General features: G+C 71.5%; 57 protein-coding genes, 2 tRNA genes and 2 pseudogenes (1 of these 61 running past the window's edge). 29 read left to right on the top strand and 32 right to left on the bottom strand.

The annotated features are described in order from the left end of the window. From CRT23_RS13750 to folK, 5 genes are all read left to right on the top strand, one after another. Positions 1–657: hypothetical protein (locus tag CRT23_RS13750; protein WP_103710176.1), on the top strand; the 657-nt coding region annotated here is incomplete at its 5' end. After that, complete coding sequence (locus CRT23_RS13755; RefSeq protein ID WP_181017351.1) at positions 638–1,018, top strand: hypothetical protein; 381 nt, start codon at positions 638–640, stop codon at positions 1,016–1,018. The genes CRT23_RS13750 and CRT23_RS13755, both read left to right, overlap by 20 nt. Before the next feature lie 241 nt (positions 1,019–1,259). After that, positions 1,260–2,033 (top strand): dihydropteroate synthase, encoded by a 774-nt coding sequence (gene folP, locus CRT23_RS13760; RefSeq protein ID WP_245436232.1) that lies wholly within the window; start codon positions 1,260–1,262, stop codon positions 2,031–2,033. Next, positions 2,030–2,404 carry a dihydroneopterin aldolase gene (gene folB / locus CRT23_RS13765; RefSeq protein ID WP_103710178.1) on the top strand — a complete coding sequence of 125 codons (375 nt, stop codon included), beginning with the start codon at positions 2,030–2,032 and terminating at the stop codon, positions 2,402–2,404. The genes folP and folB overlap by 4 nt, the downstream gene beginning before the upstream one ends. After that, on the top strand, positions 2,401–2,892 hold the full coding sequence (gene folK, locus CRT23_RS13770) for a 2-amino-4-hydroxy-6-hydroxymethyldihydropteridine diphosphokinase (RefSeq protein ID WP_103710179.1): 492 nt from the start codon (positions 2,401–2,403) through the stop codon (positions 2,890–2,892). The genes folB and folK overlap by 4 nt, the downstream gene beginning before the upstream one ends. Before the next feature lie 211 nt (positions 2,893–3,103). On the opposite strand, the gene xoxJ is transcribed toward folK, so the two are convergent. The 6 genes from xoxJ to CRT23_RS13800 form a co-directional block, all read right to left on the bottom strand. Beyond that, complete coding sequence (gene xoxJ, locus CRT23_RS13775; RefSeq protein ID WP_103710180.1) at positions 3,104–3,958, bottom strand: rare earth element methanol dehydrogenase accessory protein XoxJ; 855 nt, start codon at positions 3,956–3,958, stop codon at positions 3,104–3,106. Beyond that, positions 3,958–4,563 carry a c-type cytochrome, methanol metabolism-related gene (locus CRT23_RS13780; RefSeq protein ID WP_103710181.1) on the bottom strand — a complete coding sequence of 202 codons (606 nt, stop codon included), beginning with the start codon at positions 4,561–4,563 and terminating at the stop codon, positions 3,958–3,960. The genes xoxJ and CRT23_RS13780 overlap by 1 nt, the downstream gene beginning before the upstream one ends. Before the next feature lie 135 nt (positions 4,564–4,698). Further along, complete coding sequence (gene xoxF1 / locus CRT23_RS13785) at positions 4,699–6,501, bottom strand: lanthanide-dependent methanol dehydrogenase XoxF1 (RefSeq protein ID WP_103710182.1); 1,803 nt, start codon at positions 6,499–6,501, stop codon at positions 4,699–4,701. A 672-nt stretch (positions 6,502–7,173) separates the two neighbouring features. Then, positions 7,174–7,950 carry an ATP-binding cassette domain-containing protein gene (locus CRT23_RS13790; protein WP_103710183.1) on the bottom strand — a complete coding sequence of 259 codons (777 nt, stop codon included), beginning with the start codon at positions 7,948–7,950 and terminating at the stop codon, positions 7,174–7,176. Continuing rightward, the gene (locus CRT23_RS13795) at positions 7,931–8,668 is read right to left on the bottom strand and encodes an ABC transporter permease subunit (RefSeq protein ID WP_055949571.1); all 738 of its coding nucleotides are present in this window, start codon (positions 8,666–8,668) and stop codon (positions 7,931–7,933) included. Before CRT23_RS13795 ends, CRT23_RS13790 begins: the two co-directional genes overlap by 20 nt. Positions 8,669–8,712: 44 nt before the next feature. Continuing rightward, complete coding sequence (locus CRT23_RS13800; RefSeq protein ID WP_055949568.1) at positions 8,713–9,705, bottom strand: ABC transporter substrate-binding protein; 993 nt, start codon at positions 9,703–9,705, stop codon at positions 8,713–8,715. 282 nt (positions 9,706–9,987) lie between these two features. On the opposite strand from CRT23_RS13800, the gene CRT23_RS13805 reads away from it, so the two are divergent. Beyond that, positions 9,988–10,365, top strand: a complete 378-nt coding sequence (locus CRT23_RS13805) for a 4a-hydroxytetrahydrobiopterin dehydratase (RefSeq protein WP_056382738.1) — start codon at positions 9,988–9,990, stop codon at positions 10,363–10,365. 33 nt (positions 10,366–10,398) lie between these two features. On the opposite strand, the gene CRT23_RS13810 is transcribed toward CRT23_RS13805, so the two are convergent. The 3 genes from CRT23_RS13810 to CRT23_RS13820 are packed head-to-tail and all read right to left on the bottom strand — an operon-like array spanning position 10,399 to position 12,244. Beyond that, on the bottom strand, positions 10,399–10,620 hold the full coding sequence (locus CRT23_RS13810) for a hypothetical protein (RefSeq protein ID WP_055949561.1): 222 nt from the start codon (positions 10,618–10,620) through the stop codon (positions 10,399–10,401). Between the two features lie 56 nt (positions 10,621–10,676). Then, positions 10,677–11,522 (bottom strand): metallophosphoesterase, encoded by an 846-nt coding sequence (locus tag CRT23_RS13815; protein WP_103710184.1) that lies wholly within the window; start codon positions 11,520–11,522, stop codon positions 10,677–10,679. 17 nt (positions 11,523–11,539) lie between these two features. After that, positions 11,540–12,244: a cation transporter gene (locus CRT23_RS13820; protein ID WP_103710185.1), complete on the bottom strand. Its 705-nt coding sequence runs from the start codon at positions 12,242–12,244 to the stop codon at positions 11,540–11,542. Positions 12,245–12,394: 150 nt separating this feature from the next. Between CRT23_RS13820 and croR the strand changes: the two genes are divergently transcribed. From croR to CRT23_RS13865, 9 genes are all read left to right on the top strand, one after another. Next, positions 12,395–12,874, top strand: coding sequence for a 3-hydroxybutyryl-CoA dehydratase (croR, locus tag CRT23_RS13825; protein ID WP_055949554.1), 480 nt, complete (start codon positions 12,395–12,397; stop codon positions 12,872–12,874). A gap of 82 nt (positions 12,875–12,956) precedes the next feature. Then, positions 12,957–13,709: an RNA methyltransferase gene (locus tag CRT23_RS13830; protein WP_103710258.1), complete on the top strand. Its 753-nt coding sequence runs from the start codon at positions 12,957–12,959 to the stop codon at positions 13,707–13,709. Between the two features lie 169 nt (positions 13,710–13,878). Next, the gene (crtI, locus tag CRT23_RS13835) at positions 13,879–15,459 is read left to right on the top strand and encodes a phytoene desaturase family protein (RefSeq protein WP_055949551.1); all 1,581 of its coding nucleotides are present in this window, start codon (positions 13,879–13,881) and stop codon (positions 15,457–15,459) included. Positions 15,460–15,464: 5 nt separating this feature from the next. Continuing rightward, positions 15,465–15,887: a DUF2141 domain-containing protein gene (locus tag CRT23_RS13840; RefSeq protein WP_055949606.1), complete on the top strand. Its 423-nt coding sequence runs from the start codon at positions 15,465–15,467 to the stop codon at positions 15,885–15,887. A 7-nt stretch (positions 15,888–15,894) separates the two neighbouring features. Then, on the top strand, positions 15,895–16,881 hold the full coding sequence (locus CRT23_RS13845) for an ABC transporter ATP-binding protein (protein ID WP_103710186.1): 987 nt from the start codon (positions 15,895–15,897) through the stop codon (positions 16,879–16,881). After that, a complete protein-coding gene (locus CRT23_RS13850; RefSeq protein ID WP_055949546.1) occupies positions 16,878–18,071 on the top strand; it encodes an ABC transporter permease in 1,194 nt (397 codons plus the stop codon). Before CRT23_RS13845 ends, CRT23_RS13850 begins: the two co-directional genes overlap by 4 nt. 123 nt (positions 18,072–18,194) lie before the next feature. Continuing rightward, positions 18,195–19,736: a phytoene desaturase family protein gene (gene crtI / locus CRT23_RS13855; RefSeq protein WP_103710187.1), complete on the top strand. Its 1,542-nt coding sequence runs from the start codon at positions 18,195–18,197 to the stop codon at positions 19,734–19,736. A gap of 59 nt (positions 19,737–19,795) precedes the next feature. Then, positions 19,796–20,548 (top strand): lysophospholipid acyltransferase family protein, encoded by a 753-nt coding sequence (locus CRT23_RS13860; RefSeq protein WP_103710259.1) that lies wholly within the window; start codon positions 19,796–19,798, stop codon positions 20,546–20,548. Continuing rightward, positions 20,548–21,678: a glycosyltransferase family 2 protein gene (locus CRT23_RS13865; protein WP_103710188.1), complete on the top strand. Its 1,131-nt coding sequence runs from the start codon at positions 20,548–20,550 to the stop codon at positions 21,676–21,678. The genes CRT23_RS13860 and CRT23_RS13865 overlap by 1 nt, the downstream gene beginning before the upstream one ends. Here CRT23_RS13865 and cutA read toward each other — a convergent pair. Continuing rightward, a complete protein-coding gene (gene cutA, locus CRT23_RS13870; protein WP_055949535.1) occupies positions 21,657–21,989 on the bottom strand; it encodes a divalent-cation tolerance protein CutA in 333 nt (110 codons plus the stop codon). The genes CRT23_RS13865 and cutA overlap by 22 nt on opposite strands. 148 nt (positions 21,990–22,137) lie before the next feature. Here cutA and CRT23_RS13875 point away from each other — a divergent pair, with 148 nt between their 5' ends. After that, on the top strand, positions 22,138–22,908 hold the full coding sequence (locus CRT23_RS13875) for an NAD kinase (protein ID WP_055949532.1): 771 nt from the start codon (positions 22,138–22,140) through the stop codon (positions 22,906–22,908). A 7-nt stretch (positions 22,909–22,915) separates the two neighbouring features. Here the strand turns inward: CRT23_RS13875 and CRT23_RS13880 are convergent, their stop codons facing one another. The 3 genes and pseudogenes from CRT23_RS13880 to CRT23_RS13890 form a co-directional block, all read right to left on the bottom strand. Further along, complete coding sequence (locus CRT23_RS13880) at positions 22,916–24,634, bottom strand: DUF2336 domain-containing protein (RefSeq protein ID WP_103710189.1); 1,719 nt, start codon at positions 24,632–24,634, stop codon at positions 22,916–22,918. Then, positions 24,631–25,740, bottom strand: coding sequence for a lytic transglycosylase (locus CRT23_RS13885; protein ID WP_103710190.1), 1,110 nt, complete (start codon positions 25,738–25,740; stop codon positions 24,631–24,633). The genes CRT23_RS13880 and CRT23_RS13885 overlap by 4 nt, the downstream gene beginning before the upstream one ends. Before the next feature lie 229 nt (positions 25,741–25,969). Next, positions 25,970–26,353 (bottom strand): annotated as a pseudogene (locus CRT23_RS13890) (rhodanese-like domain-containing protein); the annotation flags it as partial. 86 nt (positions 26,354–26,439) lie between these two features. On the opposite strand from CRT23_RS13890, the gene ftrA reads away from it, so the two are divergent. Continuing rightward, entirely contained in the window at positions 26,440–27,426 is a 987-nt protein-coding gene (ftrA, locus tag CRT23_RS13895; protein ID WP_103710192.1) for a transcriptional regulator FtrA, read from the top strand. A gap of 81 nt (positions 27,427–27,507) precedes the next feature. Here the strand turns inward: ftrA and CRT23_RS13900 are convergent. From CRT23_RS13900 to CRT23_RS13915, 4 genes are all read right to left on the bottom strand, one after another. Further along, positions 27,508–27,582: transfer RNA gene (locus tag CRT23_RS13900), tRNA-Gly, on the bottom strand. A gap of 109 nt (positions 27,583–27,691) precedes the next feature. Next, positions 27,692–27,766: transfer RNA gene (locus CRT23_RS13905), tRNA-Gly, on the bottom strand. 135 nt (positions 27,767–27,901) lie between these two features. Next, on the bottom strand, positions 27,902–28,378 hold the full coding sequence (locus CRT23_RS13910) for an NUDIX domain-containing protein (RefSeq protein ID WP_103710193.1): 477 nt from the start codon (positions 28,376–28,378) through the stop codon (positions 27,902–27,904). A gap of 5 nt (positions 28,379–28,383) precedes the next feature. Then, positions 28,384–29,082, bottom strand: coding sequence for a fumarylacetoacetate hydrolase family protein (locus tag CRT23_RS13915; protein WP_055949517.1), 699 nt, complete (start codon positions 29,080–29,082; stop codon positions 28,384–28,386). Between the two features lie 145 nt (positions 29,083–29,227). Between CRT23_RS13915 and CRT23_RS13920 the strand changes: the two genes are divergently transcribed. The 4 genes from CRT23_RS13920 to CRT23_RS13935 all read left to right on the top strand — a co-directional run bounded on the left by CRT23_RS13920 (position 29,228) and on the right by CRT23_RS13935 (position 33,942). Then, a complete protein-coding gene (locus CRT23_RS13920; protein ID WP_245436217.1) occupies positions 29,228–30,712 on the top strand; it encodes an FAD-binding oxidoreductase in 1,485 nt (494 codons plus the stop codon). A 237-nt stretch (positions 30,713–30,949) separates the two neighbouring features. After that, complete coding sequence (locus CRT23_RS13925) at positions 30,950–31,243, top strand: DUF2218 domain-containing protein (RefSeq protein ID WP_103710195.1); 294 nt, start codon at positions 30,950–30,952, stop codon at positions 31,241–31,243. Positions 31,244–31,435: 192 nt separating this feature from the next. After that, positions 31,436–32,647, top strand: coding sequence for an aminopeptidase (locus tag CRT23_RS13930; protein WP_245436233.1), 1,212 nt, complete (start codon positions 31,436–31,438; stop codon positions 32,645–32,647). A 419-nt stretch (positions 32,648–33,066) separates the two neighbouring features. Further along, a complete protein-coding gene (locus CRT23_RS13935) occupies positions 33,067–33,942 on the top strand; it encodes an outer membrane beta-barrel protein (RefSeq protein WP_103710197.1) in 876 nt (291 codons plus the stop codon). A 148-nt stretch (positions 33,943–34,090) separates the two neighbouring features. Here the strand turns inward: CRT23_RS13935 and CRT23_RS13940 are convergent, their stop codons facing one another. The 11 genes from CRT23_RS13940 to CRT23_RS13990 form a co-directional block, all read right to left on the bottom strand. Continuing rightward, on the bottom strand, positions 34,091–34,864 hold the full coding sequence (locus CRT23_RS13940) for a DUF1223 domain-containing protein (RefSeq protein WP_103710198.1): 774 nt from the start codon (positions 34,862–34,864) through the stop codon (positions 34,091–34,093). A 4-nt stretch (positions 34,865–34,868) separates the two neighbouring features. After that, complete coding sequence (locus CRT23_RS13945) at positions 34,869–35,912, bottom strand: lipid A biosynthesis lauroyl acyltransferase (protein ID WP_103710199.1); 1,044 nt, start codon at positions 35,910–35,912, stop codon at positions 34,869–34,871. A 92-nt stretch (positions 35,913–36,004) separates the two neighbouring features. Next, the gene (locus CRT23_RS13950; protein WP_103710200.1) at positions 36,005–37,027 is read right to left on the bottom strand and encodes a zinc-binding dehydrogenase; all 1,023 of its coding nucleotides are present in this window, start codon (positions 37,025–37,027) and stop codon (positions 36,005–36,007) included. A 38-nt stretch (positions 37,028–37,065) separates the two neighbouring features. Then, on the bottom strand, positions 37,066–37,410 hold the full coding sequence (locus CRT23_RS13955) for a type II toxin-antitoxin system PemK/MazF family toxin (RefSeq protein WP_103710201.1): 345 nt from the start codon (positions 37,408–37,410) through the stop codon (positions 37,066–37,068). Then, a complete protein-coding gene (locus CRT23_RS13960; RefSeq protein WP_103710202.1) occupies positions 37,400–37,750 on the bottom strand; it encodes a hypothetical protein in 351 nt (116 codons plus the stop codon). Before CRT23_RS13960 ends, CRT23_RS13955 begins: the two co-directional genes overlap by 11 nt. Before the next feature lie 76 nt (positions 37,751–37,826). Then, on the bottom strand, positions 37,827–38,105 hold the full coding sequence (locus CRT23_RS13965) for an SH3 domain-containing protein (protein WP_103710203.1): 279 nt from the start codon (positions 38,103–38,105) through the stop codon (positions 37,827–37,829). Positions 38,106–38,118: 13 nt separating this feature from the next. Beyond that, positions 38,119–38,898, bottom strand: a complete 780-nt coding sequence (locus CRT23_RS13970) for an SDR family NAD(P)-dependent oxidoreductase (protein ID WP_103710204.1) — start codon at positions 38,896–38,898, stop codon at positions 38,119–38,121. Continuing rightward, entirely contained in the window at positions 38,895–40,223 is a 1,329-nt protein-coding gene (locus CRT23_RS13975) for a beta-ketoacyl-ACP synthase (protein ID WP_103710205.1), read from the bottom strand. Before CRT23_RS13975 ends, CRT23_RS13970 begins: the two co-directional genes overlap by 4 nt. Before the next feature lie 52 nt (positions 40,224–40,275). After that, positions 40,276–41,415, bottom strand: coding sequence for a beta-ketoacyl-ACP synthase (locus CRT23_RS13980; RefSeq protein ID WP_103710206.1), 1,140 nt, complete (start codon positions 41,413–41,415; stop codon positions 40,276–40,278). Positions 41,416–41,492: 77 nt separating this feature from the next. Further along, positions 41,493–41,963: a 3-hydroxyacyl-ACP dehydratase FabZ family protein gene (locus CRT23_RS13985; RefSeq protein ID WP_103710207.1), complete on the bottom strand. Its 471-nt coding sequence runs from the start codon at positions 41,961–41,963 to the stop codon at positions 41,493–41,495. A 68-nt stretch (positions 41,964–42,031) separates the two neighbouring features. Continuing rightward, complete coding sequence (locus tag CRT23_RS13990) at positions 42,032–42,334, bottom strand: acyl carrier protein (RefSeq protein ID WP_103710208.1); 303 nt, start codon at positions 42,332–42,334, stop codon at positions 42,032–42,034. Between the two features lie 298 nt (positions 42,335–42,632). Between CRT23_RS13990 and CRT23_RS13995 the strand changes: the two genes are divergently transcribed. Continuing rightward, a complete protein-coding gene (locus tag CRT23_RS13995; RefSeq protein WP_082512880.1) occupies positions 42,633–43,796 on the top strand; it encodes an AI-2E family transporter in 1,164 nt (387 codons plus the stop codon). A 64-nt stretch (positions 43,797–43,860) separates the two neighbouring features. On the opposite strand, the gene CRT23_RS14000 is transcribed toward CRT23_RS13995, so the two are convergent. Further along, positions 43,861–44,517 (bottom strand): DUF1109 domain-containing protein, encoded by a 657-nt coding sequence (locus CRT23_RS14000; protein WP_103710209.1) that lies wholly within the window; start codon positions 44,515–44,517, stop codon positions 43,861–43,863. Next, positions 44,514–45,068 carry a sigma-70 family RNA polymerase sigma factor gene (locus CRT23_RS14005; RefSeq protein ID WP_103710210.1) on the bottom strand — a complete coding sequence of 185 codons (555 nt, stop codon included), beginning with the start codon at positions 45,066–45,068 and terminating at the stop codon, positions 44,514–44,516. The genes CRT23_RS14000 and CRT23_RS14005 overlap by 4 nt, the downstream gene beginning before the upstream one ends. A gap of 573 nt (positions 45,069–45,641) precedes the next feature. Between CRT23_RS14005 and CRT23_RS14010 the strand changes: the two genes are divergently transcribed. The 7 genes and pseudogenes from CRT23_RS14010 to CRT23_RS14040 all read left to right on the top strand — a co-directional run bounded on the left by CRT23_RS14010 (position 45,642) and on the right by CRT23_RS14040 (position 51,736). Continuing rightward, positions 45,642–46,352, top strand: a complete 711-nt coding sequence (locus CRT23_RS14010; protein ID WP_245436219.1) for a DUF2231 domain-containing protein — start codon at positions 45,642–45,644, stop codon at positions 46,350–46,352. Positions 46,353–46,519: 167 nt separating this feature from the next. After that, on the top strand, positions 46,520–47,017 hold the full coding sequence (locus CRT23_RS14015; protein WP_103710211.1) for a hypothetical protein: 498 nt from the start codon (positions 46,520–46,522) through the stop codon (positions 47,015–47,017). Between the two features lie 230 nt (positions 47,018–47,247). Beyond that, on the top strand, positions 47,248–47,466 hold the full coding sequence (locus tag CRT23_RS14020) for a hypothetical protein (protein WP_245436221.1): 219 nt from the start codon (positions 47,248–47,250) through the stop codon (positions 47,464–47,466). A gap of 47 nt (positions 47,467–47,513) precedes the next feature. After that, a pseudogene (locus CRT23_RS14025) lies at positions 47,514–49,043 on the top strand (TolC family protein). Positions 49,044–49,075: 32 nt separating this feature from the next. Next, the gene (locus CRT23_RS14030; RefSeq protein ID WP_245436223.1) at positions 49,076–50,641 is read left to right on the top strand and encodes a copper oxidase; all 1,566 of its coding nucleotides are present in this window, start codon (positions 49,076–49,078) and stop codon (positions 50,639–50,641) included. Positions 50,642–50,654: 13 nt separating this feature from the next. Continuing rightward, positions 50,655–50,975: a copper-binding protein gene (locus CRT23_RS14035; RefSeq protein WP_103710212.1), complete on the top strand. Its 321-nt coding sequence runs from the start codon at positions 50,655–50,657 to the stop codon at positions 50,973–50,975. 77 nt (positions 50,976–51,052) lie between these two features. Beyond that, a complete protein-coding gene (locus tag CRT23_RS14040) occupies positions 51,053–51,736 on the top strand; it encodes a copper-binding protein (RefSeq protein WP_103710213.1) in 684 nt (227 codons plus the stop codon). A gap of 154 nt (positions 51,737–51,890) precedes the next feature. On the opposite strand, the gene gyrB is transcribed toward CRT23_RS14040, so the two are convergent. Both gyrB and CRT23_RS14050 read right to left on the bottom strand, forming a co-directional pair. Further along, positions 51,891–54,338, bottom strand: a complete 2,448-nt coding sequence (gene gyrB / locus CRT23_RS14045; protein WP_103710214.1) for a DNA topoisomerase (ATP-hydrolyzing) subunit B — start codon at positions 54,336–54,338, stop codon at positions 51,891–51,893. 239 nt (positions 54,339–54,577) lie between these two features. Further along, positions 54,578–54,635 carry the end of an MBL fold metallo-hydrolase gene (locus CRT23_RS14050; RefSeq protein ID WP_103710215.1) on the bottom strand. The gene runs 587 nt beyond the window's last position, so the window shows 58 of its 645 coding nt (coding positions 588–645); its start codon lies off the right edge, out of view — the gene reads right to left on this strand; the stop codon is at positions 54,578–54,580.

Here is a 54,635-nt window from a genome sequence, read left to right on the forward strand (position 1 = left end):
ACCGCGCCCCCGGCGCCCGAGACGCCCGCCGTCACCAAGGCCAACACCGCGACCGCGCCCAATGCCGCGGACCTGCTCTTCGAGCAGCCGCAGATGAAGAACGTCCCGCCCGGGTCGAAACTGACCTACGATTACCTGCGCCGCAGCGGCATCTCGAAGGGTCCGTTCGGGCCGCCCCTGAACGACACGATCAAGCTCGGGGTCGAGCCCGGCAACGCCGCGGACAACCGCAACATCCGGGTGGAGATGTTCTCCGGCGCCAACCGCTTCCCGGCCGGCCCGTTCGAGGACATGCCCGGCAACCCGGTGATGACGCTCTTTCTCGAGCATCACCTCATGGACCTCGCCCGCGTCCTGATGGCGAACCCGCGCTACATCAAGAACGCCATCCGCAAGGGCCTGCGCGACAACGCCACCGTGACGGCGACGCAGATCGACTACAAGGGCCGGAAGGTCGACGCCTGGCGCATCGAGACCCAACCCTTCGTCGACGACAAGATGAAGGAGCGCATGCGCGGCTTCGAGAACCTGAAATACACCTTCGTCACGTCCGCGGCGGTACCCGGCGAACTCGTCTCGATCGAGGCCCAGTCCAAGAACACCGACGGTGGCGAACTCCTGCAGGAGAACCTGACCTATGATCCGAACGCTGGTTAAGCGTCTTCCGCGCCTCGCCGTCGGCGCCTGCGCCACGGCTCTCCTGGCGGGTGCGGCGGCCGCGGCCGAGCCCGAGAACGACTATCCCACCGAGGCCCGGGCCGATTACATCTTCGGCTGCATGGCGGCGAACGGCCAGTCGCGCGAATCCCTGTCGCGCTGCTCCTGCTCCCTGGACGCGCTCGCCTCGCTCCTGCCCTACGACAAGTACGTCCAGGCCAGCACCGTGCTCTCGCTGCGCCAGGGCATCGGCCAGCGCACCACCGCGTTCAAGTCGACCAAGGTCTTCGACGACCAGGTGGCCGAACTCCGCCGGGCTCAGGCCGAGGCCGAGATCCGCTGCTACCGCGGCGGGACCTGAGCGGGCTTCCCGGAGGTCGCAGCGTCGCCGCCCCGAGGCGGCGGCGCAGGACCGGTCTCCGTTCGTCGCCGGCCCCGGCATGGGCGTTGCTCCGATCCGGCAATGCGTTCAAAGACAGCGGCATCCCGGCCGCGGACGCGCCCCGGACGCGCCCGCCTTCGAACCCGAGCATCCCGTGCCCCCAGACCTGCCGGCTCCGCTGACGACGCTCCTGCCCGATCTCGGTCGGCGCGTGCTCGTGATGGGCATTCTCAACGTCACACCCGATTCCTTCTCCGATGGCGGCCGCTTCGCCGATGTCGCCGCCGCCCGCATGCAGGCCGAGGCCCTGGTGGCGGAAGGCGCGGCCCTGGTGGATATCGGCGGTGAATCCACCCGCCCCGGCCACGTGCCGGTCTCGGCCGAGGAGGAGCAGGCCCGGATCCTGCCGGTGATCCGCGACCTCGCGCCCCGCCTGCCCGTCCCGATCTCGGTGGACACCTACAAGGCCTCCACCGCCCGGGTGGCGCTGGCGGCCGGCGCCCGCATCGTCAACGACGTCTGGGGCCTGCAGCGGGAACCAGATATCGCCCGGGTGGCCGCCGACCACGGCGCGCCCGTGATGATCATGCACAACCGCGAGACCGTCGATCCCGCCATCGACATCGTTGCCGACATGCTGCGCTTCTTCGAGCGCTCGCTGGCCATCGCGCGGACCGCCGGCCTGCGCGACGGCGACATCGTGCTCGATCCCGGCATCGGCTTCGGCAAGAGCTGGGCGCAGCACCTCGAGGCCCTGCGGCGCCTGCCCGAGATCGTGGCCCTCGGCTTTCCGGTCCTCGTCGGCGTCTCCCGCAAATCCCTGCTCGGGCGCCTGCACGACGCCGAGACCAAACCGGTGGACCGGCTCTTCGGCTCGATCGGCAGCCACGTTCTCGCCGCCACCCTCGGGGCGCAGATCGTGCGCGTCCATGATGTCCGGCCGCATGTCGATGCCCTGCGGGTGATCGACGCCGTGATGGGACGATCCGCATGAGCGACCGTATCCTGGTCGACCGGATCGCGGTCTTCGCCTTCCACGGGCTCCTGCCGGAGGAGGCCCGCCTCGGTCAGCGCTTCTATGTCTCCCTCGATGTGCGCCTCGACCTCGGGGCGGCCGGGCGCTCCGACGACGTCGCGCACACCGTGAGCTACGCCGACCTGACCGAGATCGTGACCCGGATCGCCACGCAGCGGCGCTTCGCTCTGATCGAGGCCCTGGCCGAGGCCATCGCCGGCGAGATCCTCCACCGGCACCCGCCCATCACCGAGATCCGGGTGCGCGTGGACAAGCCGAGCGCGCCGGTCCCGGCGGTGATCGACGGCGTCGCCATCGAGATCGTGCGCCGCCGCGAGGCCGCCCGATGAGCGGCGCATCGGCCTGGCACGCCGCTTATCTCGGCCTTGGCAGCAATATCGGCGACAAGGCGGCGACCCTGGCCGATGCGGTGGCGCGGCTGGCCGCCACGCCGGGCATCCGCGTCACCGCGCGCTCGTCGGACTACCGCACCCCGCCCTGGGGCGACACCGATCAGGACTGGTTCCTCAACGCCGCGATCGGGATCGAGACCAGCCTGACCCCGCACGAACTCCTGGAGGCGGGCCTCGCCATCGAGGCGGCCATGGGCCGCGTGCGCGAGCGCCGCTGGGGCCCGCGGGTGATCGACATTGACGTGCTCTCCTACGAGGGCGCGGCGATCTCGGATGCGCGTCTCGTGCTGCCGCACCGCTTCGTGCGCGAGCGTGCCTTCGTGCTGGTGCCCCTGGCCGAGATCGCCCCCGCCCTGCGCATCGGGCCGGAGACGGTCACCGAAGCGCTGGCCAAGCTCGACGCCAGCGGCATCGAGCGGGTCTGATCAGGGCCGGATCTCCCCTCGCGTGCGGATGTCGACGGGGTGCCTCGCGTGCCGCCATCGCGTCATCGGTGACGCGCACGGGCTTTCGGTGCTGGTGGATGCCGCCGAGCATGAGCACGCATGGAACGACGATGGCGGCGGTGGATCCGATCCGCCGCCGCCATCGTGGTTTCCTCAGCCCTGATCTTGCCCGCAAGCGTCGCGGGCAAGATCAGGGGCTGGGTGCGTCGAGGAGCTTGTTGCCCTCTTCCTCCAGCAACGGCACGTCGAAGTCGCGCAGCACCTTCTCGATGTCCGCGCGGCGCTTGCGCAGGATCGTGTTGAGGGTGCGCTTCCAGTCGTTCTCTTCCAGGCGGACCCCGAGGGCGATCCGGAAGGTGAGCGGCGGCCGGTCGGGCTCCTGCAGCAGCGGCACCACCGTCATCGGCACGCCGCTCTGCTTGGCGAGCCAGCCGGCGGCCGGTCCCCAGAGGATGGCGGCATCGATGCGCTTCTCGGCGAGGTCGGCGATGACTTCGGCCGAGACGGTCTGGTGCTTGCGCGCCGGATCGAGCTGGTAGGGTGCGTAGGCCTTCATCGCGCTGACGAGACCGACCTCGCCCATGCGGTTGACCGGGGGCGTACCGCCGATGACGCCGATGGCCTTGCCCTTCAGCTTGGGGTCGTCGAGGCGGGTCACCCCGTCGAACTCACCCGTGCGGGTGACCAGCGTATAGGCGGAGCGGTAATAGGGGTTCGAGTGCTGGACGAGTTCCCCACCGGCAGCCGAGCCGATGATGATGTCGCAGAGGCCCGTTCCGAGGGTGTTGCGGACGAAGCCCGGACCCTGCGTCAGCCAGTAGTACCGGATCTTGACCTTAAGCTCGTCGGCGATGATCGCCGCGATCTTGTTCTCGAACCCGTCTTCCTTGCGCTCGGAGAACGGCATGTTGCCGGGATCTCCGCAGACCCGCAGGGTGTCCGTGGTCACGAGGTCGGGCAGCGACTGCGCCGCGGCCTCTCGCGCCCCTGCCGAGATCAGCAGGAGCGCGAGGGCCAGACGTGTCCGGGTGCGTGAGCGCGCCATCAGCCGCCCAGGCACTCCTTCTCGGCCGCCTTGGCGGCCTCGGGCTTGTCTTCCTTGTCGCTCGGACGGACGCGCGGCATGGCGCCGGAGGCCCGGGCCTTGAGGTAGACGTACAGGTCGTCGGCGTAGCACATGACGTTCTTGTTATCGCCGAAGGCCGGCATGACCTTTTCCTGGCCCGCCTGCGTGTCGCGCTTTCCGCCGGCGAGGATGCCGATGAACTCCTCGTAGCCGATCGTCTTCAGCGAGTCCTTCAGCGCGGGGGCGTAGGTCGAACCCATGGCGTCGGGGCCGTGACAGACATGGCACTCGGCGTGATAGCGACGGTAACCGGAGTAGGCGTACCAGTCGAACTTCTTGCCATCGTTGGTGATGTGGAAGGTCGGGTGACCTTCGGCGTCCTGATACTTTCCGTCCTCAACCTTCACGGCTGCGAACTTGTCGATCAGCTTGGAGTCCTTCTCGGGCGCATTCGGATCCAGCTGATTGGCCAGGGCCGGATCAGCCTTCTTCGCATCCTGGGCCTGGACGGCGAGGGTCGAGACGGACGCAAGGGCGATGGCCGCCACGAGAGGACGGATGGCGGCTTTGCTAATGATATGCAACGACGTTTCTCCCAGGAACTCCACGTCGGCTGACGAGCCGCGTGTTTCACATCTTGTTCTTCCAACTCTAATCACAAAGGTGCCGGCGCGGAAACCCGCGCCGGCACCCCTGGCCTTACCGTAACGTGCGACCGATTAGTTCGGCAGCGAGAAGACGGTCAGCTGACCACCAAGGTTGGTGTAGTTCGACAGAGCAGCGTAGCCACCCACCGCGCCGAGACCGGCGTTCGGGTCGGTCAGGCCGGCCGCGAGGCCGATGCCAGCCCAGCCACCGACACCCGACAGGATGCCGACGAACTGCTTGCCCTTGTGGCTGTAGGTCATCACGTTGCCGATGATGCCCGACGGGGTCTTGAACTTGTAGAGTTCCTTACCCGTCTTGGAGTCGACAGCCTTCAGGTAGCCTTCCAGGGTGCCGTAGAACACCACGTCACCGGCGGTGGCGAGAGCGCCCGACCACACCGAGAACTGCTCCTGGTTCGACCACTTGATCTTACCGTTCACACCGTCCCAGGCGATGAAGTTACCCATGCCGCCGTGGCTGTTGGGGGCCGGGTACATGGCCAGCGTCGCGCCGACGTAGGGCTGACCCGGGGTGTAGGAGACCCGGAACGGCTCGTAGTCCATGCAGACGTGGTTGGTGGGCACGTAGAACAGGTTGGTCTTCGGCGAGTAGGCCGCAGGCTGCTGGTCCTTAGTGCCGAGAGCGGCGGGGCAGATACCCTTGGAGTTGGTATCCTCACCGTTCTGCTCGGTGGAGTACTTGGCCTGGACGAGCGGGCGACCGTAGGTCTTGGAGCCCTTGTCCATGTCGACCTTCGAGGCCCAGTTCACGACCGGATCGAACTTCTCGGCGACCAGGAGCTCGCCGGTGGCGCGATCGAGGGTGTAGCCGAATCCGTTACGGTCGAAGTGGGTCAGGAGCGGACGCTCCTTGCCGTCAACCTTCTGATCCGTGAGGATCATCTCGTTGATGCCGTCGTAGTCCCACTCGTCGTGCGGGGTCATCTGGTAGACCCACTTGGCGGCGCCCGTGTCGGGGTTACGCGCCCAGATGGTCATGGACCACTTGTTGTCGCCCGGACGCTGCTTGGGGTTCCAGGTCGAGGGGTTGCCCGAGCCGTAGTACATCAGGTCGAGCTTGGGATCGTAGGAGAACCAGCCCCAGGTGCAGCCGCCGCCGGTCTTCCACTGATCGCCTTCCCAGGTCTTCAGCGAGGAGTCCTTGCCGACCGGCTTGCCGAGCGACGTGGTCTTCTCGGGATCCATGATCATGTCGGCGTCGGGGCCCTGGGAGTGGCCGCGCCACACCTTCTTGCCCGTCTTGGCGTCGTAGGCGGTGACGTGGCAGTTCACGCCGAACTCGCCGCCGGAGATGCCGACGATGATCTTGTCCTTCACCGGGAGAACGGTGGCGGTGTTGGTCTCACCCTTCTTGGGGTCGCCGTTGACGACGGACCAGTTCACCTTGCCGGACTTGGCGTCGAGCGAAACGACCGTGGTGTCGGCCTGGTGCAGGATGATGGCGCCATCGGCGTAGGCGAGACCACGGTTGACCGTGTCACAGCACATCACCGGGATGACCGACGGGTCCTGCTTGGGCTCGTACTTCCAGACGATCACGCCGTCCTTGTCGAGGTCGAGGGCGTAGACGATGTTCGGGAAGGGAGTGTGGACGTACATCATGTTGCCGACGACGAGCGGGGAGCCCTCGTGGCCGCGCAGCACGCCGGTCGAGAAGGTCCAGGCCACCTGGAGCTGCTTGACGTTGCTGGCGTTGATCTGGTCGAGCTTCGAATAGCGCGTGTTGGCGTAGTCGACGGTCTGAAGGACCTGCTCGGCCGGGTTGGCCGTGCGCTTCAGGACGTCTTCGTTGGCGAACGCCGTGGTCGAAGCGACCATGCCGGCGCCGAGTGCGAGAAGATGTACCGCTCTCATGGATTCCTCCGACAGATCTTACAGCCGTCATCATGCGGAAAATCCGCAGGATCACGCCGTGATCTGACTGTTTGCGACAGGGATAGGTTCGCCTCGGTAGCGGACGCCAAACCCTTATGTCCAAACCGTGAAAGGCCGGGGCGGGGTCTGTGTAGTCAGGGGCCGCTATCCCTTTGCGGCGCCCCTCGAAACCGAAGCTTGAATGAACTCTAAGAAAAATTCCGGCGGCGTCAACACGCTTGCGCCCCGCGTTTCCAGGCTTCGCACAAGTCCTCGTGAGCCCTCACACGACATTTGGACAAACTCACGCTTCGCGGCACGAGATTGTGCGATGCAATATCTGAAATTGCTAAGACAAAGCGTTTTAAACACCTTGGCGGCATCATCATGCGTTCGGTGCATGTAGCCTGAGCTTGGCAAGGTGCGGCATGCGGGCGAAGGGGTGTTGATCGTAGATGAGGCGATACACTCACGCATCAGAGAGAAATAAAATTCATTTTCAGATTTATATTTCTAAGGGCTTCGTCGGTTCGGTTGCGGGCGTTGCCTGGATCCAGCCTTCGAGAAGCCCTGGGGCCAGCCCATCGGATGCGCGGTCTCGCCGCATCAGGCTCTGTGAGAAGTGGGGACATCGCCGGATGAGAGCGCGAGCGCCGTCCGATCCAGGGCGAATCAGCTCGCGATGACGCCGGGGAATCGCCCTGCGAGGGAGGCTCGGTTCGCCTCCACCCAGCCGCGGTCGCGCTGGCCCCGTGGCCGGTCGAGGGCGATCGTGCCCAGAAGGCTCGCCGGCCGTCCCGAGACCAAGAGCAGGCGATCGGCGATCTCGAGGGCTTCGGCGACGTTGTGGGTGACCATCAGGACGCCCATGCCGGAGCCCTCCACCGCCGCGACCACCAAACCCCGCAGGGACGCCGCGGCGTTGTCGTCGAGGGAGACGAAGGGCTCGTCGAGAATGAGGATGCGCGGCTTCTGCGCGAGCGCCCGGGCGAGCGAGACCCGCCGGGCCATGCCGAGCGAGAGGGCGCCCGGGTAGCGGCCGCGCCAGGGGGTCAGTCCGAGGGACTCGAACAGGGCGTCGAGGTTCTGCGCGCGCGCCGGACGCGGCAGGGCGAGGCGGACATTCTGCTCGACGGTGCGCCAGGGCAGCAGCCGCGGCTCCTGGAACGCCATGGCGATGCCGGCTTCGTCCGGCGGCGGCGTGACACGGCCCTCATAATCGGGATCGAGGCCGAGGAGGATGCGCAGGGTCGTGGTCTTGCCCGCCCCCGAGGGGCCGATCAGGCAGGTGATGGCGCCTGCCGTCACCGTGAAGGCGAGGTCGCGCACCGCCTCCACGGGCTCCGGGCCGCCGCCGCCATAGACCTTGCGGAGGATCTCGACCCGGAGGGCGGCATCCGCGGTGTCGGAAACGGGCATGGCCATCCCCTCAGCGCCAGCGTCGGACATAGGCTTCGAGCCGCTGGAGAATGAGGATGTCGATGGCGATCATCACGCTCATGAACACGATGCTGTAGCCGAGGATCGCCGCCACGTTCAGGCTCTGGACGAAGTAGTAGTTGATCGCGAAGCCGACGCCGTTGGGCCGGCCCAGCAGCTCGATCACCAGCACGATCTTCCAGGCGAGCGACAGGCCCGAGCGGGCCGCCGCCACCGCGAAGGGCTGGAGCTGCGGCACCAGCACGTGCGCGATCCAGGTCCGCCGGTCGAAGCGGTAGCTGCGCGCCATCTCCTCCAGCTGCGGATCGAGGCCGCGCGCCCCCTCGCGCAGGATCACGGCGACGTTCGGCAGCTTGTTCAGGACCACGGCGACGATCGCGGCCGCCTCGTTCAACCCGACCCAGATGTAGGCCAGCACCGTGATCACCAGGGCGGGCGTGTTGAGGAGGATGAGGAGGGGCGTGTCGAGGACGAGGTTGAGCCGGCGCGAGCGCCCCAGGGCGATCCCGAGGAGCACGCCCAGGGTCATCGCCAGGAAGAAGGAGATGCCGACCCGCGCCAGGGTGATGCCGACGTTCCACCACAGGTCGCCGGTGGCGGACTCGCGCGCGATGAAGTCCAGGATCGCCAGGGGTGCCGGCAGCAGCCGCGAGCCCGCGGCCGAAGCCGCGACCTGCCACCCCGCGAGGAGGACCAGCACGGAGGCGAGACGGGTGGCAAAGCCCATCGGGTCAGGGTGTCGGCGGTGCGGCGGGCGGGCGCGGGGCGGCCTCAGCCATTGCCGGTGCCGTCGAAGTACAGGCCCGCGGGGAGCGTCGAGCCGGCGCCGACCAGGCGCTCGCCGCCGAGTCGGGCCATCACGGTGAACAGCGTCTCGCCGTCGCGGCGTTCCGTGGCGAGGGGCCGGCGCGGGATGCCCGCGAGGAAGTCGCGCTTCAGGGCCTGGAAGGTGGCCTCGTCGTCGGCCGACATCAGGGGGCGCACCACGTCCCAGGCGGCGGGATCGGTGGCGAGGATGTCCTTGGCGGCCTTTGAGGCGCGGGCGAACCCGGTCACCGCCTCGCCCTTGTCCTTCACGGTGGCGTCGTCGAGGAGGTAGCCGATCAGGGCCATCGAGCCGGTGGCGCCGAAGGCGCGCATGATGTCGTCCGAACCGATCAGGCGGCGGAAGCCCTTGGGCTCCAGGCGGGCACAGTAGGTCCAGTACAGCAGCCCGGCATCGAGCTCGCCCTGCTCCAGCTTGAGCGCCAGGAGGGGGGGCGCACCGAACGCGATGGTGGCCTGGGTCTCGAGGTCGAGGCCCACGGTGTCCCGGGCCTGGGCCTTGAGCAGGAGCCAGTTCTTGTCGAGGGGGCCGCCGGCCACGCCGAGGCGCTTGCCCTTGAGGTCGGCCAGCGTCCGGATCGGGCTGTCGCCCGGCACCATCAGCGAACCCTCGGTGGTCGAGTAGGGGAAGAAGCGGATCGCGCGGCCCTCGTTGCCGAGCCGTGCGGCCCAGAGCAGGTCGCCCACGATGGTGTCGACCTGGCCCCCCAGGAAGGCGATCCGCGCCGCGTCGTTGCCGGCGAGCTTGACCACGTCGAGGGTGAAGCCGTTGGCGCTGTCGAGGCCCCGGGCCTTGATCACCGCCGCCTCCCACGAAACCGTGCCGAACGGCAGGCTGCCGACCCGGAAGGACGGCCCGGCCGCCCGCGCGGGCCGGACGAGGCTCCAGGGCAGGGGCAACAGTGCCGCCGTCGCGAGCAATCCGCGCCGTGACAGCATGAGGGACTCTCCCTGGATTCGAAGTCGAACGCTCGGGTTGTCCCGTGAAGGCCGGCGCTGGTTGGCAATCTTCATAGGAGGTCGGGCACAGGGCGTCCACAGGACGAATTGGCAAGTCGTCCGGGCGGATGGTCGCTTCCGGAGCGACAAGCCCTTCCACTTCGGGCGCGAGACCTTGCGGGCCGGGCACGATCTCTTCCGAACCCGGCACGATCCCTTGCGCGCCGCCGGGGCCGGGCGCAGACATTCGGCAACGATGCCTGTTCGAGGGAGAGTGAGACCATGGCCGGCACGCGGGACGACGTGATCGACGACGCCACCGTCACGGAGCGCCTCGCGCGCGAGTTGCCGGCCTGGCGCCTGGAGGAGGGCTGGATCCGGCGCACCTACAAGACGGCGGGCTGGAAGGGCACGCTGATGGTGATCAACACGGTGGGGCACCTCGCCGAGGCCGCCTGGCACCACCCGGACATCACCGCCTCCTACGCCTGGGTCGAGGTGCGGCTGACCAACCACGCCGCCAAGGGTATCACCGAGAAGGATTTCGCCCTGGCCGCCAAGATCGAGGAGGTGGTCGGCTGGCAGCCCGGCACGGAGGGCGGTGCGTTGGAGGGCACGCCCACCGATCCGCGCTTCGCCTACATCAAGTACGACAAGTAGCCGGTCGCCACCGGGTCAGCGGTCGCCACCGGGTCAGTCCGCCTGCTTCACCCGGCGGCACTCGGTCTTGAGGTAGCTCGTCTTGCCGACCTCGTCCCGCAGGTCGGTGCGGGCGATGATCTCCTGCCAGCCGTTGGTGCAGCCGAGCTCGTTGGCGACGCGGACCTTGCGGACCTCGCTTGCCTTGTCGTCCGTGCAGGCCTCGATCGGGATCCCGTTGGCGCAGACGAGGACCACGGCGATGAAGGCGTTCATGGGCGAGCTCCGGCGTTTCCTTGCCCGACAGGTACGCCACCGGCGCCCGTCCGGTCTCAGTCGATCGTGAGAATGTGATCGGCGGAGAAGTCCCGCCCCTCCACCGGGTTCGCCACCCAGCGGGTTCGGCCGATGCGCAGGTCGTGCCCCGCATGGAAGTGGCCCGAGACCCAGAGATCGGGCCGGTCCGCCTCGGGCAGGTCGTCGAGGACGGTGGTGGCGTAGAAGGCCGGGACCCACCAGGGCACGCCGGCCACGTGGCGGAACGCCTCGGCCGCGCGCGGGCTCGCCGGATGATGGGTGACGCAGACGGTCGGGCCGTCATGGGGCTGCGCCAGGGCGGCGGCCAGCAGGACGCGCTCCCGCCCATGCGCCGCCATCGCATCGGCGGGCGACCAGGCCGTGCCGTCGCCGTTGCGGATGGAGCCCCGGTATTCCCGCGAGCCGGTGACCGGATCGGTCATCCGCGCGGCCGCATAGGCGACCGGATCCTCCGGCGCGTCGGCCACGGTCCCGTCGAGCCAGAGGCCGGCCAGCGACCAGTCGCTCCACAGGGTCGTGCCGACGAAGCGGACGCCGTCGAGGACGACCGCCGCCCCGCGCTGCAGCAGGTGGATGCCGGCTCCCTCCCCGTTCAGGCGCAGCACCTCGGCCTCCAGGGCCGCGAGGAGTTCCGGGGCCGTGCGCCGGTCGCCGGTGGGGGCGTAGTGCTCGTGGTTGCCCGGCACCAGCACGATCGGGCGTCCCTGCGCCAGGGTCGTCAGGGCCGCGAGCCCCAGTTCGGGCCGGCCCTCGTGCAGGTCTCCGGGGCAGACCAGCACGTCGAAGGGCCGGGCCGGGCGCGGGATGACGTCGAGGCGCCGGCGCTCGAGGTGCAGGTCGGAGATGGGAAACAGGCGCATGGGGGGCTCGCAGCCTCTCAGGGAACCGGGGTCTCGGAGACGGCCTTGGCCGCGCGCCACTCCGCGCGGGCGGCCTTCAGGATGTCGCTGGCCGAATCCGCGTTCAGGACGGCGATGCCCGCCGCCGCGATGAGGTCCGGCCAGGCCGACAGGGTCAGGGCGGTGGCGAGGCCCGCGGCGATGATCGCCAGGTTGGCGAAGGCGTCGTTGCGGGCGGAGAGGTAGGCGGCCCGAGTCAGGCTGCCGCCCCCGGAGCGGTGGCGGGCCAGCATCATCGCGCAGGTGAGGTTGACCGCCAGCGCCCCCAGGCCCGTGAGCGTCAGGGGGATCGGTGCCGGCGGCGCCATCGTGGCGAACTTGATCCAGGCGGCATAGCCGGTGGCGAGCGCCGGCAGGAGCAGGATGACGGCGAGGACGGCCCCGAGCCGGGCCCGGTTGCGGACGCTCCAGCCGATCCCGGCGAAGATCAGCAGGTTGATCGCCGCGTCCTCGAGGAAGTCGAGGCTGTCGGCGATCAGTGCCAGCGAGCCGATCGCCAGGGCGACGGTGATCTCGATGCCGAAATACGCGAGGTTCAGCCCGGCGACGCGGGCGACCACCGGGCGCAGGGTGGCGGACGGGGTGGGCGTGGCGGACACGGGCGTCGGCTCGTCTCGTGAGGGTGCGGTCTTCAGGGTGAGGTCTCCGAACCTGCGCCCGTGCCGCGCGGCAAGGGCCTCCATGGCGCGAGTTGCCTCCGCCTGTCGAGGCTCAAGGCCCGGCGGGATGCTTTTCGGCTGCCGGATACTGGATTTGGTCCGCTGCCTGTGCGAGGCGAAAAGCCAAGCCGCACGAGACCTGCGTGCCACCCACCGAAGTCAGGGAAACTGCCGATGATGCCCGAACTGCGCGTCCTGTACTTCGAAGATCTCGAAGTCGGCCTGTCCGAGACGCTGAACAAGGTCATCGCCTCCTCCGACGTGGTGGGCTTCGCCGAGATCACCGGCGACCGCAATCCGATCCATCTGTCCGAGCACTTCGCGGCACGCACGCCCTTCGGCACCCGGATCGCCCACGGCCTCTACACCGCCGGCCTGATCTCGGCGGTGCTCGGCACCCGCCTGCCCGGCCCCGGCGCGGTCTACATCAGCCAGACCCTGAACTTCCGCGCACCCGTGCGCATCGGCGACACCGTCGAGGTCACGGTCGAGGTGGCCGAGCTCGTGCCGGAGCGCCGCCGCGCCCGCCTGAAATGCACCTGCTCGGTGGCCGGCGAGGTCGTCCTCGACGGGGAGGCCCTGGTGAAGGTGCCGACCAAGGCCGAGGCCGATCCCCTGGCGGTGCGCATGGGCGGGCGTCCGGCGAGCGCCTGACGCCGCCTTGGCCGCCCGCTCCCGACCCGCGCCGGTCGCCATCGACGATCCCGCCGACCCGCGCCTCGCGCCCTATGCGGCGATGCGCGAGCGCGACCTCGTCGGGCGCGCCGGCCGCTTCATCGTCGAGGGCGAGGTGACCCTGCGGGTCATGCTCTCGGACCGGGCCCGGTTCGGCCTCGAATCGGTCCTGCTGGCGCCCGAGCGCCTGGCTGGCCTGGAGGCGGCCCTGGCCCGTCTGCCCGAGCGCGTGCCCGTCTACACCGCGGCGAAGCCCGTGATGAGTGCGATCACCGGGTTCCCGATCCATCGCGGCGTCCTCGGCGTCGGCCTGCGCGGCGGGGAGGCCACCGATGACGCCCGGCCCGGCCTGCCGCCGGCCCCGGCGCCCGCCCTAGTGGTCGGCCTCGTCGGCCTGACCAACCACGACAATGTCGGCGGCCTGTTCCGCAACGCCGCCGCCTTCGGAGCCGACGCGGTGCTCCTCGATGCGGCCACCTGCGATCCGCTCTATCGCAAGGCGATCCGCGTCTCGGCGGGCGCCGCCCTGATCGTCCCCTTCCTGCAACTCGCCGATGCCGACGCGCTCCTGGCCTTCGCGGCGCGTCACGCCCTGGAGCCCCTGGCCCTGAGCCCCGGCGGGGCCGAGACCCTGGGGACCCTGACGCCCCCCGCCCGGACCCTGCTCCTGCTCGGGAGCGAGGGGCCGGGCCTGCCGCCGGACTTGATGGCGCGCCTGCGCACCGTCCGCATCGCGATGGCGCCGGAGTTCGATTCGCTCAACGTCGCCACGGCCGGCGCCATCGCGCTGCACCACCTGTCCCGGGCTACCTGACGGCGGATGGCGGACCGGCGCGGCCGGATCGGCCGGGGATGCGCGACACTGCGCCCCCATTGCCGCCCGCACCACTACGGTCAAGATTAGACCGCGAGCCCTGGACGGACCATGCTCACGCGCCACATGCATGAGGCACGTGGGCCTGTAGACGATGGAGTTGTGAGCGTTGTTGCAGTCACGGGACGGCTTGCGGACCTTGTCCGGACGCCGCGTCATCATCGTCGGTGCCGGTCCCGGCGGCCTCGCCACCGCGCTTCTTCTCGCTCGCGCCGGCGTCCACGTCACGTTGCTGGAGAAGGATCCGGCGGTGGGCGGACGCACGAAGACCGTCGAGGCGCCCGGCGGCTTCCGGTTCGACATCGGGCCGACCTTCTTCCTCTATCCGCAGATCCTCGCCGACATCTTCGAGACCTGCGGCGAGCGCCTGGAAGACCACGTCAAGCTCGAGCGCCTCGATCCGCAGTACCACCTCGTGTTCGAGGCGGGCGGCGAGATCCGCGCCACGAACGACATGGACCGGCTCGAGGCCGAGGTGGCGCGCATCGCGCCGGACGACGCCAAGAACGTGCGCAAGTTCTTCGCCGACAACCGGGTCAAGCTGAAGTTCTTCAAGCCCGTCCTGGAGCAGGCCTTCCACACCCTGCGGGCCATGGCCTCCCCGGCCATGATCGCCGCCCTGCCCCACCTCCATCCGGGGCGCAGCGTCGACAAGGATCTGCGGCGCTACTTCAAGGACCCGCGGGTCCGCCTCGCCTTCGCGTTCCAGACCAAGTACCTCGGCATGTCGCCGTTCCGGTGCCCGAGCCTGTTCACCATCCTGTCGTTCCTCGAGTACGAGCACGGCGTCTACCACCCGGTCGGCGGCTGCGGCGCCGTCTCGGAAGCGATGGCGGGCCTTGCCCGCCGGATGGGCGTGGATGTCCGCCTCGGGGCGGGCGTCGAGCGGGTGCTGTTCGAGGGCAAGCGCGCCAGCGGGGTCGTCTGCAACGGTGAGACCTTGCAGGCCGACGCGGTCGTCATCAACGGCGACTTCGCCAAGGTCATCCAGGACCTCGTGCCGCAGCAGCACCGGCCGCGCTGGCGCGACGCCAAGATCGAGAAGGCGCGCCTCTCCTGCTCGACCTTCATGCTCTACCTCGGCCTCGACGGGCCGATGCCGGAGGCCCTCGGCCACCACACCATCCTGTTGTCGGAGGATTACGCCCGCAACATCCGGGAGATCACCGACGGCATCCTGTCGATGCAGCCCTCGCTCTACGTGCAGCATGCGGGCTTCACCGACGGCGGCATGGCGCCGCCCGGCCAGACCAGCCTCTACGTGCTGGTGCCGGTGCCGAACCTGAAAGCGGGCATCGACTGGAAGGGCCTGCGGGAGACCTATCGCCGCCTCGTGCTCGACCGCCTGAAGCTGCTCGGCCTCGGCGATATCGAGTCGCGCATCCGCTACGAGCGCATCGTCGACCCGACCGAGTGGCGCGACGATTTCTTCGTGCACGAGGGCGCCACCTTCAATCTCGCCCACGACCTGATGCAGATGCTCTACTTCCGCCCGCACAACCGCTTCGGGCCGGGTCTCTACCTCGTCGGCGGCGGCACCCATCCGGGCTCCGGCCTGCCGGTGATCTACGAGGGTGCGCGCATCACCGCCCGCCTCCTCATCGAGGAGCTCTCCGCGGGGCGCGTCGGGGCCGCCAGCGCCGGCATCCCGGCCACCGCGCCCCTGGCCGCCTCGGGCGACGCCACTTGAGGGGGCTGTCGCGGCCCCTGGCCGGCCTCTGCGCCCTTCTGCTGGTTTCGGGCGCGGCCCGCGCCGCCTCCGTGGCGGTGGAGGTCGAGGGCATCGAGCCCGGGGGCCTGCTCTCCGTCGCCCTGTGCCAGGACGGCCTGTCGGAGGCCGATTGCCGGACGGGGCAGCAGGCCGAGCCCCGGGCCGCCGCCCAGCGCTTCGTCTTCTCGAACGTGACGCCCGGCATCTACGCGGCGGTGGCCTACCAGGACACCAACCGCAACGGCCGCCTCGACCGGACCGGCCTCGGCCTGCCCCTCGAGCCCTACGGCTTCTCCGGCGAATCCGCCCGCTCCGCCCGCCCGGATTTCGCGCGCGCGCGCTTCGTCGTGCGGGAGCCCGGGGTCGGCGTGCGGGTTCGCCTGTCGCGCGCGCTGCCGCCCCGCTGAGCGCCACGTGAGCCTCCGTACCGAGCCGCTCCTGCGGGTGGCCGGCGCCGCCCTCGCCTATCGCGGCACCCGGGTGCTGGAGGGCGTCGACCTCGCCCTCGGCGCCGGCGAGACCCTCGCGCTCCTCGGCCCCAACGGCGCCGGCAAGACCTCGCTGATGCGCCTCATCGCGGGCCGGCTCGCCCCCAACGCCGGCAGCGTCCGCGTGGCCGGCGACGACCCCCATCGGACGCCGGCGGCGCGCCGGGCGATCGGCTGGGTGCCCCAGGAGATCGCCCTCTATCCCCGCCTCTCGGTGGCCGAAAACCTGTCCGTCTTCGCCCAGCTCGCCGGCATCCCCCGGCGGGCGCGGGCGGAGGCCGTGGCGACGGGCCTCGCGCTCTGCGCCCTCGGGGAGGTCGCCCGGCGCCCGGTGGGGCTGCTCTCGGGCGGCTACCAGCGCCGGGTCAACATCGCCGCCAGCCTGATGGCGCGGCCCCGCCTCGTTCTCCTCGACGAGCCGACCCAGGGGGTGGACCTGCACGCCCGGGCGGCGATCCACGCGGTGCTCGGGCGCCTGCGCGAGGCCGGCACCGCCCTCCTGGTCGCCACCCACGATTTCGCCGAGGCCGAGCGCCTCGCCGACCGGGTCGCCATCCTGGCGCAGGGGCGGATCATCACCGACGGCCGCCTGTCCGAGCTCCTCGCCCGCATCCGCGCCGATGCCCCCGAACACGAGGCCGCCCTCGTCGCTCCCGCCGATGGGGCGGCGGAGGCGGTCCTGCGCCGGGCGGGCTTCGTGCCCGTCGACACCGGCTCGACCTGGCGGGCGCGCCACCTGAGCGGGACGCCCCGCGACGGGGCCGACCTGCTGGCGGACCTCCGGCACGCGGGCGTGCCCATCGCCGAGATCCGCATCCGCGCGCCCGGGCTGGAGGCGGTGTACCGCGATGCCGTGGCGGGATCGGCGACGCCGGACGAGGACGGGGTCGCCGAACGGGGGACCACCGCATGATCTCGGCCGCCTTCCGCGTCATGCTGCTCGGCCTGGTGCGCGACCGGGCCGCCCTGGTCATGGCCTTCGTGCTGCCCACGGTGATCTTCGTGATCTTCGCCGCGATCTTCTCCGGGGCGCTGGGCGACCGCATCCGCATCCATCTCGGCCTCCTCGACCTGGCCCGGACGCCGACGACGCAGCGCCTGATGCAGGCCCTGGAGGCGGACCCCTCCCTCCGGGTCGGGCCCCTCGCCGCCACCGACCTCGACGGCGCCGTCGCGGCAGTGCGCCGCGGCGAGGTCGACGTCGCCCTGGTGCTGCGCGGCGACCTCGACGCCGGCTCCACCCGCGCCGACCAGCCCGTGGTGCTGATCGAGAATCCCGCCAAGGCCCTGGCGACCCCGATCGCCCTCGGCCAGCTCCAGCGCGTCCTCAACGAGGCGCTGCCCGACGTGGTCCTGGCCCGGATCGTCGCCGACGTGGAGCGCTCGGGCAAGATCGGTCCGGACGAGCGCGCCTTCCTCAACCAGGCCTTCGCCGAGCAGCGCGCCCGCAAGGAGCCCTTCGCCTTCGCCTCCCTGGTGGAGCGGCGCAGCACCGCCTCGGGCGCCACCAACGACCGTGTGAGCTACTATGCCGGGGCGATCACGGCGGTGTTCCTGCTCTTCGCCGCCATGCAGGGGGCCCTCTCCCTCGTCGACGAGCGCCAGTCCGGCCTCGCCGACCGGCTGATGGCGGGGCCCGGCGGCCTCGCCGTGGTGGTACTGGGCAAGTTCCTGTTCCTGGTGGGCCAGGGCCTCGTCCAGGCCGGACTGATCTTCGCGGCCGCCGCCCTCCTGCACGGGGTCGACATCCTGCCCCATGCGGGCGCCTGGCTGGTGACCTCCCTCCTGGTCTCGGCGATGGCCGCCGGCCTCGCCCTGGCCGCCTGCGCGGCCTCAGCGACCCGGCAGCAGGCGCACCTGGCCGCCACCTTCGGCGTCCTCCTGCTGTCGGCGGTGGGCGGCAGCATGGTGCCCCGCTTCCTGATGCCGCCCTGGCTGCAGGAGGCCGGCTGGCTCACGCCCAACGCCTGGGCGATCGAGGCCTACCAGAACGCCCTCAGCGAGGGCTGGGCCGCCGCCTTCCCCGCCTGGGGCGTGATGGCCGCCGTCGCGGCGCTGGGGTTGGGGGTCGCGCTGGGGCTGGTGTCGCGGCGGACGACCTAGGACGGGACGGCAAAGACGGCGTTGGTCCGTGCCGCGACCGGTTAGCGCGTTGACCGCGCGGCCATCCGGTCTAGCTTCATGGCAGGGATGGGCGTTTGGACCGGCCCGGGGAGTGACACGAACATGCGGGCTGGGTCTTCGGTCGCCGTCGTCGGCGCAGGGTTGGGCGGCTTGGCGGCCGCCTGCGTGAGCGCCGCGCGCGGCCACAACGTCACGCTCTACGACAAGAACGACTGGCTCGGCGGCAAGGCCGCGGTCTTGCACGAGGGGGGCTTCCGCTTCGACATGGGGCCGACCATCCTCACGGTGCCGAAGGTGCTGGAGCGGATCTTCCAGGAGGCCGGGCGCAACATCCACGACTACCTGGACCTGCGCCGCCTCGATCCGCAATGGCGCTGCTTCTTCGACGACAACACCCATCTCGACCTGATGGCCGACGTGCCCACCATGGCCGCCGACATGGAGCGCTTCGCGCCCAATACCGGCGCCGGCGAAGGCTACAAGAAGTTCCTCGAGATTTCCGAGCACCTGCACGACGTCTCGAACAAGTTCTTCTTCTGGAAGCCGGTCGAGGACCTGTTCGACACGATCAACCTCCGCGCCAACATGAATCCCGGCACCCTGCGGGACGTGCTGTCCCTGCGCATGGGCTCGTCGGTGGCCGGCACGATCCGCTCGAAGGTGAAGGATGCGCGCCTCGCGCAGATGCTCGACCACTTCGTGCAATATGTCGGCTCCTCGCCCTACGGCGCCCCGGCCGTGCTCTGCGCCATCGCGCACATGCAGACGGCGGAGGGGGTCTGGTATCCGATGGGCGGCACCCGCGCGGTGGCCGAGGCCCTGACGAAGCTCGCCGGAGAACTCGGCGCCACCCTGCGGCCGGGCGACGAGGTCACCGGCCTCGCCATCGAGAAGGGGGCGGTCAAGGGCGTGCGGACCGCCTCCGGCGTCACCCCGTTCGACGCCGTCATCTCGAACATGGATTCGGTGCGCACCTACCGCGAGCTCGTCGGGGGCGACGTCGGCAAGTCCTACGAGAAGAAGAGCTTCGAGCCGGCCTGCTCCGGCGTGGTGCTCTATCTCGGGCTGAACAAGCGCTACGAGCACCTGAACCACCACGACTTCGTCTTCTCCCGCAACCCGGAGGAGGAATTCGACTACATCTACCACAAGGGCGAGCCGGCCCCGGACCCGACCGCCTACCTGGCGGCCCCCTCCTCCACCGACCCGTCGGTGGCGCCCGAGGGCGGCGAGGCGCTCTACGTCCTGGTTCACACCCCGTACCTGCGCCCGCACCACGACTGGTCGAAGATGTTCCCGGCCTACCGGCAGGTCATCCTCGACAAGCTCAAGCGCACGGCCAACATGCCTGACCTGGAGGAGCGCATCGTCGTCGAGCGCCACCTCACCCCGCAGGACATCCACAAGCGCTACAAGGTGCTCAACGGTGCGATCTACGGCCTCGCCTCCCACGGCAAGTTCATGGGCGCGTTCAAGCCGGGCAACCGCTCGCGGCAGGTGCGCGGCCTCTACCTCGCCGGCGGCGCGGCCCATCCGGGTCCCGGCATGCCGATGGTGATGATGTCGGGCTGGATCGCGGCGGATGCCCTCGACACCGATGCGCGGGGCGCCGAGGTCGGCGGGGAGGCGCGCGCCAGCGCCTGAAGGCCCGCCGCGTGTCCCGCGAGGACGGCCCCGCCCGATCGCCCGCCCTGTGGCGGTTCATGGTCGGGTACTTCGACCGCTACGTCCGACGCCACCTCAACGCCCTGCGGCTCGCCCGCTGGGGCGTGCCGGCCTGCGCCGACCATCCCGGTCCCGTGGTGGTCTACTGCAACCATCCGGCCTGGTGGGACGCCGCCGTGGTCATCCTCCTGGCCGGACGGCTGTTTCCGCGCCGCGAGAGCTACGCGCCCTTCGACGCGCGGATGCTGGAGAAGTACGCGGTCTTCGCCCGGATGGGCGCCTTCGCGGTGAACCTCGATTCGGCCCGCGGCGCGGCCCAGTTCCTCAGGGCGACGCGGCGCATCCTGGGGGCGCCGAACCGGATGATCTGGATCACCGCCCAGGGTCGCTTTCAGGACGTTCGCGCCCGGCCGCTGGGCCTGCGCGCCGGCGTCGGCCGCCTGCCCGAGATCGCGCCCGACGCGCTGTTCGTGCCGCTGGCTCTCGAATACGCCTTCTGGGAGGAGCGCGGCGGCGAGGCCTTCGCGGCCTTCGGAGCGCCGATCCCCGGCGCCGAGCTGCTGGCCCTGCCCCGGGCCGAGCGCCTCGCCCGGATGGAGGCGGACCTGACCGCCACCCTCGACCGGCTCAGTCTCGACGTGATCGCGCGCGCGGCCGACCGCTTCACGCCGCTCGCATCCGGTGCCAAGGGGATCGGCGGGATCTACGATCTCTGGCGGCGCCTCGGGGCCGTCGTCACGGGGCGGCGCTTCGAGCCGGCCCACCGCCAGAAGGGAGATCCGGTTCCGTGATGCTCGGTCTCGCGATCCTGGCCCTGGCCTGTGCGCTGCTGCCCGCCCTCGTCGCCTGGGTGAACCTCTCGATCCTGCGCACCCCCGAGCCGGACCTCGACGTCCGGGCCCGGGTCTCGGTGCTGATCCCGGCCCGCAACGAGGCCGCGGTGATCGCCACCACCGTGCGGGCCGCCCTGTCGAGCGCCGGCGTCGCCCTGGAGGTGCTCGTCGGCGACGACCATTCCACCGACGACACCGCCGCCATCGTGGCCGCCATCGCCGCCGAGGACCCGCGCCTGCGCCTCGTCCCGATCCCGCCCCTGCCCGAGGGCTGGACGGGCAAGAACCACGCCTGTGCGCGGCTGGCCGAGGCCGCGGCCGGAACGCATCTCCTCTTCGTCGACGCCGATGTCAGCCTGGCGCCCGCCGCGGCGGCGGCGCTCGCCGCCCATGCGCGCCGGACCGGGAGCGCCCTCGTCAGCGGCGTGCCGCGCCAGCGCATGGGGTCGCTGGGCGAGCGCCTGACGGTGCCGATGATCAACTTCCTGCTCCTCGGCTACCTGCCGATGGCGATGATGCGGGCCTCCCCGCGCCCCAGCCTCGGCGCCGCCTGCGGCCAGCTCGTCCTCGTCGGACGCGAGGCCTACGCGGCCACCGGCGGGCACGGCGCCGTGCGCACCAGCCTGCACGACGGCGTCGTGCTGCCGCGCCGCTTCCGCCAGGGCGGCTACCGCACCGACTTGGTGGCCGGGCACGCCCTGGCGACCTGCCGGATGTATCGCGGCTTCGCGCAGAGCTGGGCCGGCTTCTCGAAGAACGCCCACGAGGGCATGGCGACCCCGCGGGCCCTGCCCGTCTGGACCCTGCTCCTGGTCGGGGGGCACGTCCTGCCCTGGCTCCTCCTCCTGGCGGCCCTGGTCGGCCTCGGATCCGGCCACGCCGCGTTCCTGGCCTTCGCCGCCGTCCTCGTCTCCCTGGCGACCCGGGCGGCGATCACCCTGATCACCCGCGAGCCCCTGGGGACGGTTCTGCTCCACCCGGCGACGGTGCTGGTCGCCCTGGCGATCCAGTGGACCGCCCTCCTGCGGCGCAAGGGCAGCGGCACGCCCCTGTGGAAGGGCCGGAGCTACCCGATCGGCGGCCCTTGAGTCTCCGCTGCGATCCAGGCCGCGGTGTCGGGGTCGGCCCCCGCCACCGGCAGGTGCAGGATGATCGGCGTCGCGTAGGGGTGACGGGCCTTCAGGGCGGCGCCGAGGGCGTCGGCGAGGCTCTCGCGGCTCTTCAGGATCGCGACGACCTCCGAGCCCTGCTCCACCGCGCCCTTCCAGGCGTAGACCGAGAGCATTCCCGGCAGGACGTTGACGCAGGCCGCGAGGCGCAGCCGCACCAGCGCCTCTCCGACTTTCAGGGCGGTGCCGGCATCCGGGAAGGTGGTGTAGACGAGAAGCGGCCGCTCCATGCTATGGGTCTCCGACCAGGGCTCTGCCGCTCCACCGGCGGGAGCGGGCCGGCGGGGATGCCGGCAGGACTGGAATCGAGACGCTGGCGCGAACGCTCCGCGTCGGCAAGGTGGTCGGCAAGGTGGTCGACAGGACGGATGTGAGCCCATGGCCCGGCGTTTCGAACGGCTTGCCTTCGTCGCGAGTCCCACGGAGGACGCCCGCCAGGCGGCCGCGACCCTGATGCGGCGCTACGACCACGTGCCGCCCGACGAGGCCGACGTGGTGGTGGCGCTGGGCGGCGACGGGCTGATGCTCCAGACCCTGCACCGCTTCATGCATGCCGGCACGCCGATCTACGGCATGAACCGCGGCACCGTCGGCTTCCTCATGAACGAGTTCCGCGAGGACGGGCTGATCGAGCGCCTGGAGAACACCAAGCGCAGCATCATCCACCCGCTGATGATGGAGGCCGTGGACACGGAGGGGCGCCGGCACCAGGCCCGCGCCCTGAACGAGGTCTACATGCTGCGCCAGACGCACCAGACCGCCAAGCTGCGCATCTCGATCGACGGCCATGTCCGCCTGCCGGAGCTTATCGCCGACGGCGTGCTCGCGGCGACCCCGGCCGGGTCCACCGCCTACAACCTGTCGGTGGGCGGCCCGATCCTGCCCCTCAACGCCCGGCTCCTGGCCCTGACGCCGATCTCGGCCTTCCGGCCCCGGCGCTGGCACGGGGCCCTGCTGCCGGACTACGCCCGCATCCTCATCGAGGTGCTGGACGCCGAGCACCGGCCGGTGGCGGCGGTGGCCGACCATACCGAGTTCCGGCGGGTCTGCACGGTGGAGACCTGGCTCGACCACGCCACCAACCTGACCCTGCTGCACGATCCCGGTCACAGCCTCGACGAGCGCATCCTGCGCGAGCAGTTCGGCTGAGCGCCCCTCAGGCAGCGAGACGCGCCCGGTCCTCACGGTAGCGCGCGATCAGCGCCTCGGGAATCGCGTCGAGCACGACCTCGGTGGCGAGGGCGCGGCTCCGGGCGCGGCTGCCCTCGAACTCGGCCAGCAGCGCGTCGGAAAGTCCGTCGAGGATCAGGCCCACCGGATCGGTGCGTGCCGTCTCGACGTCCGCCGAAGCCTCGGCCGGCACCACGGCCAGGATCTCCGCGACCGCGGCGACCTCCGAATCCCCCGAGGCCGGCCGATTCGTCACGATGGGCAGGGCTTCCGCAGCGGGGTCGACGGCCACCGGAGCGGACTCGCCCAGTGGCACTTCCAGGGTTTCTTCCGAAGTCGCTTCCGTAGTCGCTTCCGAAGTCGCTTCCGAGGTCACTTCCAAGGTCGCTTGCAAAGCCTCCGGCACCGCCGCGGCGACGATCTCGGCGACCGGTTCGAAGGTTGCGGCGGCGGGGGCGGCCTCGAGGGCCTGCGGCGCGTCCCAGTCTGCGAGGACCTGGCGCTGGGCCTCGCGCCACTCGGCGTCGAGGATCTCGCGCTCGATCCGCAGGATCTCGCTGCGCTCGGCCTCGGCGGCGAGTTCGCGGGCGAGCACCCGGGCCTCGTCGCGGGCGGCCTCGGCCTCGAAGCGGGACAGCAGCGCCATGACGCTCTGGGCCTCCGCGAAGGGCATCGTCTCGCAGGCGGTCAGCGCCCGCTCGATCATCAGGCGCGACAGGCCCGCCCCGGCGCTGGCGATGGTGCCCGCCCCGGCCTCGCGCCAGGCCGACAGCGCGGCGCTGAAGGCCGGCAGCAGCACCGGCGGCAGGCCGGCCTTGCGGTGCAGGGCCGCGAAGGCGGCGGTCGAGGCATCGTGCATCAGGCCGGCCACCCGGCGGACGGGCAGGCCGGCGAGATCGGCCAGGGCCATCTCGGCGAAGGCCATGTTTCCGGACAGGATCGCCCGCAGCAGCAGGCCGGCATTGAGCTGGCCGCAGGCCTTCAGGTGGGCGACCAGCCGGGCGAGGTCGACGGGATGGGCCTCGGCGCAGAAGGCCAGGGTCGTGCGCTCCTGCGCCTCGCGGCTGGCGCGCGCGCTGCGGGCCGGGGTGAGCCAGCCGGAGGAGACCGCGAAGGCGGAAAGCGATTCGGCGAGGCGCGTGGTCACGCTCTGGCGCACCTCGAGGGGCAGGTAGGGCCGGGCCAAGATCGCCTCGCGCAGGGCGGCCACGTCGCCGTGGCGCTCCACCATCCGCATCAGGCTGCCGGTGGTGATGTGGGCGCTGCGGTTCCGGGCGAGCACGACCAGGGCCTCGGGCTCCGCGATCTCGGCGAGCGCCCCGGCGACGGCCGGCGACAGGTCGATCCGGCTCGCGATGGCGCGGCGGGCGGCGAGGCACCCGATGGCGACGCCGTCGACGAGGTCGGCGTCGCTCAGCACGGGCGAGCGGGCCAGCACCAGGGTGGCGATCTCGGCCTGGTCGCCCGCCAGCGCCACGATCAGGGGACGCGGAGCGTTCGCGCAGGCGGCGCAGGCCTCCGCCAGGGCCCGGCGCACCAGGCTCGAGGGATCGTCCAAGAGGGCGAGGAGGGCGGCTTCCGCCTCCCAGGCGATATCCTCGCCGAGGCCGTCATAGAGGTAGGCGCGGGCCAGGGCACCCGCGGCCTCCGCCCGTCGCGCCGCGGAAGTGTGCTGCGTCCAGGCGAGGAACTGGCGGATGATCATGAGCCGCTCCGGATCGTGAAGAGGGACAGGTCGAGGGGGGCGCCGGGGCGGGCCGCCTGACTGGAAGCGCCGAACTCCGCCGGACGGCGGGGCGGCAGCGGGGCTCCGACCAGGGCCGTCGCGGCGGCCGGCACGGGGTTCGCAGCGGTCGCCGGTGCGACGGTGGCGGCGGGCGCGCTGCCGGTCACGCTCTCGGTGCCGTCCGAGCGCGGGAAGTAGGTCGGCGCCGCGCGGGCCGGCTCCGTCCGGCTCACATCGGTTCCGGCGCTGCGCCCCTGCCAGAGGCGGGCGACCCCGGCCGAGACGCCGCCCTGCTGGCGCGGATCCGTCTGGAACATCGAGCGCAGGCCGCCCTCGTTGAGGGAGGCGTAGGCGGTGGTGCCCTCGGGCAGGCTGATCGTGGCGGCGGGCGTGGCCGGCGCCGGGCCGGTGCGGGCCGCGGCGAGGTGGGCGTAGAGTTCGGCCGCGCCGCGCGGGCGCCCGGTCTTGTCGTAGAACAGGCCGCGATTGGCGGCGGCCGCCTCCGGCATGTCGAGGGCGGCGGCCCGGGCCGGGCTCGCCTGCGCGGTGGCGATGAGGGCGGCGGCTCCGCGGGCGCCGAGGACGTGGGCGGCGTAAAGGTCGCCGCCGGTGGGCTCGCGCCCGAGGGCGCTGCTCAGCGCTTCCCGGTTCTGCTCAGTCAGGGCGCCCGCCAGAGTGGCGGCGATCCGCGGATCGCGGCGCAGGTCGAGGATGGTCTGCTTGGCCGCCGGATCGCTCACCGCGTAGGTGCCGTCGGCGCTGCGGGTGATCGCGTCCGCGTAGGTTCCGAGGCCGAGGCGGGGACCGGCGGTCTTCAGGGTGCCGAGCCAGGTCTGCTCGATGAACTGGAACAGGCCGGTGGCCGAGGAGGTGCCGGCCTTGGCGGAGGGGTCGAGGGCGGATTCGCGCTGGGCCGTGGCCAGGAGATAGTCGAAGCCCGCGCCGGAGGTCTGCGCCCCGTCGCGAATCGCCTCGATGACCCCGCTCGACGCGCCCGTGCGTCCGGAGGCGCCGTCGCGCGTGCCCAGATCCCGGCTGGCGCCGGGATCGCGGGCAGTGGCGGGGGGCGTGGTGAAGAGGAACATGGCCGTCCGGCTGGGGGCGGACCCAGGCGCCGCCCCGACGGCAACTTTGTTCTCCCTATGGTAAAGGAAGATTGAACAGTGGCCTCGCGAGCGATGGCCGATTTCAGGAATGGTCCCCGCCGGACTGGTCTTCACGCGGGCAGGTCAAGTCGCTCGTGGAATCCAAGTCGCGCGAGGAATCGAAGTCGCTCGTGAAATCCAAGTCGCTCGTGGACTCCAAGTCGCCCGCGAAAGCCAACGCCTCGTCGGCCCAGCCGGTCAGGCCGCCGAGCATGAGCTTGACCGGCCGGCCGAACTCGGCGAGCCGCAGGGCGGCCCGGTCGGCCCCGTTGCAATGGGGGCCGGCGCAGTAGACCACGAACAGCGTAGCGGGGGGCCAGGCGGCGAGGCGCTCGGCCGTGATCAGGTGGTGCGGCAGGTGCACGGCCCCCGGGATGTGCCGGCGCCGGAACGCCGCCGCCGACCCGACGGCGTGCAGCAGCACGAAGTCGGGCGGTGCGGCTCCCAGGGCGGCCGCCACGTCGGCGCAATCGGTCTCTAGTTCCAGGCGACGCCGGAAGTGAGCCCGCGCGATCGCGGGTGGGCAGGCGGGAATGGCGGTCACGGGGCTCATCGTGGGTCTCCATCGCAGGGGACGACAGACCTACCAGCGGGCGCGCTCCTTGGCGGCGGCCCGGATTGCCGGTTAGCGTCGCGATCATGCCAAAGTCGCAGGCGCGCCTCTCCCCCGCCGACCGTCTCGTGGTGGTGCTGGCCTATGACGGTCTCTGCACCTTCGAGTTCGGCGTCGCCGTGGAGGTGTTCGGCCTGCCCCGCCCCGAGATGGGGCCGGACTGGTACCGCTTCGCCGTGGCCGGGCTCGATCCCGGGCCGCTGCGGGCCGAGGGCGGCGTGCGCCTCCTCGTCGATGGCGGGCTCGACCTCCTGGATCACGCCGGCACCATCGTGGTGCCGGGCTGGCGCGGTGCGGACAGGCCCGTTCCCGAGGCTCTCGCCACCGCCCTGCGGGCGGCCGCGGCCCGCGGAGCGCGCATCCTGTCGATCTGCTCGGGCGTCTTCGTACTCGCGGCGGCGGGCCTCCTCGACGGGCGCCGTGCCACCACCCATTGGCGCCATGCCGCGGCCCTGGCCGCGCGCCATCCCGGCATCCGCTTCACCCCCGACGTCCTCTACGTGGACGAAGGTCCGATCCTGACCTCGGCCGGCTCGGCCGCCGGGATCGACCTCTGCCTGCACCTCGTGCGTCGCGACTTCGGGCCGGCCGCCGCCAATGCCGTCGCCCGGCGCCTCGTCGTGCCGCCGCACCGGGACGGCGGCCAGGCCCAGGTGGTGGCGGGTGCGGTGCCGACGCTCCACGAGGCGGCGCGGATCGGGCCGCTGCTCGATGCCATGCGGGCGGCGCCGGCCCGCGACTGGCCGGTCGCCCATCTGGCGGACCGTGCCGGCATGAGCCCGCGGACCCTGCTGCGCCGCTTCTCCGCCGCGACCGGCACGACGCCGGCCCGCTGGCTCCTCGACCTGCGCCTCGCCCGGGCCCGGGATCTGCTGGAGCAGGCGGACCAGCCGCTTCAGGCCGTCGCCGAGGCGGCGGGCTTCGCCACCGCCGCGACCCTGCGCCGGCATTTCCGCCGGCGCTACGCCGTGACGCCCGCGGCCTATCGGGCCGCCGTGCGGCCGCGGGACTGACGCCGCGTCGCCGGCGGGTGGCCCGCCCACGAAAAAACGCCCCGGAGGGCGCTGGGTCGGTTCTGGCTGGGTTGGAAGATTTGGAGCGGGCGAAGGGATTCGAACCCTCGACCCCAACCTTGGCAAGGTTGTGCTCTACCCCTGAGCTACACCCGCTCACACCCGTCGTGGCGAAGGTGACCCTCGCGCCGGACGGTTCGTCGTCTCAACGAAGCAAAAAGCCGCCTTGCAGCGGCTGTCGCTCCGGTCGTCTCGTTCGGTCAATTGGAGCGGGCGAAGGGATTCGAACCCTCGACCCCAACCTTGGCAAGGTTGTGCTCTACCCCTGAGCTACACCCGCTCACAACCGCGCCGCTGGTGGGAAAGACCCGCCGGCGGCCCCGGACGGCGTCTCTAAACACCATTCCGCCGGGCGTTGCAAGCGCTGAATCCAGGCGCTGGCCCCGCGGGCCGTTTGCCGGCATCGCACCGCCCCTCAGGGCTGCCACTGCGCGGATGGGGGCAGGCCCTCGCGGATTTCGCGCAGGCGCGCGCGGGTGGCGGCGGTGGTCCCGGCCGGCAGCGCATCGAGGGGGAAGAAGCCACAGGCGGCGATCTCCCGGTCGGGCTGTTTCGGCGCCCGCACCGCGAAGGCGGCGGCCACGTAGAGGGCGACGTGGTCGCGCCCGGCTCCCGCGCGGCTGTGATAGAAGCCGTGCAGCCGCAGGGGCTGCTCGGGATCGACCACGATCTCGGCCTCCTCGCGGAACTCCCGCGCCATGGCCGTCACCCCGCTCTCGCCGGCCTCGATGCCGCCGCCGGGCAGGTGCCAGCCCGCCACGTAGGTGTGGCGGACGAGGCAGACCCGACCCTCGGCGTCGATGGCGACCCCGCGCACGCCCAGGGTCATGCCGCGCGTCGCCAGGGCGCCGTAGTGGATCAGGCGCCGCATCCAGGGGCGTTGCAGGAGCATGCGGCTCAGACGACGCGCAGGCGGATGGCGCCGAGGCCCTCGATGGCGGCCGTCATCGTCTCGCCGCGCCGGACGGCGCCGACGCCCGACGGGGTGCCGGTGAAGATGAGGTCGCCCGGGTGAAGCTCGAAATAGGTCGAGAGCAGCGCGACCTGCTCGGGGATCGACCAGATCATCTCGGAGAGGTCCCCGCGCTGGCGCTCGCCCGCGTCCAGCGCCAGGGTGATGGCGCCCTGCACCGGATGGCCGATGGCCGAGGCCGGGTGCAGCGGCCCGATCGGCGCCGAGGCATCGGCGGACTTGGCGAGGTCCCAGGGGCGCGCCAGGCGCTTGGCCTCGTCCTGGACGTCGCGCCGGGTCATGTCGAGGCCGACGGCGTAGCCGTAGACGTGGTCGAGGGCGGAGGCCTCCGGGATGTCGCGGCCGCCCAGCCCGAGGGCCGCCACCATCTCGACCTCGAAATGGTAGTTCTCGGTGCGCGGCGGATAGGGATGGTCGACGGCCGCCTCGCCGGTCACGATCTGCAGGGCGTCGGCGGGTTTCATGAAGAAGAACGGCGGCTCGCGGTCCGGGTCCTTGCCCATCTCGCGGGCGTGGGCGGCATAGTTGCGGCCGACGCAATAGACCCGGCGGACCGGGAAGAGGTCGTCACTGCCGACGATCGGAAGGGCGGTGCGGGGCGGGTTCGGGATCACGGACAGCATGGGTCTCCAACCTCTTCACTCGGCGGATGCGGCGCGGCGCCCCGTCACTCGCCCTGCACAGGACGCCGCGCCATCCCTATCATAGGCGGCAGGTCCGGCCGCGCCATCCCGCCGCGAGCCGAGGCCTGCCGTTGCGAGTTCCGTGGTGACCGACCCTTCCCGCCTGCTGGCGCAACTCGCCGCGCATCTCGGTGCCGCGCACGTCCTCACCGATCCGGCCGACCTCGCGCCCCATCTCGCCGAGACCCGGGGCCTGCGGCGCGGCCACGCCCTCGCGGTGGTACGGCCCGCCGACACCGAGGGGGTCGCCTGCGTGGTGCGCGCCTGCGCCGAGGCGGGGGTGCCGGTGGTAGCGCAGGGCGGCAATACCGGGCATGTCGGCGGCGGCCTGCCGCAGGGGGGCATCGTCCTCTCCCTGGCGCGCCTGAACCGGCTGCGGGCGGTGGATCCCGTCAATGCCAGCATCACGGTGGAGGCCGGGATGGTGCTGGCCGACGTGCAGGCCGCCGCCGCGGAGGCCGGGATGCTGTTCCCGCTCTCCCTCGCCTCCGAGGGCTCCTGCCGCATCGGCGGCAACCTCTCCACCAATGCGGGGGGCACGGCGGTGCTCGCCTACGGCAATGCCCGCGACCTCGTCCTCGGGCTGGAGGTGGTGCTGGCGGACGGCCGGATCTGGAACGGGCTGAAGGGCCTGCGCAAGGACAATGCGGGCTACGACCTCAAGCACCTGTTCCTCGGTTCGGAGGGGACCCTCGGGCTGATCACGGCCGCGGTGCTGAAGCTCTCCCCCCGGCCCGCCTCGCGGGCCGTGGCCTTCGTCGGTCTCGCCTCGGCCGAGGCCGCCCTCGCCCTGTTCCGGAACCTGCGGGCGGAGGCCGGCCCGGCCCTGACCGCCTTCGAGTACGTCGTGCCCTTCGGCCTGGAGATCGTGCTGCGCCACCGGGCCGGGGCCCGCCGGCCCCTGGCCGGGGCGCACGCGGCCTACGCCCTGGTGGAAATCGCCACCACCCGCTCGGGCGAGGAGGCCGGCCTCCTGATGGAGGGGTTCCTCGCCGGGGCGCAGCAGGCGGGCCTCCTCGAAGATGCCGCCCTGGCGGCGAGCGAGGCCCAGGCGAACGCCTTCTGGGACCTGCGCGAGAGCCTCTCCGAGGTGCAGAAGGCCGAGGGCGCCTCGATCAAGCACGACGTCTCGGTGCCGCTCTCCCGCCTTCCCGCGTTCCTCGCCGAGGCGACGCGCGCCTGCGAGGCGGCGATGCCGGGCCTGCGGGTCTGCGCCTTCGGGCATTTCGGCGACGGCAATATCCACTTCAACCTGAGCCAGCCCGTGGGCATGGACCGCGCCGCGTTCCTCGCCCACTGGGAGCGCTTCAACCGCATCGTCCACGACATCGTCGCGGAGCTCGGCGGCTCGATCGCGGCCGAGCACGGCGTCGGCCTCCTGAAGCGCGACGAGCTGGCGCGCTACGCCGACCCGGTGGCCCTCGACCTGATGCGCAGCCTCAAGGCCGCCCTGGACCCGGGCAACGTCCTCAACCCGGGCAAAATTCTGACCCCGGCCACGATGGCCCGCGACCGGCCTGCCGACGAGGCCGCGTCGTTCGGCTTTTCCGAAGGCTCAACAAAAATTTAGTCGGAACCGGGCCGAACCTGGCCGGATTGTTGTTGTGCGCCGCACAAAGCCTTGCCAGATTGTCGACGGCCATGCGCCATAAATCGGCTCCGCTGCGGGCGGACAAGGGTGCACGACACCGACGGACGGCTGGTTGCAGTGCGGTGGGTTAGCCCGGTCTTAACCCTTCCGCCCTCTCTTGGTTGAGAGAGAATAGATCAGACGTCGCGATCGAAGACCGAGCAGGAGACACGTTCGATGCCGACTTCCCAGGCGAGAGTTCCGACCGCCGAGGCGAGCCGCTACCTCAAGCAGCTCTGCCGCCACTGGAGCCACAAATTCCCGGTGGAAGCCACCGACGATGCCGGCCGCGTGCCCTTCGGCGAGGACCGGGTCTGCACCTTCGAGGCCGGCCCCGACGCCCTGCTGATGCGGGTCGCGACCCCCGATCCGGCTGCCCTGACACGCCTGGAAAACGTGGTCTCCGACCACCTCCTGCGCTTCGCCTTCCGCGAGCACCTCGGCGAGATCACGTGGTCCCGCGCCGCCTGAACCGACGCCGCGGCCGGCCCACCGGGCCTGCGTCCGCCGAGGGTTGACCTGCCGTCCCGAGACCTGATCTTGAGCGCACAGCGCTGAAGGCAGCATCGGGAGACAGGCATGGACGGGATTGCGCAGACAACCGCTGGGTCCACACCGACCGGGGCCGCGTCGCCGCACGGGGCGCAGCATGGCGAGCGCCTGATGCGCCTGGCCGAGGTCGCCGTGAAGGTCGGCCTGGGTCTCCGGCCCGGGCAGGAACTCGTGATCACCGCGCCGCTGGAGACGGTGTCGCTGGCCCGCCTCATCACCGAGCAGGCCTACAAGGCCGGCGCCTCCCTGGTGACCACCTTCTACACGGACGACGCCGCCACCCTGGCGCGCTTCGCCCACGCCCCCGAGGCGGCCTTCGACACCGCCGCCGGCTGGCTCTACGGCGGCATGGCCGAGGCCTACCGCAACGGCGCGGCCCGCCTCGCCATCGCGGGCGACGACCCCTCCCTCCTGGCCGGGCAGGACTCGGCCAAGGTGGCCCGCGCCAACCGCGCCCGGTCGAAGGCCTACGTGCCGGCCCTCGAGCTCATCGCCAACTTCTCCACCAACTGGACCATCGTCTCGGCGGCGACGACGCCCTGGGCGCGCACGGTGTTCCCCGACCTACCGGAGGCCGAGGCCGTGTCCCGCCTGTGGGACGCGATCTTCGCGGCCTCGCGGGTGGACGGCCCCGACCCGGTGGCGGCCTGGGAGGCGCACAACGCCGCCCTGCACGCCCGCATGGACGCGCTCAACACCCATCGCTTCGCGGCCCTGCGCTTCTTCGGGCCCGGCACGGACCTCACCGTGGGCCTCGCCGACGACCACGAATGGTGCGGCGGCGCCTCGGCCTCCCGCAGCGGCATCGTCTGCAACGCCAACATCCCCACCGAGGAGGTGTTCACCACCCCGCACAAGGACCGGGTGGACGGCATCGTCACCAGCACCAAGCCGCTCTCCTACCAGGGCACCCTGATCGACGGCATCCAGGTGCGCTTCGAGGGCGGGCGCATCGTCGAGGCCACCGCCCGCACCGGCGGCGACGTGCTCGCCAAGGTGCTGGAGACCGACGAGGGCGCCCGTCGCCTCGGCGAGGTCGCCCTGGTGCCGGCCTCCTCGGCGATCTCCGCCTCGGGGCTGCTGTTCTACAACACCCTCTACGACGAGAACGCCGCGAGCCACATCGCCCTGGGCCAGGCCTACAGCAAGTGCTTCCGCAACGGCGGCGCGGATTTCAGCGAGGACGACCTCGCGGCGCGGGGCGCCAACCGCAGCCTGATCCACATCGACTGGATGATCGGCTCGGACCGGATCGACGTCGACGGACTCTCCGCCGAGGGCCGAGCGATCCCGGTGATGCGCGCCGGCGAGTGGGTGGACTGACGCCGCCGGGGCCGCATCGCCCGCCGGCCCGATCCCACCAGCCATCCGTCCGCGTGCGCCCTCCCCCGTGTGACGGCACACGCGGATCGCTGCCGTTTAATTGACGTGGGCAAACTTCCCACGCAAGTTCGGGACGTGGTCGCACCGGCCACGGACGCGCGACCGACCGTCCGACGGACATCCGCGCAGACCCGCCGCCGCTCTCGGGCGGATCGACATCCGAGTCCGCCGGTCGCGGGTGTCCGGGGCCTAGGCGACGGCCCGATCCCCACCCTCCGTGCCTGCCGGCGCACGGATGCGGGGATCGGGCCGGGCGTATCCCGGTGAATCCGGGGCGCCCGCGGGATGTCCCGCACCGGTCTGCAGCTTGGAACCGTCGTTCGGGGTCGCCATCTCCCCAGGGAGACAACGAGGATCTCATGATCAAGCCCCTTCTCCTGGCCGGCCCGATGGCTGTCCTGCTCGCCGGAGCGGCCTCCGCCGCCGACCTCCCGCGCCGCGTCGCGCCGCCGGTCTTCACCACGGTTCCGGCCTTCAGCTGGACCGGGTTCTATGCGGGTCTCAACGCGGGCTACGGCTTCGATGCCAGCAGCAGCAGCGGCGCCACCGTGATCGGGACCAGCGCCGCTTCCGGCATCATCGCCAACGGCGCCGATCCGGGCCTCGTCGCCTTCAGCAACCGCAACGCCAACAACGGCTTCAGCGGGGGCGGACAGGTCGGCTACAACTATCAGTTCACGCCCGGCTCCGGCGTGGTCGCCGGCGTCGAGGCGGACGCGCAGTATCTCGGCTTCGGCAGCAACCGCAGCGCGGCGTCCTTCGTCGGCACGCCCAACCCGGACCTCACCTTCGTCAATCCGAACGGCCTGTCGACCCTCGACTACTTCGGCACCGTACGCGGCCGCCTCGGGTACGCCTTCGACCGGACCCTGGTCTACGGCACCGGCGGCTTCGCCTATGGCGGCGGGGGCGGCTCCAGCGTCGGCCTGCCCAACAGCAGCAGCGACACCTTCCGCACCGGCTGGGCCGCGGGCGGCGGCGTCGAGTACGCCCTGCCCAGCGACTCGTTCCTGAACTTCTTCAAGTCCTCCGCCGTCACCGTGAAGATCGAGGGTCTCTATGTCAGCCTCGACCGCAAAGGCACCAACGGCGTGTTCGCCTCTTCGAACGCCACGGGCGCCCAGTACAGCGTTTCCGGCACGGGTTATGCAGCCGCGACGGGCACGACCAGCCGTCGCTCCGACGAATTCGCCGTCGTGCGCGCCGGACTGAACTACAAGTTCGGGACGTACTGAGCCGTCGCCGGACCCGCTTTTGGCCTGAGCCTCCCCAGCCCAATCAGACTGGCCGCTCGGTCAAACGACGCCCCGGGAGCGATCCCGGGGCGTTGTCAGACGCTGTCCCGCGTCAGAAGCCCGGCGCACTTCAGAAGCCCGGAGCGCTTCAGAATCCCGGAGCCTTGGCGGCGCCGAGGATCCGGCTCGGGCGACCCTCGATGCCCCCCTGGAGCACGACGACGTAGGAATCGGCATCCGCCACCTGGGCCGCGTGGCGCGGCACCTCGAAATGGGCCGCATGACCCGCCCAGGGGCCGATCCGGTGCATCCCGCGCACGACGTTGATGTAGTCGAACACCTGTCCCTCGTTCTCGCCGCCGCCGATGGCGATGCGCCGCCGCCGCATCACGGGGAGAAGCCAGAGCTCGGCCTTGGTGTCCGGTCCGGTGCTCGCGCCGACATCGACGCAGATTCGGTCGCCCTCTTCCCAACTCCGGACCGGCACCTGGATGGGGCTGGTCGCCCGGGCCCGGCGCAGGGCCCGTTCCAGGGAGTTGCGATCCGAGCGGATCATCGAGGGCTCGCCGTTGACGATGGCCTGGGGCGTGAAGACCTGTCGCTCGCCGCGCAGGGAGGCGTAGGCCCGCTGCCGCGCCGTGAAGGCGGGCTGGGCATAGACGTCCTTCCAGCCGAGATAGTCCCAGTAGGTGATGGGGAAGGTCAGGGCGATCACGCCGGGCTCCCGGGCGAACTCCCCGAGGACCCGCGAGGCCGGCTGACAGGAGGCGCAGCCCTGGCTCGTGTAGAGCTCGATCACCACCGGGGTGCGCTCGCCCGCCTGGACCTGGGTCGCACCCGCCGCCAGGGCCCCGGCGGCGACCAGGAGGGCGAGGTGCAGGCCGACGGTTCGGCGCGGAAGGGATGGGGCGGCGCGGCTCATGGGATCAGGATACCGTCGCCGGGCCATTCCCCGTCATCACGGTCGCTCGATCCTCCGGCGCGCCGGCCGGGGCCGCGGGACCCGGGACCGGCGCGGGTTTGGGCTGCGCCTTGGGCTTGGGCAGCATCGCGGGACGCCAGCGCCGGTGCATCCAGAGCCACTGGCCGGGATTTTCGCGAATCCAGCCCTCGATCACCCGGGTCATCGCCTGCATCGCCCCCTGCACGTCGATGGCGCCCGCGGCGTCGCGCGGCAGGTCGAGGGGCGGCGTCAGTTCGAGATGGAAGCGCGTTCCGTCGCGGCGGATCACCCGCGCGCCGTGGACGGGACATTCGTAGTGGCGGGCGAGCTTGCCCAGGAGCGGATTGACCAGCACCGGCTTGCCGAAGAACTCCACCACGACGCCGCGGGTGAAGTGCTGGTCGATGAGCTGGCCGAGATGGCCACCGCGCTCCACCACGCCCTGCATGGCGAAGACCGCGCCCTGCCCGGCCGCCGCCAGGCCCCCCATGGTCTGGCGCCGGACCTCCTGCACCAGGCGGGCGGAGGCCGCGTCGTTGGGCGGGCGGAAGATCGCGGTGGCGTCGAGGCCGAACTGGGCCGCGCAGATCGCCGGCAATTCCCAGTTCGCCAGGTGGGCGGAGAAGATCAGGCCCGGCTTCCCGTCGTCGCGCAGGTCGGCGAAATGCGTCTCGCCCGCCACCGTGATCCGGCCGCCCGCCGAGAGATGGGCCGGATCGAGATCGAACAGCGTGTGGAGATGGGCGTATTCCGCCCCCGTGCGGCCGAGATTGTCCCAGGCTTCGCGGGCCAGGGCGCGGATCGCGGCCTCGTCCCGCTCGGGGAAGGCGGCGCGCAGATTGGCCGTCGCGATGCGGTGGGCCGGCAGGAAGGGGCCGATCGTCCGCACGACCCAGCCGCCGACCCGGCTCGCCCGCTCCGCCCCGAGGAGGCGCGCCAGCCAGAACAGCCCCCGGATCAGGGGAATCATGGCGAGGCCGGCCAGCCGCGGCAGGTTACGCTTCAGGACGAGGGCAAGGCGAAGCAAAACGAATCCCGTGACGCGGGGCGTTCCGGCGACGACCCTGGGCCCTGGCATAATTCATTTTGGTTCGGGAGGGCACCCGTGTGCGCCGCAACTCAGAGCGTCACGAGGATCTTGCCGAACACCTTGCGGGATTCCAGGCGCTCCAGCCCTTGGGCGAAATCCGCCAGGGGCAGGATCGTGTCCACCACGGGGGTGATGCCCTGCGCCATCTTTTCCATGGCGTCCCGGATATTGGCCATCGAGCAGCCGAACGAGCCGGTGATGCGGTACTGCTGCTGGAACAGCTGCATCAGATTCATGGTGGTCGAGACGCCCGAGGTGGAGCCGCAGGTCACGAGCCGTCCCCCGCGCTTGAGGCAGAGGAGCGAGCCGTTCCAGGTGTCGGGCCCGACATGCTCGAAGACCACGTCGACGCCCTTGCGCTTGGTCAGCCGCCGGACCTCGCCCTCGAAGCGCTCCGCGCGGTAGTTGATGACGTGGTCGGCGCCCAGCGCCTTGGCCTTCTCGCCCTTGGCGTCGTCGCCCACCGTGGTGAAGACCGTGCAGCCGATGGCCTTGGCCATCTTGATCGCCGCCGTGCCGATGCCGGACCCGCCGGCGTGGACGAGGATGCTCTCGCCCGGCTCCAGGCGGGCGTTGTCGAACAGCATGTGCTGCACGGTGCCGAAGGCCACGGGGGCGCAGGCCGCATCGGTGAAGCTGACCCCGTCCGGCATCTTGATCACGAGGCGGGCCGGCATGGTGACCCGCTCGCGGGCGAAGCCGTCGATGTGGAAGCCCATCACGCCCGAGACGTCCTCGCAGAGGTTGTCGCGACCCTCGCGGCAGGCCTTGCACCGGCCGCAGGTCTGGGCGCCGTACATCGCCACCCGGTCGCCCTCGGCCAGGCCCGTGACGCCCTCGCCCACGCAGACGATCTCGCCCGAGGCCTCGGCCCCGACCGCCAGGGGCAGCTTGCGCTTGGCGAAGGCCATGCCGCGGAAGCCCCAGACGTCGATGAAGTTCAGGCCCACCGCGCGCACGCGGATCTGGACCTCGCCGGGGCCGGGGGCCGCGGGCTCCGCGACATCCTCGAGGCGTAGGTCGCGGTCACCGTGGAGCTGGAGGGATTGCATGGGTCAGGACGATCCGTGTCAGGAGCCGGATGAGCCGTTCAGGCCACCGGCTGAGAGAAGGTGCGGGCCCAGGCGGCGTCGACGGCGCGCCTGTCGGCCCCATCCAGGCCTCCGATCCGCTGGCCGATGACCGTGTCCGGAAGCGTGAAGACCTTCCAGCGAACCACCGAGCGGTGCTTCAGGCCGGCCGCCGCGAGATCCTGGATCACGTGGTCGCTGGGCCAGGAGCCGGCTGCGGCGGTGGTGATCATGGCGCCGATGACATGGCCGTGCCCGGCATTGAAGGCGCCAGCCGAGAGGACGAGGATGGGCCGGGGCTTTCTGACAGGAATATCGAGGAACGGGAAGAGCGCGGTCAGAACGTCGAAGCGCTCAAAGGCCATCGTAGGCCGCAGCGTCCTCGGGACTGTTCCACTCGGTCAGCGTCGCGGTCAGGCAGAGCAGATACGGATCCGGGCCGGTCTCGGGCTCAACCGTCACCGCCGTGCCGCGCCGCGCCTGCAGGCTGCGCCAGATCTCGCGGAAATCCGGGTCCGGCTCCAGGCCGTCCGCCGGGCGTCCGTCCTCCCCATCCCGCATCTTGCGGAACCGGATGGTCCGTCCCTCGACCCGCAGAACGATGGCGTCGTCCGCCGGGAGCGTGCGGATACGCCGTGCCAAGTCCGAATCGCCCTCGATCTGGCCTGCCCAGAGGGCGTCGTCACGGATGATCATGGTCGCCATGGTTCGCCCCCGCCCTCCGGCCGATGGAAGAGACCAGTCTAGGAACCCGGCATGGCCGCCACAAGGGAGGCCGCTTTCACTCCGGCGACAGGTAGCGCCGTCGGGCCCAGCCGAGGATCTGGCCGGCCTTGACCCGGCACCAGGTCAGCCCGCTCGGGGTCTCGGCGGTGCAGCCGAAGCCGCGCAGGCGCGCGCCCGGCGGGGCCTGGCCGAGGGCGGGCGCGGCGGCGTCCGGCGTCTCGCGGATGCTCAGGGTCTCGCCGCGCGGGAGCCCGTCGACCCGGAACGCGTCGGCCGCGGCGGCGGGGCCGGCGGCGAGGAGCAGGAGGACCAGCGCGGCGGGAATCGGGGACATGGTCGGTTCGGCCTCAGGAGCGATGGACGCCCATCATCGCGGTGAGGCCGCCATCGACCGGCAGCACCGCACCGGTGATGTAGGCGGCGCCGTCGCCCATCAGGAAGGCCGCGAGGGCGGCGACATCCTCCGGCCGGGCGAAGCGGCCGGCGGGGATCTGGCGCTCCATGCCGGCGCGGTAGGCGGCGTAGGGGGCCATCATCCCGGTGTCGATGAAGCCCGGCGCGATCACGTTGACGGTGACGCCGCGCTTGGCCGATTCCACCGCCAAAGTGCGGCAATACGCGATGAGGGCACCCTTGGTGGCGGCGTAGGCGGCATTGCCCGGGTTGGCCCGCAGGGCCGCCACCGAGCCGATGGCGACGATGCGTCCCGCGCGCGCGCGGGTCATGCCCCGGACCAGGGACTTGGCCAGGCGCGTCAGGGACCAGAAGTTCACCTGCATGGCGGCCTCGGCCCGGTCCTGGTCCAGCATCGCCGCCAGGGCGTCGTAGGACTGGCCGGCATTGTGGACGAAGCCGTGGAAGCCGTCGCCGGCCTCGAGTTCCTCGCAGAACGCCTCGACGGCGGCGCGGTCGGCGAGATCCAGGGCCTGCGCGGAGATCGAGCGGCCGGGATGGGCCGCCGAGAGCTCCGCGACCAGCGCCTCGGCGGCCTCGGCGGAGGACCGGTAGGTGAAGGCGACGTCGTGGCCGGCGGCGACCAGCGCCCGCACGATGGCGGCACCGAGGCCGGAGGCGCCTCCGGTGACGAGGACGCGGCGGCCGGGCCCGGGGCTCAGGTCCGTCGTCATGCCGGCTCGTCCGCCAGCACGAGGCAGGTGTTCTGGCCGCCGAAGCCGAACGAGTTCGACAGCACCCGGCGCACCGGCACGTCCCGGGCCTCGGCCACGATGTCGAGGGGAATGGCGGGGTCGGGCACCGCGTAGTTGATGGTCGGCGGGATGCGCCCGTGCGCGATGGTGAGGAGCGAGATCACCGCCTCGACGGCGCCCGCGGCCGTGAGGGTGTGCCCGATCATCGACTTGTTGGACGAGACCGGCAGGGTGCGGATGCGGTCGCCGAACACGGCGGCGCAGCTCATCGCCTCCATCTTGTCGTTCTCCGGCGTCGAGGTGCCGTGGGCGTTCACGGTGTCGATGGCGTCGGGCGCCGTGTCGGCATCCGCCAGGGCGGCGCGGATCGCCGCGATGCCGGGGGCGCCGTCGGGGCTCGACCGGGTGCGGTGGAAGCCGTCGCCCTTCTCGCCGCAGCCGAGCACGTAGCCGAGGATCTTCGCGCCGCGGGCGCGCGCCGCCTCCGCGTCCTCCAGGACGAGGGCGCCGGCACCCTCGCCCATGACGAAGCCGTCGCGGTTCTTCGAGAACGGCTTCGAGGCGGCCTCGGGCGGGTCGTTCTGGGTGGAGAGGGCCGAGAGCAGCGAGAAGCGGATCAGGGATTCGGGGTTCACCGAGCCGTCGGTGCCGATGCAGAGGGCGGCCGTGACCTCGCCGCGCCGGATCGCCTCGACGCCGAGCTGGATCGCGGTGGCGCCGGACGAGCACGCGGTGGAGAGGGAGATCGGCGAGCCCTTGGTGCCGAAGCGGTCGGCGATGTGGTCGGCCACCGTGCCGAAGATGAACAGGTCGTGCCAGGGGTCGAAGCGCCGGCTCGCGGCGGCGCGCTGCAGGTCCGTATAGGTGATCGGGCCGGTCTGGCCCGAGGCCTCGGCCAGGGCCTGCCGCTGCGGCCACTCGATCTCCACCGGGGGGACGGCGATGAACAGGGCGCCGGGGAAGTCGCCGGGCCGGCCGAGGCCCGACTGCGCGATCGCCTCGTCGGCGGCGGCTTCGGCGAAGCGCTGTGACAGGGCCGGCGCCACCAGGGGGTCGGTGTCGAGGAAGTCGACGGTGCCGGCGATGCGGGTGCGCAGGCCCTCCGTGGGGAAGCGCCGGATGGCGTGGATGCCGGACCGGCCGGAGGTCAGCGCGGCCCAGTTGTCCGCCTGGCCCTGGCCGAGGGAGGTGACGATGCCGAGGCCGGTGACCGCCACCAGCGGCCGGCCTTTGGCGTCCCGAAGGTTGGCCGCCGGTCCTTGGGCGTGCCCGACCTTGGCCTCACGGTGAGATTGGTTCGTCATCGCGCCGTCTTACACTCTTTTCGCCATCACCGGAGCGCGGGATCGCCCCGGGTCAGGCCGCCGTCACCCGGATCACGCCCTCGCCGCGGCGATGGCCCACCACCGTCACGGCGACCTCGCGCAGGCCCTTCTCGGCGACCAGCGCGGCCGCCAGGGCCGCGCCGAAGGGCGCCACCGTCTCGAGGGTGTGGCCGGTGAGATCGCCCAGAGCCGTCACGGGCACGCCCGGCGCCAAGCGCGCCAGGGCTGCGCCCTCCTCGGCCGTGACCGGGGCGACGCCGGTGGCACCGGCCAGGACGATCTCCGGTGCCTCGAGGCCCGTCGCCGCCCAGAGGGCCGCGAGGCTGGCCTCGGTGCTGCCCTCCCTGCGCGTCGTGCGGTCGCTCGCCACCGGGCAGAGGCGGGCCAGCGCCCGGGCCCCGCGGGCGGCGGCGTGCTCGACCGCCTCCAGCACCAGGAAGGCGGCGCCACTGCCGAGGATGAAGCCGGCCTCGTCCGCCGGGGTCCGGTCGAAGACCGGGCGGAAGTCGCGGGCGCGCAGGAAGCCGCCCATCTCGTGGATGACCATGACGTCGGGCCGCTCGGCGCTGTAGGAGCCCCCCACCATCATGCAGTCCACCTGGCCGGAGGCGATCCGTGCCTGGGCGATGCGCAGGGCGTCGGTGCCGGCGGCCTCCTCGCCCATGAAGGTGCGGGACGCCCCCGTGACCCCGTGGACGATGCCGATATTGCCGGCGAGCAGGTTCGAGAGCTGGGCCAGGAACAGGGTCGGGCGCAGGTCGTTCTGCAGGTGCTCGTTGAGGTAGGCGCCCGGATCGGCGGCCTCCCGCAGGCCGGTCAGGATGGCGCCGTCCACCGCGGTGTCGCGCTCGCCGCCGCCGGCCGAGACCACGAGGTGCATGCGGCCCTTGAGGTCGGCATCCCCCTTCACCCCGGCGGAATCGAGGGCGAGGCCGGCGGCGTAGACGCCCAGGCGCTGCCATGGCTCCATCTGGCGCTGGTCGGACTTCTTCGGGATCTGGCCGTCGAGGGCCAGGGGCGCCACCGGGTGCACCGTATACGGCGCGAAGGTCTCGGTGTCGGTGCGCGCCGGCGCACCCGCCCCGAGGGCCGCGAGATGCGCCGCGAGGCCCTCGCCCGCGCAGGAGACGAGGCCGATGCCGGTGACGACGACGTCGCGCGAACTGCTCATCTCACCCCGTCGCTCATCTCTGGACCCTCATCGCCTCAGACCCGGCCTCAGACTCGGCCGCAGGCGCGGCCGCACGGTCACGCGGGCTCGCCCGTGAGATCGAACAGGCCGATCTTCCGGGCCCGCTCGCGCATCGGCCCGTCGAGGCCGGCCGGGAACGGCATGGTGCGGAAGCGCAATTCGGCATTGGCCAGCGGCTTGCCGTCGTGCTGGATCGCCGCCTTCGTCACCGCGTAGCCCGAGCCGTCATGTTCGAGGCTGGCCGCGATCTGCAGCTCGGCGCCCGGGCCGACGAAGGACCGGAAGCGCGCCTTGTCGACCCCCATCAGGAACGGCATCTGCCGAAATCCCAGGTGGGCGAGCACGAGGTAGCCCGAGGCCTGGGCCATGGTCTCGGTGAGCAGGACGCCCGGTACCAGCGGGTGGTCGGGGAAGTGCCCCTCGAAGACCGGGCTCGCCATCGGCACGCGGGCCAGGGCCTCGATGCGGCCGGCCTCGCGGTCGAAGCGGGTCACGGCGTCGATCATCTCGAAATATTCGAGGCGCATGGCGTCCTGGGTCCCGGGGGGGCGAAGGGGCGGCGTCGGGCGCCCGGGGCTTCCCGGGCGGACCGGCTTCAGGCCTTGGTGGCCTTCTCGGCGACCAGGGCATCGATGCGGGCGCAGAGGTTCTTCAGGACGAAGTACTCCTCGGCCGGCACCTTGCCCTCGTTGACCTCCTGGGTCCAACGCTCGAGGGGGAGCTTGATGCCGAAGGCCTTGTCCACCGCGAAGGCGATGTCGAGGAAGGCGAGCGAATCGATCCCGAGATCGTCGATGGCGTGGCTCTCGGGGGTGATCGTGTCCCGCGGGATGTCGGCGGTGTCAGCGATGATGTCCGCGACGCGATCGAAGGTGGCGGTGTGGGTCTGGTCGGACATGCGTTCTCGCCGTGTGACTGGGTATCCCGCCGGATTCGGCCCGTGCCGATCGGGGGCCGGAGCGATCCGGCGCATGATGCCCGGTGCCCCCGGTCGCGCAGCATGCCCCGTGGGCCGGCGCTGCCGCCGCCCTGGACAGTGAAGGCGGTCCCTTACACGAGGGGGTCAGGGGGGGCAACCGTAGCCATCACGGCGTCGCAATCCGGCCGGCGCCTCCATTCCGATCCCGCGGCGATGGACTAGATGCAGGAGCAGGACGTGGTCGCCGCGGCCACGCCGCACGAGGTCGAACAACACGATGGTCCAGCTTCCCTCCGTGACGCCGGCCGGCACGCCGCCCGCGGGCGCGCCCGACCCGCGCCTGCTTCCCGATCATCCGCCGCGTGCGGGGACGCACCCGCTGTCGGGTTCGGCGCAGAGCCTCGCGCGCCTCGCCCTGTTCCTCGCCCTAGCGGGCCTCGGGATCTGGGTCCTGCACCACTTCATCCCGGCCCTGGTCTGGGCGGTGATCCTGGCGATCGCCCTCGGGCCCCTCTACGCCCGCGCCGAGCGGCGCTGGCCGCCGGGCCGGCACAACCTGCTGCTGCCGCTCCTCTTCACCGCGGCGGTGGCCCTGGTCTTCCTGATTCCCCTGGTGGTGCTGGGCGTGCAGGCGGCGCGGGAGGCCCACGACGTGGTCGCCTGGGCGCGCTCCTTCGAGAAGTCCGGCATCCCGGTGCCGGACTTCCTGGGCCACCTGCCCTTCGGCGCGGCGCAGGCGCAGGCCTGGTGGGGGGAGAACCTGAGCCACCCGGCCGCCGGCTCGGAGCTCCTGCACCGCTTCGACAATTCCTCGGTGATCGGGGTGACCCGCAGCCTCGGGGCGCAGATCGTCCGGCGCGTGGTGCTGTTCGGCTTCACCCTCGTGGCGCTGTTCTTCCTGTTCCGCGACGGCCGGGCGGTCGCCGCGCAGGTGCTGGCCGCCAGCGCCAAGCTGTTCGGCCCCCGCGGCGAGCGGGTGGCGCGACAGATGGTGGCCTCGGTCCACGGCACCGTGGACGGCCTCGTCCTGGTCGGCCTCGGCGAGGGCGTGCTCCTGGGGATCGTCTACTACTTCGCCGGCGTGCCGCACCCGGTGCTGCTCGGGGCCCTGACGGCGGTGGCGGCGATGATCCCGTTCGGGGCGCCCCTGGTCTTCGGCCTCGCGGCCGCGATCCTGCTGGCCAACGGCGCGGTGGTGCCGGCGGTGGTCGTGGTGGCGGCAGGCTTCGTCGTCACCTTCGTGGCGGACCACTTCGTGCGTCCGGTCCTGATCGGCGGCACCACGCGCCTGCCCTTCCTCTGGGTGCTGCTCGGCATCCTCGGCGGCGTCGAGACCTTCGGCCTCCTCGGGCTGTTCCTCGGCCCGGCCGTGATGGCGGCGCTGATCCTGCTCTGGCGGGACTTCACGCAGGGCGCGCCGATGGAGCCCGCGGGGGCCTGAGCCCGGGGACCTGAAGGCCGCCCCCGTCGGATCGGGCCTGGGCGCGGGGACGCGCGGCGGACCGCTACCAGCGGAGGAGGCGCGGCCCCAGAACCGCTCCCGCGAGGGTGCACAGCGCGATCGTCCCGCCGTACCAGACGGCGACGAACGGGACGGTGTCGTCCATGCAGTGCAGCGAATAGCCGAGGGCGCTCACGGCGCCCGCGGCGAGGCCCACCAGGGCACCTGCCCGAACCAGGTCCGTCGGCGCCCCGAACCGGCGGACCGCCCAGGTCACGACGGCGAAGGGAACGACGGCGATCAGGGGGATCGAGACCAGGCATTCGAGCCAGGCATGGCCCGAGATCTGGCCGTGCCAGTGCGCGCGGGGCATCGTCGCCAGGCTGGCCCCGGCCAGCGCCGCCACCACGACGAACGGCAGGGCGGCGATCCCGAGATGGACGCGGCTCTCCCCGCCCGGACGGGCGACCCGGGCGAGATACCGGATCGCGAGGCCCCCGACCGCGGCCGCGAAGGCGAGCTTGAAGGCGAGGAACAGCAGCGGGCGGCCCTGCATCAGGCCGGGACGGAGGCCGAGGACGGCGAGCGCCAGGCCCAGCGCGCCCGCGGCCCCCACGGCCACGGCCACGGCCAGTCCGAGCCGCCGGGTCATCCCGGAACTCCGAACCGGTTCGCGCTCGAAGCTGCTTCCGAGGAGGCCGATGAGGTCGTCCGTCTTCATCGCACCGTGCCTCCGACGCGTTTCGCCAACGCCTTCAGGCCGCGATGGACGCTCACTTTGATCGCCGTTTCGGACATGCCGGAGCGCGCCGCGGCCTCGGCGGTGCTCAGGCCGTCGACCTTCGTCGACCGGATCGCGTTTCGCATCTTGAGCGGCAGAAGCGCGAGCAGGCGCTCGACATCGAGGGAGCTCTCCGCCGCGACGTGGTCGCCCTGGACCAGCAGCACGCCGGCATCCTCGACGGGGACGTTCGCCGCGGCCGAGCGCGTATGCCGGAGATGGTCGATCAGCTTGTAGCGGGCGATGGCGTGGATCCAGGGCGTCACCGGCTGCGTGACGTCATAGGTGTGCCGCCGCGTATGGATCACCATCAGGGTTTCCTGGACCAGCTCCTCCGCCTCGGTGTCCGCCCGCCCGGACCGAACCAGCTTGCCTTTGTAGTACGCGCGCAGGTGCGAACCGAGGCGCTCGAGGAAGCGCCGGTAATCGACGGCGCTCCCCGCGAGGCTGGCGACGAGCAGACCGCGCAGTTCGCGTTCCGCCGGGGACACGGCAGCGAGACGCGCGGATTCCCGGCGAACGGCTTCATCCCGAGCCGGTTCAATTCGAGCCGGTTCATCCCGAGCCGATTCGTGGCCGCCGAGCGGAAGAACGAAGGCCCTCGCATCAGTCCCCACCCCGCAGACCTCCTCACGACCACCACGCGGTGCCGCCTGGGGGGCATGTTCCGAGGGGGCATGTCCCGCGGCGCATGTCGTCCGGCGATCCGCTTACCACGGCCGGCCCCTGAGTCGCGACACGGACGCGCTCCCACCGCTCGAACGGGATGTCCGCACGCGCGGCCCGAAGGGTTACTGCGCGCCCGTTATGCCCTCGCGTACAGGCATGTGCCGCGCGCGATTGCCAATCAGGGGTGGTATTCCTAAACCCCAGCCGGGTTCGGTCGGAGGGGTGGGCAGGGCAACCTCGGAGCCCTGCCGCCGGGAGCTTCCGGATCCCGCGACAGGGCGTCGCCGACCGTCTCCGGGCAGGTGTCCTGTCCAATCCGGTGATGGCGCCGGCCTCGCGCCCGGCCGCCCAGCCATCGATTCTCCCACAGTGCAGCCTTGTCTTAGAGTGCAGCCATGATCGCGGTGATCCCGAACTGGCACCCGCTCGCGGTCCATTTCACGGTCGCTCTCCTCCTCACGAGCAGCGGCCTCTTCGCCCTCGGGACCGTGCTGGGCACGCGGCCGAGCGGCGGGGCGCTCACCACCACCGCCCGCTGGAACCTCGCGATCGGCATCGGGATCACGGTCGCGACCCTCGCCACGGGCTGGTGGGCCTACAACACGGTCGCGCACGACGCGGCCTCGCACCGGAACATGACGATCCACCTTCGCTGGGCCGTGGCCACCGCGCTGGTCTTTCTCGCCGCCGGGGGCGTCGTCGCCTGGTCGGAGCGCCGGAAGCCCGCCGGAGCGGGCCTCGTGCTGCTGGTGTTGCTGGCGGGCGGTTCGGGCGCGCTCGCGGTGACCGGCTGGCTCGGCGGCGAGAACGTCTACCGCTACGGCCTCGGCGTCATGGCCCTCCCGAAATCGGGCGACCACGTCCATCCCGGCGGCGGCGACCATGGCGATGGGCAGGGGCACGCGCATGACGACCAGGCACATGAGGGCTCGGCGCATGAGGACCAAGCGCATGGAGGCCAAGCACATGGAGGCCAAGCGCATGACCACACCCCGACGGACGGCGCAGCCACGCCCGAGGCGGTGAGCGGGGCCGATCCGGCCCCGGCCCCAGCTCCGGCCTCACCTGCCACCCCACCTGCCACCCCGCACGACTATACGCCTTGACCGTCCCGCCGCCCGCTGCGTCGCCCGCCCGGCAGACCCCGTCCCGGCATCGGCTTATGGCAAAAACACAACACAGGGTTGTTTCAGCGTATCATTGCAGCCTGGTGGATTGCCGGTCCCACCGGGCCGTGGAATGGTTCGTCAACATTGGGCAGGAATCCTGATCAGTGGTCTTCGTGCGCACCGTGATGCTGGCCGTCCTCGCTTCGGCCTTGGCCTGGACCCTGGCCTGGACCCTGGCTTGGGCCTTGCCCATCGCCCCGGCCGCGCCGTGCGCGATGGGTCCTCATGCCGCCACGGCCGACCACCGGGGCTCCGAGGCCGCCGCGCCGAGGCCCCATGCCGACCACGGGCGGGCCTCGCTGGGGCCCGACACGCCGGACAGCGCGCCGCACGCCCCGCTTCAGGCGCCGTCGGAGGCCGGTCCGTCCGCGACCGCCGGCGATGACGATGACGATTGCCCGGGTCGCCCGCACCGTTCGAAGCGCCCGGCCTGCCCGTCGCCCTGCTGCCCCCTCGCCTGCCAGGCCGCGCTGCCGATGACGGCCTGGATCGGCACGCCCCTGGAGGGCGCGCCCGCCGACCCCGTGCTCATCGGACGGGCGGACGGGGCCGTCGCCGCGCATCCGTTCCGGATCGAGCGACCGCCGAGGCTCGCGGCCTGACGCGCGGGCGGTCCTCGCCACCGCCGACGGCCGGTCCGGCAGGACGGCCCCCTCACATCATCGCCTCGGTGCCCCGCTCGGGCGCGACCCCGTCGTCGGCATCGGCCGTGCGGCCGGCGGCGCCTCGTCCGCGGCCCTCCGCCTCAGTTCGGGAAAGACAAGATGTTCAAGTTGCCGAGACCGGCCGCGCTCGCGGCGGTCCTGCCGCTCGCCGGCTGCCTGCCCGCCCCGTGCCCGTCGGGCTCGTCCTGCCCTCCGACCCGAACCTGACGGTCCCGCCCCCGCACTACGCGAAGGCCACGCAGGGCGTGAAGGATTTCGGCGTGGTCGAGACCAAGGACTGGCGGGAGCTCAACCGGCAGGTGAACCCGCAGGCGGCGGGCGGCGGAACGGGAGGCATGCCGGGCATGAACGGCATGGGCGACAAGCGCGATGCGGGAGGCCGCTGATGGTCCGTCGCTGTAACCCGATCGATGCCCCGCCCGGACTTACCGGCATGGAACCCAACACGACCACGCCGGGGGAAGCCGGGACGACGGGGCGCACGCCGGGGGGCGCCGTCCGGGGGCGCCCCGGGCGTGTCGCCGGGAGCTTGACCGGGATGGCCCTGCTGCTGGGCGGCTGCGCGAGCGTCTCGCCCGATGCTGGCGTGTCGGTCGCCCGCACCTACGCCGCGCTCGAACTCGGCAAGGACATCGTCAAAGCGGGCGACCAGGGAATCGCACCGGGCGCGGAAGCCCGGGTGGAGGCGCTGCTGCGGCGTCCCCTCACGGCGGATGGCGCCGTCCAGGTCGCGCTCCTCAGGAACAGGGGCCTGCAGGCCACCTTCAACAGCCTCGGAATCTCCGAGGCGCAGTACGTCCAGGCGACGCTGCCGCCGGCCCCGAGCATCTCGATCACCCGATGGGGGCTCGGGTTCAACGCGGAGATCGAGCGCTCCGTGGCCGCCAGCGTGCTGGACCTGGCGACGTTGCCGGCCTGCGCCGAGATCGCCAGCCAGCGCTTCCGGGCCGACCAGTACAACGCGGCGAACGAGGTCCTGAAACTCGCCGGCGAGGCCAGGCGCCAGTTCTACCGCACGGTGGCGGCCAACCAGGCCGTCGCCTTCCTCGAACAGTCGCTGGCGGGCGCCGAATCCACCTCGATCCTGACCCAGCAACTGGGCGAGACGGGTGCGCTCGGCAAGCTGGAACAGGCGCGCGAGCATGCCTTCTACAGCGAGCTGGGGGCCCAGCTCGCGAAGGCGCGCGTCCAGCAACGGGCGGAGCGGGAGCGCCTGACCCGCCTGCTCGGCCTCTGGGGCCGGGAGATCGATTTCCGCCTCCCGAAGGGCCTGCCCGCGCTGCCCAAGCGCCTCGTGGACGGGCGCGGCCTGGAGGGGGAGACGGTGAGGCGGCGGGCCGACGTGCAGGCCGCCCGCTTCGAACTGCAGTCGCTCGCCGGGCAGTTCGGCCTGGTCCAGGCCACCCGCTTCGTCAGCGTCTTCGACCTGGGTTTCGCCAACCAGTACGCCCGCTCGCGGACGTTCGAGGGCGGTGCGTCTCCGAAGGTCGACAAGGACAGCCTGAACGGGTTCTCGGCCGACCTGACCATCCCCCTCTATGATTTCGGCACGACGGCGGTTCAGGGCGCGCAGGAGAGCTATCTCGCCGCGGCGAACCGGCTGGCGGAGCGTGCGGTGAACGCGCGGTCCGAGGTCCGCGAGGCCTACCAGCGCTATCGCGGCTAGTACGACATCACCCGGCACTACCAGACGATCGTCCTGCCCCTGCGCAGGACGATCCAGGACCAGGCCCTGCTCCAGTACAGCGGCATGCTCCTGGAAGTCACGACGCTGATCATCGACGCCCGTGCCAGGATCCTGAGCAACATCCAGGCGATCGAGGCGCAGCGCGACTTCTGGATCGCGGCGACCGACCTCAAGGCGGCGACCGTCGGCGGCGGGTTCTCGGCGGAGAATTTCGGCGGCGAGGCCGCCGGCGGCACCCCGGGCGAGAGCCTCGCCGTCGGGACGCCCGGCGGTTGAGCCCCGCCGCCCCTGACATTCGGAGAAGCATCATGACCGACATCTCGCGCAGAGGGATCCTGGGAGCGGGCGGCCTCGTGCTCGCCGGCACGTCGCGGATCAGCGGACGGGCCGAGGCCGCGGGCCTGCCGGAGGCCCCGATCATGGACAAGGCGACGATGCAGCCGCCGCTCTATCCGACGAGCGGGCCGGACTACCAGCCGGTGGTGACGCTCAACGGCTGGACGCTGCCGTGGCGCATGCGCGGCGACTGGAAGGAGTTCCACCTGGTCGCCGAGCCGGTGGTGCGCGAGATGGCACCCGGCATGAGCGCGCGGCTCTGGGGCTATAACGGGCAATCACCGGGCCCGACCCTCGAGGCGGTCGAGGGCGACAAGGTCCGCATCTTCGTCACCAACCGCCTGCCGGAGGCGACGGCCGTGCACTGGCACGGTCAGACGCTCCCCAACGGCATGGACGGGGTCGCCGGGCTGACCCAGCCCGGCATCCCGCCGGGCAAGACCTTCGTCTACGAGTTCATCCTGCGGCGCTCCGGCACCTTCATGTACCACCCGCACTCGGACGAGATGGTCCAGATGGCGATGGGCATGATGGGCTTCTTCGTCGTGCATCCGCGCGACCCGGCCGAGCGGCCGGTCGACCGCGACTTCGTCTGGATGCTGAACGCCTACGACATCGAGGCCGGGTCCTACGTGCCCAAGGTCAACACGATGCTCGACATGAACATGTGGTGCTTCAACAGCCGCGTGTGGCCCGGCATCGATCCCCTGATCGTCCGCCAGGGCGACAAGGTCCGGATGCGCTTCGGCAACCTCACCATGACCAACCACCCGATCCACGTCCACGGCTGCGACTTCAAGGTCACCGGCACGGATGGCGGCTGGATCGACCCGCGCGCTCAGGTGCCGGAGGTGTCGGTCGACGTCGCCGTGGGACAGATGCGGGTCATCGAGTTCAACGCCGACAACCCGGGCGACTGGGCCCTGCACTGCCACAAGTCGCACCACACCATGAACGCGATGGGCCATTCGGTCCGGACGTATATCGGCGTCGACCTGAAGCGCACGGCCAAGCAGATCCGCGCGATCGCGCCCGGCTACATGCCGATGGGCTCCACGGGCGGCGGCATGATGACCGAGATGGAGATGCCGCTCCCGGAGAACACGCTGCCGATGATGACCGGCACCGGCCCGTTCGGCTCCGTCGAGATGGGCGGGATGTTCACGGTCCTGAAGGTGCGGCCCGGACTGGCGGCCGGCGATTATCGCGATCCGGGCTGGTACCAGCACCCGGAAGGCTCCGTGGCCTACGCCTGGACCGGCGATCCGATGCCCGAGCCGGCGCGCGCGCCGGACACGCCGAAGGCCGGAAGGCGCGCCAGACCGACCTCCGGGCCGTGGATCCGCGCACGCGGCGCACCGCGCGGGCCGCCACGAGCCCTGACCGGGCGGCCGTGCGTCGCCCCCGCCCGCGGCCGGCCGCCCTGGGGCGGCGCGGGCAAACCCGTTCGGACCGGGCGCGATCCCGTCCGGAATCCGCCGCCCCGGTCGCCGCTCCGCGCGCGCGGCCCGGCCCGGCCCGGCGCTTCGATCCTTTGAAGGAGAACCCATCATGAAACACAAGATTTTGACACGCAAGATTTCGACATGCCAGATTTCGCGCGCCGTCGTCGCGACGGCCTTCCTGGCGGTCGCGATGCCCGCCTGGGCGCAATCCGTGAAGGGGACGGTGACCAAGCTCGACCCGGCCGCCGGCAAGGTGACCCTCGACCATGCCGCGATCCCGAAGCTCGACATGGACGCGATGACGATGGCGTACCGGGTCAAGGACCCGGCGATGCTCAAGGACCTCAAGGCCGGCGACGCGGTCGATTTCGAGATCGCCGAGACCGGCGGCGCCTACACCGTCACGCAGATCCGCAAGGCGAAGTAACGCCCCGGTCAGGGGCCCTCGCACGCGGGCGAACCCGCCTCGGTGCGAGGGCCGTCGAGCCTTGAAATGGAGCAACGATGCGACGCTTGATCCTGTCCACCGCGCTCGCGACCGCCCTCGTCGGCGCGGTCGCGCCTCCCGCCGGTGCCCAGCCCGCCAAGGGCGCGCCCGCAGCCCTGGAGCGAGCGCGCGAGACGATGGCGACCCGGTTCCGGGACACGAAGCTGACCGGCGACCCGGACCGGGATTTCGCCGCCTTGCTGATCGCCAGCTTCGAGGAGACGCTGTTCCTCGCCCAGACGGAGCTCGACTACGGCGGCGACCCTGAGCTGCGCGCGGTCGCCCGGAAGATCCAGGAAGAGCAACAGGCGCGGATCGACGCCCTGAAGCAGTGGCAGCTCCACCGGCGCGAGGCGGGCGAGCGGGCGCAGCCCGACCCGACGCCGTCGGGCGAAGGCGCCCCCGACCGGCCGGCCGAGGTGGCGGCGACCAAGACCCAGCCCGCATCGCCCCCCGCACCGGCGGCTTCCGCGAACGCGCCCCTCGTGGCCGCGACGGTGAAGAAGGTGGACGCCGCCGCCGGCAAGGTCACCCTCGACCACGCGGCCATCCCCAATCTCGGGATGGACGCGATGACGATGGCCTACCGGGTGCAGGACCCGGCTCTGCTCAAGGGCCTCACGCCGGGCGAGGCGGTGCGGTTCTCCGCCGAGCGCCTCAACGGGTCCCTCGCGGTGACGCGGATCCAGAAGGCGCGGTGATCGCCGGGGGCGGACGCCCCCCAGCGACCCGGTGACGGCGATCCGTCCCGGGTCCCGCACCAGCGGCCGGCGCTCCGAGGCTGTCCCGACGTCGCCGCCGGCGGGCCAGTCCCCGCTCGCGGAAGGGCCAGCCCGGGACCGCGGTCCGCGCGTCTCAGACGTCGAGGTTGGCGACGCTGAGGGCGTTGTCCTGGATGAACTCGCGGCGGGGTTCGACCACGTCGCCCATCAGCTTCACGAACAGGTCGTCGGCGTCCTGGGTGTCCTTGACCCGCACTTGCAGCAGCGAGCGCACGTCGCGGTCGAGGGTGGTTTCCCAGAGCTGCTGGGCGGTCATCTCGCCGAGGCCCTTGTAGCGCTGGAGCTGCAGACCCTTGCGGCCGAAGGCCATCACCGCCTCGAACAGGCCGACGGGCCCGTGCAGGGTGGTCTCGTCGCCCTTGCGTGCGTAGGTGACGGGCTGGTCGTAGATCTCGCGCAGGGCCTCCGCCCGGTCGGCGAGGCGGCGCGCCTCCTGGGAGGCCAGGAGCGAGGCGTCCAGGGTCGCCACCTGGCGCACGCCGCGCAGGGTGCGGCTGAGGACGTAGCCGCCCTCCGCCACGGAGCCTTCCCAGCCGCGCTCGATGTCGTCAGCGATCCGGTCCATGCGCCGGGCGACCTCCTCGGCCAGCCCCTCGGCCTCGGCCTGGGCCTCGTCGACATTGGCCCGGAAGGCGCCGGCGATCAGGGCCTGCTCGACCACGGCGCGGTCGTAGCGGGTGTGGAGCGCCTGCATCAGGCTGCGGAACTGGCGGGCCTCCTCCACCAGGGACTTCAGCTGCGCGCCGCCGAACTCGGTGCCGGAGGCGAGGCGCAGCACGGCGCCCTCGACGCCGGCGTCGATGAGGTAATCCTCCAGCGCCCGCTCGTCCTTGAGGTAGAGCGCCGACTTTCCCTTGGCAGCTTTGTAGAGGGGCGGCTGGGCGATGTAGAGGTGCCCGCGCTCGATCACCTCCGGCATCTGCCGGAAGAAGAACGTCAGCAGCAGGGTGCGGATGTGCGAACCGTCCACGTCGGCATCCGTCATGATGATGATGCGGTGGTAGCGCAGCTTCTCCGGGTTGAAGCCCTCGCGGTCCGTGGACGAGCGGCCGATGCCGGCGCCCAGGGCCGTGATCAGCGTGCCGATCTCGGCCGAGGACAGCATCCGGTCGGCGCGCACCCGCTCGACGTTGAGGATTTTTCCGCGCAACGGCAGAACGGCCTGGAAGGTGCGGTCGCGGCCCTGCTTGGCCGAGCCGCCGGCGGAATCCCCCTCCACCAGCAGGATCTCGCACTTCGAGGGATCGCGCTCCTGGCAATCGGCGAGCTTGCCCGGCAGCGAGGCGATGTCGAGGACGCCCTTGCGGGTCACGGTCTCGCGGGCCTTGCGCGCCGCCTCGCGGGCGGAGGCCGCCATGATGACCTTGGCCATCACCGAGCGGGCCAGCGCCGGGTTCTCCTCCAGCCAGTTCGAGAGGCCCTCGTTGAGGACGTTCTCCACGGCCGGGCGCACCTCGGAGGAGACGAGCTTGTCCTTTGTCTGCGAGGAGAATTTCGGGTCCGGCACCTGCACCGAGATGACGGCGGTGAGGCCCTCGCGGCAATCCTCGCCGGTGAGCGAGATCTTTTCGCGCTTGGCGATGCCCGAGGACTCGGAATAGCCGGTGATCTGCCGGGTCAGGGCCGCGCGGAAGCCGGCCATGTGGGTGCCGCCGTCGCGCTGCGGGATGTTGTTGGTGAAGGGCAGCACGGTCTCGTTGAACGAGTCGTTCCACCACAGGGCGACCTCGACGCGGATGTTGTCGCGCTCGGCCCGCACCATCACGGGCTTCTGCATGCCCTCGATGGGTTTGCGCGAGCGGTCGAGGTAGCGCACGAAGGCCTCGATGCCGCCCTCGTAGAACAGCTCCTCGCGCTTGTGCTCGGCGTGGCGCGCGTCGGTGAGCACGATGCGCACGCCGGAATTCAGGAAGGCGAGCTCGCGCAGGCGCTTCTCCAGCGTCGCGTAGTCGAACTCGATCATCGTGAAGGTTTCGGTCGAGGGCAGGAACGACACCTCGGTGCCGCGCCGGCCGTTGCCGTCGCCCACGATCACCAGGGGCGAGACCGCGTCGCCGTGGCGGAACTCCATCGCGTGCTCCTGGCCGTTGCGCCAGATGCGCAGGCGGAGCCATTGCGAGAGGGCGTTGACCACGGAGACGCCGACGCCGTGCAGGCCGCCGGAGACCTTGTAGGAGTTCTGGTCGAACTTTCCGCCCGCGTGCAGCTGGGTCATGATGACCTCGGCCGCCGAGACCCCCTCCTCCTTGTGGATGTCGGTGGGGATGCCGCGGCCGTTGTCGGAGACCGTGACGGAGCCGTCGGCGTTCAGCGTGACGGTGACGAGGTCCGCGTGACCCGCGAGTGCCTCGTCGATGGCGTTGTCGACCACCTCGTAGACCATGTGGTGCAGGCCCGAGCCGTCGTCGGTGTCGCCGATATACATGCCGGGGCGCTTGCGCACCGCGTCGAGGCCCTTGAGGACCCGGATGGATTCCGCGCCGTAGGCATCGGCGGCGAGGTTATGGGAGTTGTCGGACATGAACTTCCTCGGGCAGGCGGGCATTCAGGCCGGGCTTGCCGGCCCGGGCGGGGCTTGCCGGCCCAGGCCGGGCCCCCGCCACCTGCAATTCTTCTTGACCTACGCAATATAAGCATTTCCCACTGGAAATGCATCGTTTTCGGGCCATAGGACCCCTGGAATCGCGACCACGATGACCGGTGCGCGTTAACTGCCCGTCAAGGCCCCGCCGGGATCCGGCCGACGGGACCTGACAAGGCTCACTCCTGCAGGAACGGGTTCGACATGCGTTCCTCGCCGAGTGTGCTGGTGGGGCCG

The organism is Methylobacterium sp. V23, from assembly GCF_002917135.1.
Lineage (GTDB): Bacteria > Pseudomonadota > Alphaproteobacteria > Rhizobiales > Beijerinckiaceae > Methylobacterium.

Bases quoted from the DNA above. Each gene is read 5' to 3' on its own strand.
- gyrB (WP_103710214.1), bottom strand. From the start codon at position 54,338: ATGTCCGACAACTCCCATAACCTCGCCGCCGATGCCTACGGCGCGGAA.
- CRT23_RS13970 (WP_103710204.1), bottom strand. From the start codon at position 38,898: ATGACGACGGACCTGAGCCCCGGGCCCGGCCGCCGCGTCCTCGTCACC.
- CRT23_RS14010 (WP_245436219.1), top strand. From the start codon at position 45,642: ATGATCGCGGTGATCCCGAACTGGCACCCGCTCGCGGTCCATTTCACG.
- CRT23_RS13850 (WP_055949546.1), top strand. From the start codon at position 16,878: ATGATCTCGGCCGCCTTCCGCGTCATGCTGCTCGGCCTGGTGCGCGAC.
- xoxJ (WP_103710180.1), bottom strand. From the start codon at position 3,958: ATGGCGCGCTCACGCACCCGGACACGTCTGGCCCTCGCGCTCCTGCTG.
- CRT23_RS13755 (WP_181017351.1), top strand. From the start codon at position 638: ATGATCCGAACGCTGGTTAAGCGTCTTCCGCGCCTCGCCGTCGGCGCC.
- CRT23_RS13885 (WP_103710190.1), bottom strand. From the start codon at position 25,740: ATGTTCCTCTTCACCACGCCCCCCGCCACTGCCCGCGATCCCGGCGCC.
- CRT23_RS13935 (WP_103710197.1), top strand. From the start codon at position 33,067: ATGATCAAGCCCCTTCTCCTGGCCGGCCCGATGGCTGTCCTGCTCGCC.
- CRT23_RS13995 (WP_082512880.1), top strand. From the start codon at position 42,633: ATGGTCCAGCTTCCCTCCGTGACGCCGGCCGGCACGCCGCCCGCGGGC.
- crtI (WP_103710187.1), top strand. From the start codon at position 18,195: ATGCGGGCTGGGTCTTCGGTCGCCGTCGTCGGCGCAGGGTTGGGCGGC.
- CRT23_RS13820 (WP_103710185.1), bottom strand. From the start codon at position 12,244: ATGGAGGCCCTTGCCGCGCGGCACGGGCGCAGGTTCGGAGACCTCACC.
- croR (WP_055949554.1), top strand. From the start codon at position 12,395: ATGATGCCCGAACTGCGCGTCCTGTACTTCGAAGATCTCGAAGTCGGC.
- CRT23_RS13810 (WP_055949561.1), bottom strand. From the start codon at position 10,620: ATGAACGCCTTCATCGCCGTGGTCCTCGTCTGCGCCAACGGGATCCCG.
- CRT23_RS13940 (WP_103710198.1), bottom strand. From the start codon at position 34,864: ATGAGCCGCGCCGCCCCATCCCTTCCGCGCCGAACCGTCGGCCTGCAC.
- CRT23_RS13975 (WP_103710205.1), bottom strand. From the start codon at position 40,223: ATGACGAACCAATCTCACCGTGAGGCCAAGGTCGGGCACGCCCAAGGA.
- CRT23_RS13800 (WP_055949568.1), bottom strand. From the start codon at position 9,705: ATGCTGTCACGGCGCGGATTGCTCGCGACGGCGGCACTGTTGCCCCTG.
- CRT23_RS13950 (WP_103710200.1), bottom strand. From the start codon at position 37,027: ATGCAATCCCTCCAGCTCCACGGTGACCGCGACCTACGCCTCGAGGAT.
- CRT23_RS13790 (WP_103710183.1), bottom strand. From the start codon at position 7,950: ATGTCCGACGCTGGCGCTGAGGGGATGGCCATGCCCGTTTCCGACACC.
- CRT23_RS13875 (WP_055949532.1), top strand. From the start codon at position 22,138: ATGGCCCGGCGTTTCGAACGGCTTGCCTTCGTCGCGAGTCCCACGGAG.
- CRT23_RS14000 (WP_103710209.1), bottom strand. From the start codon at position 44,517: ATGAAGACGGACGACCTCATCGGCCTCCTCGGAAGCAGCTTCGAGCGC.
- CRT23_RS13795 (WP_055949571.1), bottom strand. From the start codon at position 8,668: ATGGGCTTTGCCACCCGTCTCGCCTCCGTGCTGGTCCTCCTCGCGGGG.
- folP (WP_245436232.1), top strand. From the start codon at position 1,260: ATGGGCATTCTCAACGTCACACCCGATTCCTTCTCCGATGGCGGCCGC.
- CRT23_RS14035 (WP_103710212.1), top strand. From the start codon at position 50,655: ATGAAACACAAGATTTTGACACGCAAGATTTCGACATGCCAGATTTCG.
- CRT23_RS13965 (WP_103710203.1), bottom strand. From the start codon at position 38,105: ATGTCCCCGATTCCCGCCGCGCTGGTCCTCCTGCTCCTCGCCGCCGGC.
- xoxF1 (WP_103710182.1), bottom strand. From the start codon at position 6,501: ATGAGAGCGGTACATCTTCTCGCACTCGGCGCCGGCATGGTCGCTTCG.
- CRT23_RS13910 (WP_103710193.1), bottom strand. From the start codon at position 28,378: ATGCTCCTGCAACGCCCCTGGATGCGGCGCCTGATCCACTACGGCGCC.
- ftrA (WP_103710192.1), top strand. From the start codon at position 26,440: ATGCCAAAGTCGCAGGCGCGCCTCTCCCCCGCCGACCGTCTCGTGGTG.
- CRT23_RS13805 (WP_056382738.1), top strand. From the start codon at position 9,988: ATGGCCGGCACGCGGGACGACGTGATCGACGACGCCACCGTCACGGAG.
- CRT23_RS13865 (WP_103710188.1), top strand. From the start codon at position 20,548: ATGCTCGGTCTCGCGATCCTGGCCCTGGCCTGTGCGCTGCTGCCCGCC.
- CRT23_RS13860 (WP_103710259.1), top strand. From the start codon at position 19,796: ATGGTCGGGTACTTCGACCGCTACGTCCGACGCCACCTCAACGCCCTG.
- cutA (WP_055949535.1), bottom strand. From the start codon at position 21,989: ATGGAGCGGCCGCTTCTCGTCTACACCACCTTCCCGGATGCCGGCACC.
- CRT23_RS13830 (WP_103710258.1), top strand. From the start codon at position 12,957: ATGCGCGAGCGCGACCTCGTCGGGCGCGCCGGCCGCTTCATCGTCGAG.
- CRT23_RS14040 (WP_103710213.1), top strand. From the start codon at position 51,053: ATGCGACGCTTGATCCTGTCCACCGCGCTCGCGACCGCCCTCGTCGGC.
- CRT23_RS13955 (WP_103710201.1), bottom strand. From the start codon at position 37,410: ATGGCCTTTGAGCGCTTCGACGTTCTGACCGCGCTCTTCCCGTTCCTC.
- CRT23_RS13960 (WP_103710202.1), bottom strand. From the start codon at position 37,750: ATGGCGACCATGATCATCCGTGACGACGCCCTCTGGGCAGGCCAGATC.
- CRT23_RS13925 (WP_103710195.1), top strand. From the start codon at position 30,950: ATGCCGACTTCCCAGGCGAGAGTTCCGACCGCCGAGGCGAGCCGCTAC.
- CRT23_RS13880 (WP_103710189.1), bottom strand. From the start codon at position 24,634: ATGATCATCCGCCAGTTCCTCGCCTGGACGCAGCACACTTCCGCGGCG.
- folK (WP_103710179.1), top strand. From the start codon at position 2,401: ATGAGCGGCGCATCGGCCTGGCACGCCGCTTATCTCGGCCTTGGCAGC.
- CRT23_RS13815 (WP_103710184.1), bottom strand. From the start codon at position 11,522: ATGCGCCTGTTTCCCATCTCCGACCTGCACCTCGAGCGCCGGCGCCTC.
- CRT23_RS13980 (WP_103710206.1), bottom strand. From the start codon at position 41,415: ATGAGCAGTTCGCGCGACGTCGTCGTCACCGGCATCGGCCTCGTCTCC.
- CRT23_RS14030 (WP_245436223.1), top strand. From the start codon at position 49,076: ATGACCGACATCTCGCGCAGAGGGATCCTGGGAGCGGGCGGCCTCGTG.
- CRT23_RS13915 (WP_055949517.1), bottom strand. From the start codon at position 29,082: ATGCTGTCCGTGATCCCGAACCCGCCCCGCACCGCCCTTCCGATCGTC.
- CRT23_RS13930 (WP_245436233.1), top strand. From the start codon at position 31,436: ATGCGCCTGGCCGAGGTCGCCGTGAAGGTCGGCCTGGGTCTCCGGCCC.
- folB (WP_103710178.1), top strand. From the start codon at position 2,030: ATGAGCGACCGTATCCTGGTCGACCGGATCGCGGTCTTCGCCTTCCAC.
- CRT23_RS13990 (WP_103710208.1), bottom strand. From the start codon at position 42,334: ATGTCCGACCAGACCCACACCGCCACCTTCGATCGCGTCGCGGACATC.
- CRT23_RS13985 (WP_103710207.1), bottom strand. From the start codon at position 41,963: ATGCGCCTCGAATATTTCGAGATGATCGACGCCGTGACCCGCTTCGAC.